This is a genomic window from Rufibacter sp. JT3400010 (assembly GCF_054956755.1).
The window spans coordinates 1-57,671 of record NZ_JBUDXA010000007.1; the positions used below are offsets into that span (position 1 = coordinate 1).

Sequence of the window (57,671 nt, forward strand, 5' to 3'; positions counted from 1 at the left end):
GAAGTTCCATCCTCCACCAAAAAGAAAGGAGGGAAAGCGTTACCGCTTCCCCTCCTTTGATCTATTTATAACTTTATGCCAGCTATTTTACCAGAGTACTCTGTCTGTCTGGTCCTACACTGATGATGTTCACGCTTACTTCCAGTTGTTCTTCTAGATAGGCGACATACTCCAGAACAGCTTTAGGTAAGGCACTATAGGATTCATACTTTCGCAGCTCTTCGCCCCACCCTTTCATGGTGATATAGACAGGGGTAATATCTGTCTTATCTAAATCATGAGGAATTTGATCAGTCACTGTGCCGTCAGCTAACTGGTAGTGGGTACACACGCTGATCTCATCGAAGTCATCTAGTACATCGGCTTTCATCATGTTCAACTGGGTTACTCCGTTCAACATGATGGCATACTTCAGCGTGGGCAGGTCTATCCAGCCGCAGCGGCGGGGACGGCCTGTAGTAGAACCGAACTCTCTGCCGGCTTGGCGAATCTTCTCCCCTACTTCGTCATGAAGTTCGGTTGGGAAAGGGCCGCTGCCTACGCGGGTGCAGTAGGCTTTGAAGATACCGTACACTTCCCCTATATGGCGCGGAGCGATTCCTAAACCGGTACAGGCTCCTGCCACTAAAGTATTGGAAGAGGTTACAAACGGATACGTTCCAAAATCAATATCCAGCAACGACCCTTGCGCTCCTTCGGCCAAAATCTTTTTACCTTCTTTGATGGCCTGGTTGATCATGTATTCAGAATCTACCAGAGTGAAAGTGCGCAGGAACTCTACAGCGCTGAAAAATTGCTGTTCCAGTTCTTCTATTTCAAGGCTCTTTTGGTAAAAAGAGGCTATTTTCTGGTGCTTCGCGACGGTGGCTTGGTAGCGCTCCTGGAAATCTGGTAGCAGGATGTCTCCTACGCGTAAACCACTGCGGCCAATTTTATCTTGATAAGCTGGTCCGATCCCTTTCTGGGTAGAACCAATTTTTGAGGTTCCTAAGGCTTCTTCCGAGATTCTGTCCAGGCTTTTGTGGGAAGGCAGAATCAGCTGGGCTTTTTTGGAGATATAGAGATTGCGCGAAGCGTCTACGCCTCTGGCGGTAAGTTTCTCTACCTCTGTTCTAAAGACAATTGGGTCCAGCACTACCCCGTTGCCGATAATATTGGTGATGTGTTCGTGAAAGATACCAGAAGGTATTTGGTGCAACACGTGCTTGGTGCCTTCAAACTCAAGGGTGTGACCGGCATTGGGACCGCCCTGAAAACGGGCTACCACATCATACTGAGGGGCAAGTACATCAACGATTTTACCTTTTCCTTCATCGCCCCACTGGAGGCCTACTAGAATATCAACTGGCATTTAAACGGATTCTTTAAGAAGTTGAACGGCATTGGTATCATTTTCGGCAATGGTGAAAATGGCGTTCAATTTTGTGATGATTAATAACTTACGAATGTGTTCTGATGGATTGATGAGGATAAGTTCCCCGCCTCTGTTCCTGAATTTGGTCAGCAGCGAAACCAGTACGCCAATGCCCGTGCTATTGATAAAACGCACGTTAGATAAATCAACAGCGGAAAGCAGCATGGCATCATCAATGGTGGTGTTGGCCAAATCCATGAGGCGCTGGGTTTCTGGCCCGCCAATCATGTCGCCCTCTAACCTGATGATGAGGATATTATCTTCTAGCGTATGGTCAATTTTCATGAAAGGGTGCGTTTAATTTAGCCTGGCAGTCACCACAGATACCGTACAAATTTAGGGAATGGTGCAGAATATTAAAATTCAGCAATTCTCCTACCATAGTTTGGATGTTGTGCACCCGGGGGTCACAGAACTCCACCACTTTGTGGCACTCAGTACAGATGACATGATCATGCTGCCGGCGGCCGTACGATTTCTCATATTGGGCCAGATTACGCCCAAACTGGTGTTTGCTTACCAGATCGTTTTCTACCAATAGATCTAAGGTATTGTATACGGTTGCCCGGCTAACTTGGTAGTTCTTGTTTTTCATACTGATGTAAAGAGACTCTACATCAAAATGGCCGGTTCGGGAATAGATTTCTTCTAAGATAGCATAACGCTCCGGGGTTTTCCGGAGACCCTTGCTTTCTAAGTAGGCGGTGAAAATCTTCTTCACCTCCAAAAATTTCGCTTCATCTAGTGCCATACGCCTTCTTCTGCTACAAACTTAACAGTTTTATGTGGGAATGCTAAAATCATGTAAAAAAGGAAATAGAAAGGAGGCTTTCCTGCCATTTCAAACCTGACGTAAAGCGGCAGGATAAAGTGCTCCGTTTACTTAAGCTGTCTTTGAAAAATAAGGTGACTCTATATATAAGGACAGAACTTACACCTCAAAGCTATCTTGCTAATGATAGATGTCAAGGTCTTGATACAGCCAGCAGTTGACTTAGAATCTGCCTCAAGGAATCTCATCATGACCATGCCAACCGATTTAGAGGGTATTTTCGAGAAATGAGCCTGAAACCATTTTCTTGCATAGCTCCTTATAATAGCTCCTTATATAAGGTATACAACTTACTTGTAGGTATAACGGTGTCCATTACAGAATCTGTATTCCTCCCCTTCAATCCTGAGCTGCACAAAGTCAATTATCAATTCAGTTTCTAGAGCCTGATTTCCCTAAGGCGAATTATTTCATGAGGCAACAGAAAGAAACCTGTTATTGAGCTTAGAAAATATTTCTCTATTTAGGATTAGATAGTCAAAAACGAAATGAATTACAATGTCTTAACTTCTCCAATAAGGCTTTTAATTACCACATTTTAGAATAAATAATAGCCATTTAGTAGAGCCATCGAAGAGAGCATAACGCATTTTATAAAAAAATATTTCTGGGGCAATAGGGGTAATAGCGATAAGCCGTGTCTAAAGAACAGGAACACGAAATAAGATTGTTAAGAAAGGCCTTTCAAACATTCTCATAACCATCCAACATCTTATAACCCTTCAACACATTATTAACCCTTTCTGAAAATTACAGTTATGAAAAAGTTAACCTTTTTGCAAGGCATGCGCGCACTTACCTTAACAGGCTTAGTATGTTTCGCTACACTGGGCGTTTCTGCGCAAACCAAAACAAAAACGTCTACTGTAGCCGTGCAGACTAAAGCGAAAACGGCAACCGCTGCTACCCCGGCAAAACCAAAGTCCGCTACAGTGGCATCGGCTAAGCCGAAAACAGCCTCTATGGCTTCCCATAAAAAGCCAGCGACAACTGCTGCCACCCAGCAAAAAGTTACTTCTCCTACAGTTGCCTCCGCCGCTCCGGTTAAGCAAGTGGAAGCGTCTGAACCGATCGCAACCGCAGTAGAAAGCCGGGTAGAAGCAAAGAAACAGCCTTCCGCGGCCTTTTCCGGGGGCACAAACGTAGTAGGTTTCGGCTTTGGATTAGTGGATAAAATAGATACCTATGGCAGCGGAGCCAATACGCTTAAGCCCCTCACCTTCTCTTATGAGAGAGGTTTGAATGTAGCAGTTGGCCCGGGCGTAATTGGAGTTGGTGGTGTTTTCTCCTATGCGCACGTTAAATGGGAAGAAGATTTCAAAGTCTCTTTTATGTACATCGCGGCCAAAGGAGCCTACCACTACAACTTCACCCAAAACGAAAAACTGGATACCTATGCTGGCTTGACATTAGGATACGCCAGATCTAAAGCTGATTGGGATGATACTTTTATGTCTGACTACGAAGCCAGTGAAGGCGAAGTGAAAGTTGGCATTTTAGCTGGTGCTCGTTATTACTTCACCAATAACGTAGGTGCACACGTGGAATTAGAAAGCGGCCCAATGTCAAACATCACCATTGGTTTGAACTATAGATTCTAAGGAAATAATCGGTTAACCTGCCATAAATACGCTTCTCATTTTAGGGCTATTTTATAGAAAATAGCTGCAAAACAGAAGACTTATGGAAGCTATTTAGAACAGAAACGCCCACTTAATTAAGTGGGCGTTTCTGTTCTAATTTCTGAAATTAAGAGTCAAAACGGTCAACGCTTAAGACACCGTTTACCTTTAATAATTTCTGAATTAACTTCTCTAGTTGGGCAGTATCATTCACAAAGATCATCAGCCTGCCTTCAAATACCCCGTCGTGCGAATCAATGGTGATGGACCGCATGTTCACTTTAAGGGAGTTGGAAATGATCTTAGTCACGTCGTTTACCAAACCTACACGGTCTGTTCCTTTGATGGCGATACCCGCCAGGAAAGAAAGCTCCTGCTGCCCGGTCCATTTGGCTTTCACAATGCGGTGGCCGTAGTTAGACATCAGTTCTACCGCTTTGGGGCAGGTAGTCCGGTGAATGGTGATACCGTGGTCTACCGTCTGGAAACCGAACACATCATCGCCGGGAATGGGGTTGCAACAGTTGGCCAGTTCATAGTCAATTTTGTCTGTGCCGCCGCCAATCACCAGCAACTGCGAGTTGATGCCCCGTATTTTCTCTACCTCTTTGTCAAACGTGGAGCCACCCAGTAAGGAGGCAGGCTGGTATTTCTCGCTCTGCGGATTGAAGATGTATTCTTTGATTTCCTTCAGGTCAATCAGGTTCACAGCTATTCTATAATAGAAATCCTGCAAAGACGAGGCATTAAAATAAGCCGCCAGCCGGTTCAGGTTCGCAGAAGATGGCTCTATAGACAAATGCTCCAGCCTTTCTACTACCTGTTGCTTTCCTTCTTCGGCCTTGCTCTTGCGTTCTTCGCGCAGGTATTCTTTTATTTTAGACCTGGCTTTGGAAGTAGTCACAAATTTGAGCCATTCGCCGGTTGGTTTCTGCTTTTGGGAGGTCAGGATTTCTACCTGGTCCCCGTTGTGCAGCCGGTAACTGAGCGGCACCAGTTTCTGGTTCACCTTTGCGCCTAAGCTTTGGTAACCAATGTGGGTGTGAATCTCGAAGGCAAAATCCAGGGCGGTGGCGCGGTCTGGCAGAATAATTAATTCGCCCTTGGGCGTAAAAACAAACACCTCCTCCACGAACAGGTTGGTCCGGAACTCATCCAGGAACTCAATGGCGTTGGTGTTGTTCACGTCCAGCATGTCACGCACCTTGTTGATCCAGTTATCCAGGCCAGATTCCGAAGGGCCGGTACTGCCGGTTTTGTATTTCCAGTGGGCAGCATAACCCCGTTCGGCAATGTCATCCATGCGCTTGGTCCTGATCTGCACTTCTACCCATTGGCCGGTCTTGCTCATCACGGTGGTGTGCAGCGCCTCGTAGCCATTTGCTTTGGGCGTACTGATCCAGTCGCGGAGGCGGTCTGGGTTAGGTTGGTAGAAGTCTGTTACAATGGAATACACCCGCCAGCAGACCGGTTTTTCCTGTTCATACGGCACGTCTAGGATGATTCTGATAGCGAAAAGGTCATAGATTTCCTCAAAGGTGACGTTCTGCTTCTTCATCTTCTTGAGGATGGAGTAAATGGACTTGGGCCGTCCTTTCACTTCAAAATTAGTGAAGCCTTGCCGCCGCAGTTCCTCCTCTACCGGACCAATAAAATCTGCAATGAATTTGCTACGAGCCGCCTTGGTCTGCCTGATTTTGTTTGAAATGAATTTATACGTCTCGGTGTCTGTGTACTTGAGATGTAGGTCTTCCAGTTCAGACTTAATGGCATATAAACCTAGCCTGTGCGCCAAAGGAGCGTACAAGTACATGGTCTCAGAGGCAATCTTGAGCTGCTTGTCACGGGCCATGCTACCCAAGGTGCGCATGTTGTGCAGGCGGTCAGCGAGTTTGATCAAAATCACCCGCACATCATCTGAAAGGGTGAGCAGCATCTTCCGGAAGTTCTCGGCCTGCTGGCTGGTACCGTATTCAAAGACACCGGAGATTTTGGTAAGGCCTTCAATGATTTTAGCCACGCGTGGCCCGAAGTCGCGCTCAATATCGGCAATCTCCAGATCGGTGTCTTCCACTACATCATGCAGCAAAGCCGCTACAATAGACGTGGTACCCAGACCAATCTCCTCCACCGCAATCTGGGCTACGGCTAAGGGGTGTAAAATGTACGGCTCGCCAGATTTCCGGCGCATGTCTTTATGGGCCTCTAACGAGGTGTTAAAGGCTTTCTTTATAATCTTAGCGTCGTTGTCTTTCAAGAAAGGCTTGGCGTGGCGCAGCAACTTTCTGTAATGGCGCAGGATCTCTTTCCGTTCTGCTTCGTGGTCAATCATACGGGTAGGTACATCAAAATCGGGGGTCTGGCAAGCGCCAACCCGTTTTTGAGGTCTTTTTTATAAATTTCAACAAAAAAAATGAAAGAGAGTTGCATAAACAAAAAAGAGTTTGCTACATTTGCATCACCAAAAACAAACACACATTGATGCGGATGTGGCGAAATTGGTAGACGCACTAGACTTAGGATCTAGCGCTGCGAGGCATGGGGGTTCGAGTCCCTCCATCCGCACAAGTAAAACCCTCAATCCCAACCGGGGTTGGGGGTTTTTTCAATTAATCCGTAGCACAATTAAAATCTGATAGCTTTGAATATCACCCTGAATCAAACCGATGGCCAAAATGCCAGCCTAAAAGTGAGCCTGCAAGAGGCTGACTACGCTCCCCGTGTAGACGAGCAAATTAAAGAATACAGCAAGAAAGCCAGCATCAAAGGTTTCCGCCCTGGTAAGGTTCCGGCTGGTTTGATCCGTAAGATGTACGGCAAAGGCATCTTGGTGGAATCTATCAACCAACTCCTGCAAGAGTCGGTGAACAACTACATCAAAGAAAACAAACTGCGCATTTTAGGCGAGCCGCTTCCAGACCGTCAGGACGAAAACGCGATTGATTGGGACACGCAGAAAGAGTTTGAATTCAGTTATTCCGTTGGTTTGTTGCCAGAATTCGAATTGCCTTTGAGCGAAGTTTCTGTGCAGAAATACGACATTGAAGTTGACCAAACTACCGTTGACGAAGCCTACGAGCAGATGCAGCGTCAGTTCGGACAGACCACCAACCCAGAAGTTTCTGAGGCCAACGATTACCTGTACGGCGACCTGAAACAAGTAGAAGGTGAGTTTGAAACCAAAACCCTGCTTCCTATCAACAAAGTTGTTTCTGGCGTAGAGACATTTGTGGGCGTGAAGCCAGGTGACACCATCACCTTTGACATCCGCGAAGCGTTTGGCGACGATGCCGCTTTGGCCCACGTAACCGGCCTAAGCAAAGAAGTAACCAAAGACCTGAACGGCCAATTCACGTTCACAGTAGAGAAAATCAACCGCACTGAGGCTGCCGAGATGAACCAAGAGTTCTTCGACAAAATCTTCGGACAAGGCAACGTGACCACCCAGGAAGAATTTGACGCTAAAGTTCGCGAGGTGATCAAAGAAAACTATGACCGTGAGGCCGTAAACGTATTGGACCGCGACGTGATTGACCAATTGGTAGAGAAATCTTCTATTGAGATTCCTACTGAGTTCTTCAAGCGCTGGTTAGCCGTTACCAACGAAGGCAAAATCACGCCAGAGCAGATTGACGAGTTCTATGATCAATATGTGAAAGAACTGAAGTGGTCTATGATCCGCAACAAAGTGGTGGAAGAGAATGACATCAAAGTGGCCAATGAAGATGTGGTGAACAGCGCGCGTCAGAAAATGATGGCTCAGTTCAACATGCCAGAAGTGCCAGAAGAAATGGCAGACACGTTCAACAACTTCCTGGACAACCATTTGAAGCAAAACAACGGCCGTAACTTCGTAAACGAGTACGAGGCGTTGGTAGCCGAGAAAGTGCTGGAGTTTGTGAAAGAGAAAATCACGATCACAGAAAACACTATTTCTGCTGAGGAATTCCGCAACAAAGTAGGCGCGTAAGCAGTATCCTATCATAACAAACAAAAAAGTCCTTACCTTACGCTAAGGACTTTTTTGTTTTAAGACGGTGCGCATTGGTCCTCCCCGGGCAAGATTTGAGAAGAAGCGAGCACGCCTCCCGTTCCGTTTTCGGCCATAATGACAGCAAAATTCCCTTGTTCGTTTTTGGCCTGATTTTAGAAAAACAAACCCGAAAGCAGGTGCTTACCGTTTGTCCATTGGGGCAAGCGTGTAACCCGCACGTTTCTTTTTAAGTTAAGGCATCTAAACAGAACCCTTATGTACACTAAAGACGAATTCAGAAAATTTGCCGTGCACGGCCTTGGTATGAGTGGCCTGGGCGTTGACCAATACCTCACCCATCTGGAAAGTAAAACCAACATGCACCCCACCAGCATGACGCGTTCCGTGATTGAGGAAAGACCTACCAACTTCCGGGAGATTGACGTATTTTCCCGCTTAATGGTAGACCGCATCATTTTCCTGGGCACCCAGGTAGATGATTATATCGCTAACATTATTACGGCGCAGTTGCTGTTCCTGGAAAGCGTAGACGCTAAGAAAGACATCCTGTTGTACATCAACAGCCCGGGTGGCTCAGTGTATGCCGGTCTAGGAATCTATGACACCATGCAGTATGTGCAACCAGACGTAGCTACCATCTGTACTGGTTTGGCGGCTTCTATGGGAGCGGTATTGTTGTGCGGTGGTGCCAAAGACAAGCGCTCTGCCCTTCCGCACGCCCGTGTCATGATTCACCAGCCTATGGGCGGTACCCAAGGCCAAGCCTCAGATATTGAAATCACCGCGCGTGAGATCCTGAAGCTGAAAAAAGAGCTGTACGAAATCATCTCCAGCCACAGCGGTAAATCAGTGGAGCAAGTTGACAAAGACTCTGACCGTGACTACTGGATGATTGCGCAGGAAGCCAAAGAATACGGTCTCATTGATGAGGTGTTAACCCGTCATAAAGCATAAATAGCTTAAACGTGATATTTAAAAAGGCCTGCTTTGAAGCGGGCCTTTTTTGTATTCTAATATTATATACCCTCTGGCAAGTTGCTTTTCTATAGAGCAAATTGGAGAGGTAAAAGCAAGTAAGACGACCTAATTATTCGTTTAAATAAGGATGTTTTAGGCCGGATTTTCCAGAAATACACTTAAAATGGCTGTCTCCTCAACTAGCAAATAAAATTATTTAACGCATTTTTAAGGAAGCCAGAATGTGTATTTTTCTCATTTATTTAGCACAGCACATTCTGCCTCAATCAGATACAACATATACTATATTTTATAATTATCTAATGCCCAACCACTTCCTGCCTATCTCTGGAAAACTTGTGTAAAAATATTTTGGCGTAGTGCTTAACCTATTTTGTAACTTTGCCGTAGCCGCCCCATCTTAGGGGCAGTAAATACATCCCACTCTCGGTTTATGGCAGAAATCACGTGCTCCTTTTGCGGAAAAAATAAAAAAGAGGTGTCTGTAATGATCTCAGGCATTAATGCGCACATCTGTGAGCGCTGCATTGGGCAGGCGCAGCAGATTTTAAATGAGGAGAATCGGTTACGCGCCACCAACCGTGCCCCTAAATTCAACCTGATCAAACCACGGGAAATGAAAACCTACCTAGATCAGTTTGTGGTAGGTCAGGACGAAGCGAAGAAAGTGATGTCTGTGGCGGTGTACAACCACTACAAGCGCCTCATGCAGAAGCCCAAAACAGATGATGTAGTGATTGAGAAATCAAACATTATCATGGTAGGTGAAACCGGTACCGGAAAAACCTTTTTGGCCCGCATGCTGGCCGGTGTCTTGCAAGTGCCTTTCTGTATAGCTGATGCCACTGTTTTAACCGAGGCCGGTTACGTGGGTGAAGACGTGGAAAGCATCTTGACCCGCTTACTGCAAGCCGCCGATTATAACGTAGAAGCAGCCGAGCGCGGCATCGTGTATATTGACGAAATTGACAAAATAGCCCGTAAAAGCGATAATCCTTCTATTACCCGTGACGTGTCTGGCGAAGGCGTGCAGCAGGCGTTGTTGAAACTATTGGAAGGCACCTCCGTGAACGTTCCCCCGCAAGGAGGGCGCAAGCACCCAGAGCAGAAAATGATATCGGTAAACACCGAGAATATTCTTTTCATCTGCGGCGGAGCTTTTGTAGGAATTGACCGTCTTATCAAGAGCCGTCTGAACACCAAACCCATCGGGTTCTCTTCTACCAACCTGGACGAGAAACTGGACACCGAGAACTTCCTGCGCTATATTACCTCGCAAGACCTGAAATCCTTTGGATTGATTCCTGAGTTGATTGGTCGTCTGCCGGTAGTGACGCACCTGAATCCGCTGGACAATGAAACCCTCCGCCTGATTCTCACGGAGCCGAAGAACTCATTGGTGAAACAGTACAAACGCCTGTTTGAGATGGAGAACATCAACCTGGAGTTTGCCGAAGACACCCTGGAATATATTGTAGAGAAAGCGGCCGAATACAAATTAGGTGCCCGTGGCCTACGTTCCATCTGCGAAGGCATTATGACCGATGCCATGTTTGACCTCCCATCGGAAGAGCAGGAAGGCGGCAGCACAGATTTTGTCATCACACTGGATTACGCCCGTGAGAAATTTGAGAAATCAGCGGTGAAGAAATTGAAAGTAGCTTAAACCAATCAAAGCTATAAAAGCGAAGGCCTCCTTTACACATCTGTAAAGGAGGCCTTCGCTTTTATATTGAACACAAACTTATTTAAGAGCTGCTATTAAAAAATGAGGGCTAAAACGCACTCTCCAGGGATTTACTTGGGTCTGGGGTAGGCTTTCCCTCGCGCAGGTATTCTACCATTAGTTTGGCCGCCGTTTGGGACGTATTGAAGTCTCCTATGAGCGATTGTACGTGTTTGTAGCCTTCCAATTGGGCCGCCCGGCCTTCAGGGTTTTGCAGAATGTTCTTCAGTTCTTTTACCAGATTTTGGGCATTCATATCGCCTTGGATTAATTCTGGAACCACTTTGCGGCCGGCAATCAGGTTTACCAAAGAAATGAAAGGCACTTTGATCACGGCGCGGCCAATCCAGTAAGAGATAGCGCTGGTACGGTAACATACTACCTGCGGCACGCTGAACATAGCGGTTTCCAGAGTGGCGGTACCCGAAGTTACCAGTGCGGCTTGAGCATTGGCCAGCAGATCATAGGTCTGGTCGTAGACAATCTTGATGAACGGCTTCCGGTTGAAGTTCTCATAGTACTCCTTGGAAAAATTGCTCACGGCTGCCACCACAAACTGATAATCCTGGAAGGGCGGCAGAATACTGAGCATGATGTAGAGAATGTTCTCTATCTCCTGCTGCCGGCTGCCGGGCAATACCGCAATGATAGGTCTGTCATCCAGGTCATTGTCTTTCCTGAAATTGGGGTTGAGGACGTGGGCCGAGACCGCATCTGAGACCGGGTTGCCTACATAATCTGTCTTGTAGTCAAACTTCTGGTAGAAGTCTTTCTCAAAGGGCATAATGACAAACATCTTGTCTACCAACTTCTTAATGGTATGCACGCGGCCTTGGTTCCAGGCCCAGATTTTAGGGGAAATGTAGTAAAAGACTTTTATGCCTTGCGCCTTCGCAAACTTAGCAATGCGCATGTTAAACCCGGCGTAGTCTACCAGAATGACCACATCGGGCTGGTAGGCCAAAATATCCGTCTGGCACTCATTCAGGAAACGCTTGATTTTGAACAGGTTTTTGGCGGCTTCCAGAAAGCCCATGAAGGCCATCTCCTGGTAATGCTTCACCAATTCTGCCCCTGCCGCTTCCATCATGTCGCCGCCCCAGCAGCGAACGTGGGCCTCAGAATCTTGCAGGTGCAATTGCTTGATTAGGTTTGAGGCGTGCAGGTCTCCAGAGCGTTCTCCGGCAATAATGTAATATTTCATTGAATGTGTCTGAACGGTAACAGGGCTCTGACAATGAAAAGCCGATATAAACCCTTCAACACAAGGTTTGTGCCAAAACGTTACTAATCAACAAATATTGTACTTTCTGTAAAAAATATTTCGCCGTGTTGTTCGTCCGTTAGGGGTATGAGAGTTAGCTATTCACCAAAATATTCCACAAAGTTACGGGGAGTCTCGTATAATTTCAGGCTGTGCAGTTGCGCACTAGATATACGAGGAATGAGGGGGTTCAGGATGTTCCAGAATTCCATGACCAGGTTTTCTGTGCTGGCCAGTTTGCCTTCCATGAACGCGACGTCCATGTTCAGGTTCTTATGGTCTACTTTCTTGATGATGTGCTCCCTGATAAGCGTACTCAACTGCTTTAAATCTATCACGAATCCTGTGTCTGGATCTGGCTTGCCCTTCACCGTTACAATCAGTTCATAGTTGTGTCCATGCCAATTGGCGTTCGCGCAAGGTCCAAAAACTTCTTTGTTCTTAGCCAGCGACCAATTGGGGTTATGCAACTTATGGGCTGCATTGAAATGCTCTAATCTGCTTACGTATACCATTAACTGAATCGGTAGTTCTTTCTTCGCAGCAAATATACGAAGAAAGGTACACCAAAGAACGAAGTTACGATACCAACTGGCATACCGGCGGGCGGATAAATCCACCGAGAAATCAAATCACAGATGACCAGGAATAAACCTCCGGCCAAGGCGCACGCCATCAGGTTGAAGCGGTTGGTGCTTCCCAGCAATGCCCGCGTAATGTGCGGCACCATCAAACCCACAAACCCGACCGGTCCCGAGAAGGCCACCGCAAACCCCGTTACTACCGACACCGCAATGAGCATGACCCACCGGATACGCCGCACATCCACACCCAAGGTTTCGGCGCGTTCGGTTCCCAGCAAGAGCACACTCAAATGCCGTTGCAGAAAGAAAAACAAAATCAGACCTGCCGCCAAGGCCGAAGCCGGATAACCCAACGTAGCCCAGTCTGCTTTCTCAAAACCGCCCATGCTCCAGAACACCACAGACTTGAGCTGCCCTTCTGAGTTGGACAGGAACATAAGCAAGCTGACCAGCGCGGTGAGCAAGGAACTAAGCGCCACTCCTACTAACAGCATTTGGCTAGGAATCAATTGCCCCCGGCGGGAACCCAGCAGCACCACTACCAAGGTCACGGCAAAAGAACCCACCAGGGCGAAGAACGGGGGCAAATACAACCCCATAAACGTGAGGTCTGCAAACAGAAAAAAACTGAAAGAAGCGCCCAGAGAAGCACCGGAAGCTGTTCCTAGTAAATAGGGGTCGGCCAAAGCATTGTTCACCAAGGCTTGCATGAGGTACCCCGAGAAAGCAAGTGACGCGCCCGTTAAAAACGCTAGCAATAACCGGGGCAAGCGCAGGTTAATGATACTATAGTGCGTGGCGTTTTGGGCATCGTATTTAAAAAGCGCGTCTAAAACGGTGGCATACGAGGTAGGCAGGCTGCCTATTTTGAGGCCCAGGAGAAATCCCAGTGCCAACAGCACCAACAGAAACAACAGAAGGAGAATTGCTTTCCTCACCGCAACGTAGCTTTAAGTTCGGCAATGCTTTCTACCACCCGTGGGCTGGGTCTGGACATTAAATCATCATCCAGGTTATAGATCCGTTTCTGTTGGTAGGCTTTGATGCGGCGCAGCTCAGGATACAGCGAGAAGAACGTTTTTTCCATTTGCTCAAAATCGCCGCCTATAAACACTTCGGGATTCATCTTGAGGATGTACTCGCGGGTAAGGGCCGGATAAGGTTGGTCAAAGGTTTCGGTGACGGCGTTCAGGGCACCGGCGTAGCGGAGCTTGTCGGTGAACAGAGTGTTGCGGCCATAGACGTAAATGGGGTCACGCCAGGTAATGGCTAAAACGCGGGGGCGGGTTTTTCCCGTAGTATCCGCAGCTAATTGGTTTAGCTGGTTTTGAAGGGAATCTACAAGAGCGTTGGCTTTTTCTTCGCGGCGCAGCAGAAAGCCCAGGTCTTTGAGTCCGCGCAGAATATCAGCCACACTGTCATAGGTCTGGAAATAGATTGGAATGCCGAGTTTCTGTACCTGGGCGGCCACTTCCATAGAGATGATGCCTTCAGTGGCAAACACTACGTCTGGTTTTAAAGAAAGCAACCGTTCATAGTCCATGGGATAGTTGTTGACCACGGGTTTGGTGAGCGCCGCCGCCGGATAGTCGCAGTTTTGGGTTCGGGCTATGATGGTGGCGGTATCTGCTACCGCAAAAAGCATCTCGGTCATGGAGGGTACCAGCGCCAAAACACGCTTGGGTTGTACCGGTAGTTTTACTTGTCGGCCCAGATCATCGGTTACGGTATGGAACGCGAAGGAAGCTTCGGCGACAGCCGGTTTCTTGTTTTCGCAGGCCGAAAAACCCAGCAAACAGAACAACGCCCAGAAAAGTCCTTGTTTTTGAAAAATGCTCCTTAAATGAGTTCGTGTCACAGATTGTTTTTTTGTTAGCCTTATAAAATGGCGGCAGTTAATCGTTTTGATAAAGTTGACCGTAGTATTATTTCTTAATTGCAGGTTGTATATGCATTAGCACATTGCATGTCTGGATCTAGCCAGCCTTGCTTAATTCTTCCTTTGTATTCAAACTTCACAAATACCCAATCACTTTCTACAGAGGTAACCTGATGAAACTTATTTCCTGGAACTTGTATCTTTGAACTGACCTTCGAAGATTTTCTAGGTGCTGAGTAAAGAATAAAAGGTTTTTCCCCTTCGTAGTTTCTTACATAAACTCCAACGTGCTTGCCTTTTTTAATCCAGCCCTTTACCTGTTTTCCAGATATTGAATACTCCAATGTTCCATAAAAGAAATCAGCAGTCTGGTTTGTGACGTTTAAAGTCAAGAAATCTTCATTTTCAAAGTCCTGTTTGGCAGATGCCACTAACTTTCCGTCAGGTTTGTCAAATACAGCAACATTCTCTGAGAACTCTGGGTCAATCAGTAATGCACAAGATTTTTCAGAATTCCGAGTGATAGGAATAATTGATGCGATGATGAATACAAGAGCAAAAAGCTGATTCATTCTTATAAATTCTGCTAACATCTTATAGATAACACCAAAGATACAGGATTTGCATGAAGCAAAATTCCGGTGCTTCTCACCTATTCTATTGTTTCTGGGCTGCTTTTCAGAAAATTGTCTAGAAACAGCTGCTCGGAGCGAAACTGTTTAGAGGTTAAATTCAGAAATTAGCGGCTAAAACAAATGCGCTCGTGGATTGTTGAGCCGTCTGGCGAAAGACCTTCGGTGCAAAACTTTCGTACCTTTGGATAGCTTTGTACTGAACTTAAAATCCCGAAATACATGATAGTAGTCACCGGAGCTGCCGGTTTTATCGCCAGTTGCCTTGTTTCCCGTCTTAATGCCGCCAATTTTAATGACATAGTGGTGGTAGACAACTTTTCTGTGGCGAAAAAGCTGCCTAACATTGAAGGCAAAAAGATAAAAGAGTTTGTAGACCGCCATGATTTCTTCACTTGGCTAGATGCCAACTACGAAGACGTAGAATTTATTTTCCACCTGGGCGCCCGGACTGATACCACCGAAACCAACCGTGAAGTGCTGGACTTGCTCAACCTGGACTACTCCAAAAAAGTATGGAACGCCTGCTGCGAATACCAGATTCCGTTGGTCTACGCGTCCTCGGCGGCTACATATGGTTCCGGCACGCTGGGTTATGACGATGATGAGTCCCTTATTTCCTTGCTTCGGCCGTTGAACGCCTACGGCGATTCCAAAAACGAATTTGACCAATGGGCCTTGGAACAAACCGCGAAGCCTTTCTTCTGGGTGGGGCTGAAATTCTTCAACGTGTACGGGCCCAATGAGTACCACAAAGGGAGAATGGCCTCGGTGGTCATGCACGCTTTCAACTCCATCAAAGACACCGGCCGCCTCACATTGTTCCGCTCCCACAACCCAGACTACGAAGACGGCAAACAAATGCGCGACTTTGTGTATGTGAAAGATGTGGTAGACGTCATGTTCTGGCTCATGCACCACCGCAAAAACTCGGGCATTTACAACCTGGGCAGCGGCGAGGCCCGCACGTTCCTGGATCTGGCCTTTAACACCTTCACCGCCATGGGCGCTGACATCAACATAGATTTCAAGGACACGCCCGAAGACATCAGGGACAAATATCAGTACTACACCCAAGCCAACATGGCCAAACTAAGAAGCATTGGCTATGACAAACCGTTCCACACGTTGGAACAGGGAATACAGGATTACGTGCAGAACTACCTTATGTCAGGTACCTATTATTAAGAAAGCAGAAGAGCAGGCCCTGGGTCTGCTCTTCTGCTTTTCGCCTGTTTTAGTTAAAACGGCACCTAAACGGCTGCCGTTTTCTGCGCCTGTAAGAGGGTGAACAATCTGCCCGGCAGATTTCGTATTAGTACTTAAACGCTTGAATTAACCCGTAATCTGTTTCAGCACCAGAACTCCCATGGCCTACAACATCGTAGAAAACGACATGAGTGAAGAAGCTTCATCTGAATCATTGGCCATGCCCAATGACTTACGAATTGAAACCTGGGAAGAACTACAGCGGGAGCTTTTCCGCGACTCCTGGGATGATAAACTAAACCGGTATCGTTCTCCCTATGTGTTCAGGGGCTTATGGAACAAAGGCTACAACCTGAAGACCAGCCTCATGCGCATTGGCGGCGATTACCCCAAACTAGAGCCACACTTGCTCCGCAACTTCCGCAAATACTCCCGGGGCACCATGGAGATAGGCGAATCTTTCTGGAACTGGCTGGCCGTTGCCCAACACCATGGTCTGCCCACTCGCCTCATGGACTGGACGTATTCGCCGTACGTGGCGCTGCATTTTGCTACGTCAGACCTCAACAATTTCCATGAAGACGGGGTTATCTGGTGCGTGAACTATGTCAAATCCACCGATTACCTTCCTGAGAAATTGCAGAAGGCCATCCGGCAGGAAGGGTCTAACGTGTTCACTCCGGAGGTGTTGGAGCCTATTGCTACTTCCCTCAACAGTCTGAATGAATTTCAAGAGAAACCTTTCGTACTGTTCATGGAACCGCCTTCCTTAGATGAACGCATTGTGCACCAATACGCGCTTTTCTCCATGATGTCCTCGCCAGATGCCATGCTTTGCGAGTGGCTACTGGAACACCCTGAGTTGTACTACCGGTTAATCATTCCGGCCAAACTGAAATGGGAAATTAGAGACAAACTAGACCAGGCTAACATTACCGAACGGGTGCTTTTCCCCGGTCTCAGCGGCATCAGTGCCTGGCTCAAGCGGCATTATACTACTACTTGATTGAATGATGGAGAGAATGAGTGATTGAATGCATGAGAAAGAGCTATCTTTCCCACACACTCAATCACTTCCTTTTTATACCAAATTATGAGTAACAACTTTAAACCAAAACCGGTCATCGTTTTCTCCGGAAATGCCATGGAGGCGAATGTGGTGAAAAGCATGCTGGAAAACGCCCATATCCAGGCCTTCCTGAAAGACGAGCACATTGGTTCAATTGCTCCCTGGCAAGTATCTGCCGGTGGCGGCGGGGCCGTAAAGGTGCTCGTTTCCTCTTTAGACCAGGAAGAAGCGCAGGAACTTATCTCGCGTTATGAAAGAGACGAAAACCAGTAATCGTTTCCCGTTTCGGCCTGATTTCTGAAAAACTGCTTTAAAAGCACGTTGTTAAAACAGCACCGAAACCTGCATGCGGCCGGTGTGAATGGTTCTGATGCCCTGGGGTTTGCGGCCGTCATAGTCAACCGTGATGTTGAGGCCGCTGCTGAGGCGCTGCTGCAGGGCCAGGTTCCAGGTAAGGTTATTGCCGGCTCTGAAACCGTTCAGCATTTCATAGGCTACCGGCGAAGTGTCTAGCCCGGTGTATTCTATTTTGATGTACCGCACAATGCCGGTGACGGTCCGTTTGCCCACCTGGCTCAACCGCGTCTCGGTGCCTAGTTCATGGAATTGCGCCTGCTCCTGCGCGCCCTGCTCGTTGGCTTTGTGCATCCATTGGTAAGTGCCGGTAAACCGAATAGTAGGATTAGGCTGATATGACAGTTCGGGTGTGGCTTCCCAGGAGCGAATCAAGAAGTTTTTGGTGGTCAGGTAATTGGAGGCGCTTTCCCGTTTAGACCTGGTTACGTTTAAACGGCTCGAAAACACCTCGGTGAGGTTTACCCGCGCCAGCACTTGTTGGCTCGTATTGTTCCTTACATCGGTACCGTTGGTAAGCAGCGTTTTCTGTAGTCCCTGCTGAAACGTCCATTCCAAGCCGTATTTGGGGTTACTTCGGTTGAAATAGAGTGTGTTGCGGTAAGACCGGTTCAGGGCCAGTAAGCTGGTATCGGCGAAGTTCAGGCTGAAGGGGTTGAAGCGGTTACGCAGGTTGGCCTCGGTGGTACGTTTATCAATGGTCACAAAAGACAGCGCTGAAAACTTAGCCGCAATCCGTTTCCATCTGGTCTCTGCCGTTTGCCAATCTCGCGGCAAACTGCTGTTCAGGCGGTAAGTGAATTGGTTGGTGTAGGCCAGCACGTATTCATCGGTGGGAATGAACAGCCTGATGAAATTTCGCCGGTACGGTGGGTCTGATGGTTGCGATTCAAAGAATTCGTTCAAATCCTGGCGGCCATCCTGGTTCAGGTCCTCAAAAAAGTGCGTGCCCTGACCCGGAATGGTTTCCACAAACAAATACTCGCGTTTCAGTTCGCGCCCGGTGCCTATGGCATACGACATCTCAGACCGAAGGTGCCGGTTCAGAAAATCTCCCGTCCAGTCTATTTTGGCTAGTACCGTGGTTTCTGCCAGACTGTCACGCGCCTGTAACTTCCGGAGGGTAATCAAAGCCGTTAGCTGATGGTTCTGCTTAATGACGGTAGCGGTGCTGAAGTTGAAGGTGTTGGCTACCTGTTTATTGCCTAATTCTCCGTTTTCGGGCCTGAAATCTACCCGGCGGCTGTACTCGGCGCGGTACTTGAAAGTGGCGGTGTCGCGGCTTTCAATGTAGAAGAGGTGGTCATCAAAGTAGTTGGCAGAACCCAGCAAAGCCTCGTTGAGGGTAGAGGTAATCCGGTTTTTATCGAACCGATACACGTAGCCCGGCGTGAATAAGCGGGTAGGAAACTGCACGCCAATCTCGCCGCGCACCCAGTCAGACGTACTTTCGGCTTGCTCATTCTTCAGTAGAAAGAAGTTTCCGCGCAGTTCCAGTCCTTTGAGTTTCTGCGCCAATTCCAGCGTATGCTGCACGCCGTCTACCTCCGTGGGCCGGTACCGGCGGCTGATGCGGTAGTTTAGGAAATGCAGCGCGTCTTTGACCCCGCCCACCGTGAACGTGAAAATATGGTCTTCAATTCTGGACTGCCGGGCCAGCGTGGTATTAGTGGGGCTGCTCCAGTCACGGTCAAATTCTATGTCGCGGTAGCGGTCAATGGGCGTGAAATTGGGGTCGGTGTACTCGTAGGTCATGGTGCTACGCAGTTTGTAGTCGCCCAGGAACTTGACGTTGCGGTCACTCAATTGGTACCCCACCCTGATGCCTTTGCCTTGGTCATCTTCAGAATCCAGGTTTGAATAGCGGTTCAAGTCATTTTTGGACCCGGCCACTTCCAGAAACACGCTACTCTTTTCACCCAAAGACCAGACTCCGCCCAAGGTCATCATCTGTTTCTGGATAGGCGTAGGCAGAATGCGGATGGCTTCATAGCGGCCCTGCGGCACGCCGTTCACCGGCTCTACCCACTCAAAAACGCGTCCGTTCACGGTGGTGTTCTTTAAAATGTAATTTCCGCCGGTGGCCACTTCAGTGAAACTGACGGCATAATGGGCTTGGGTAGAATCTGTGGAATATTGGAAGATAGTGTACGTGCCGCTATTTGCTACTGTGTCTTTGCGCAAATACAAGACTTGGTTACGGTCAAACCGAACGGAATCTCCGCTGGGCGTGGCAGCTAAGTCCAACCTGTCGCCAATCTGGGAAAGCAAGCGCTTCTCCTCGGTGCTCAGGTTCAGGGTAAGCGGACTGTTGGGATTATCAGCTTCGTTGTAGAAGTTGCCGTACACGTTGAACTTGCCCATTTTCTGGTAATGGCTGGCATGTACTACGGTGCGCGTGTAGTTCAGATCTGAATATTCAAAATCAACCCGTATTCGGGAATTTCTGGTGATAACCCATTTGGGCGTGAATGTGATTTCAGCTTGGTTGTAGTCCATGACATAGTCATAGTCAAAGCCGCGCACCAGCAGTTTACCGTCTAAGTACACCCGTTCTGAGTTGGCCAGCACAATGATAAACCGCTCGCCGTTGGGCCCGCGCAGCCGATACGGCCCCTGCACACTTTCAATGGGTGTAATATTTTCCGAGGCGAATTTCCCCTTCGCCACCGAGGCCGCTATTGAGGTTGCACTTTCCCAGCCGGGTTTTCCGCGGTTTACTTCCAGCGCGCCGCCCTGCACATTTTTGTAAAAGCGCAGAAAGTGTGAGGTGGGCCGGTTCCGCAGCACCACATCTCCACCAGTCAAGGTCCAGAGCCGGTGCTGCAACGTAATGAATACGCGGTCAAATTCCTGCAATTGTTGCGTATTCCCCTCGGGCTGAAACGGAATGTTCTGATCTGTGATGGAAGCCGTAATGCTGATCTCATCGGTCAGTTTTCCCTCCAGTTGTAAATTCAAGGCCGAATTCACGAACACGTTTTGGGTGTTCCCGATGGAAACGCCCCGGGAAATGCTTCCGGTTTTGTTCAGGCCCGGCGTTTTGAAAAGCTCCTCGCGCGGAGCCGCTTCATTAATCACGTAGGAGCGTTCAAACGAAGTAGAGTCCCAAGTCCGGATGTCACGTTTAAAGCTAGGCGCAGCCACATTCAACGGCAGCACCCGGTAACAAACCAGCACTGAGTCTATTTTTGGAATGTATTTGGAAAATCTAGGGGAAAACGCACCGGCGCTATCCTGGGCAATACTGTCGGGTAGTAAAACAGGAGAAGTTTCCGCTTCGGGTACCCCGATGAACTGAAACAGATTGGTGACGGGATCATAATGAAAGCCCAGCGGCCTCCGGATCTGCCGCCGGTCCAGAATCTCAATGGTGTTTTCAGCGATGGTTAAAGAATCTAGCCTGAAAACGCCCGGCTGCACTTTCACCCATTGACAACGCCGGTTGCTGAGTTCCTGCCCTTGGATTTTCCCGGCCCATAGTAGTACCGAAACAAAGAAAAGTATAATGCCCCAGCGGCTCATGGCTGCACTACGGGCAGTTTGAGGAAAAAAGTAGTGCCCACCTGCTCTTCCGTCTCAAACCAAATTGAACCACCAATCGCCTCCACCCCTTTCTTCACCACGGCCAGGCCAATGCCTGAACCCGAGTATTTGGTACTGAAATTCGGAATAAAAATCTTGGGCTGCACGTCTGCCGGAATGCCGGTACCATTATCCTGCACGGTTACTTGCACCCATTGCGGGCCCAAAAGCGCCATGCTCACCTTTATGTCTGGTGTTCGCGAAGACGGAACGGCTTGCAGAGCGTTTAGCAACAGGTTATTGAAAATCCGGATGAGTTGGTTTTCATCGGCGCGCACGTACACGGGCTCCGGCGGCAGGATTACCTCTACTCTATGCTGCTGCGGATTCAGGTGCAAGTCAGTGGTTCTACGGATGAGGCCGTTCAACTCCAGCGTTTCCAGTTTTAGGTCAGGCATGGCTGTAAAGTTGGAGAACGAGGTGGCAATATCACTTAGTACATCAATCTGCGTGATGATGGTGTTGGATATTTTCTCAATTAAGTCTTCCAGGTTGCCGCGCCCTTCCCGCATGGCTTTGCGCAGATATTGCAGAGAAAGCTTCATGGGCGTGAGCGGGTTTTTAATCTCGTGGGCTACTTGCCGGGCCATTTCCTTCCAGGCCGCCTCTTTCTCGCGAAGCGTGAGTTCCTGCTTGCTTTCCTCCAGTTTCTGCAACATTTGGTTGTACTCATGCACCAGCAAGCCAATCTCGTCTCTAGACTGATACACCAGTTTCTCATTGCTGCCCGTCAAAGAAGTTCGTTTCAGGCGCTCCGTTAAAAGTTGCAAGGGAACCGTTAATGCGCGGGTAGCCATGTAACTCATGAGCACGAACAACAGGAACAGCACCGTAAAGATGTTGAGAATGGTGGTGATCAGCTGAATGAGTTTGGTGTTCAATTCTTTCTGCGAATCGAAAAACGGAATTCCCAGATAGCCCTGCGGGTTGGTGGTAGGATTTGACCGCAAAGGAACATAGATGGTGCTGTAGGGCAGTGCACCGGCCTTTTCCTCCAACAAAATCCGGTTCAAGCCCTGTTCTTTCAGCACTTCATAGGCTTTGGGGTTCAGCCTCGTAGAAAGCACGCCGGCTTCAAATAGGGCCGGTTGGCTAGAAATGCGCAGCACCCCATCTGCGTTGTAGATATTCAGTTCTGCCTGGGCAATTACCGCCAACCGGTTTACCCGGCGGGCCAGCGAATCTGCTCTTCCTTTAAACAAGTTGGCTCCCCAGTTACTGGTGAGAATGTTTTGCCGTACAAACTCCCCCTGATCTGTATAACCCCTGATCAAATCCTGGCGGTACGAATTAGTAACCAGACTCCCTATGGTCAAACTAACCAGCACCAGCGGCACCAGCACACCCAGATTTAGGAAAAGCTGGATCTTGGTGCTGAACGTAGACATGATAGCTTCAATCAACTGCCCGCGCGAGAGCATGACCAACAGCAGTAACGAGAAAAGCGAAAAAGTATGCAGCAGAAACAGGAACGAGAAATTAGACAGCCAGGAACGTGCTCCGTACGAAGGCGTACTGACCAAAGCCACCATTCCATTGTTGGACCTGGCGCCTAAATGATGATACCCAGCAAAGGTCAATCCCTGGGTATACAACTGCGGAATATTGAATAGCTTGGGCGAAAACTCTTGCCCGTACTCAAAGTACCCTTCGGCTTTCAGCCATCGGTTTCCTTTCCTGAGCGCATAACTACTGGACGGGATAGTGTTTACCTGTGCGTTTCTTCGCTCTACCAAAAGTTCTGGTAATACGCTGTTGGGAGCCGTTATCTTAGGGCTTACTTCCAGCACCACCGTAATCCATTGCTGAAAATTGACGGGTACTTTTATCTCCTGCAGGTAAGTGAATCTACCAGGGTCCGTTTCAGAGCCTACCAGTAACTGCCCCCGCTGGTTCGTGATTTTAGCTTTGGGTCCCCACGTTTGGGCGTACGTCTGCAGATTAGTAAGGCTGTCTTCCGTGGTATGGAAACTTTCCCCGTTCACGTCAAACATCCGCACCGTGACCGCATAATTTTCGGTGATATTGCGTAAATGATGGCGTCTTATTTTCTGTTCTATCAGATTCAGATCACCCCAGGGAGCGTTCACCACATACTGAACCAGCGGATCATGGCTAATATCTTCGGCGGCTTGGGCCAGTAAATATTCGGTGAGATCATCGCGGTCTTTGAGCAGTTGAGCCGCAATACGTTGCTTGTCAGTCCGAAGCTGCACCGTATAGAGATCATAAAGCGCGGCGGCTCCTAAACTGGCACTCAGCATATTCACCAGGAAGATACCGGAATAAATACCTGCCCGCTGGCCTAATTTTCGGTGTAGTTGCTCCCACCCCACCAAGGCGGCACTCGCCAACAAAACCACCCAGTTACCGCTAGGGGCATCGCGCCAGAAGGCCCAGCCCAAGGCCAATACCAGAACGGTGATCCAGGCATAGGCGAAGGGCAGCTTACCAGTGGCGGTAAACGGCAGCGACCGCAGTAACAGACTCAGCATCCAGCTTATGGCCAGGGTGTGTAACACCATCACCAGGTACAGCAACAGCTTTTCCGGATCAATCTGTATGTTTTGGGTGATATCAAAGTTAGGCTGGGAATTGATGAAGAGGCTTCGGTACGTTTCATACCAGCCAATGATAAGCACCGTAATCACCAGGCCTATGCCCGCACAACTCCAAAGCTGGTTCTGTGCTGTTTTATGGAAATCAGAGACAAAGCGGGTTATTTTCACGAAGCGGTACACCAGCAAGGACATCACTAGAAAGCAGATTTCGTTTAGCAGAAGGTCGCCCAAGGAAGGTGACCACCAAGAGGAGGCGTACACTCGAGGGCTAAACAGCTCCAGCTCATACACGTTGTTGGGGAACTGCGCCATCAGCATCACAAAGCGGAGCAGCAACAGCCCCAGCAGAAATGTCCATAACGCCGCCACTTCGTTGCCTGCTTTTCTAAGTTTCTGGTAAAGGGTAACCAGGAACAGTACCCCCGATACAATAGACAGAAAATAAAGCACCAACGTAAATATCCCGGCATGCAACCACTGCCCGGGGTCTAGTATCTGCAAAGAAAAAAGGTAATTGCCTTTGACATCTGCAATAGGAATAGCATGCCCCCCTCTTTCCAATTGAATAGAGGCTACATGATTATCAAAGATCTGAGGATTAAGACCGCTCCGCAGAAAGGTATTACTGATTCCGTACCTGACTTCCAGCGGAATAACCGCCACAACACTCTGCTCTCGGCTGGGTTTGTGATGCAGGACCAGGAAACGCCCGAAACGGTTTTCTACCACCTGCTGCTTCCGCTCTAAGTACCTAGGATCTAGTTCTGGCCTCAACGAATGCTCAGACCAGAACACCAGTTTGTTCTGCCGGTAAATAAAGATGGGGGTACTGATTTTGGGGAGATTTCTGGAAAACAGGCCAGAATCTGGCGCTAGACTCTGCGAGACCAGGGCTATATCCTGTTCGGCTTGCCGCAGTTGACCGTGAAGACGTTCCTGTACTTCTTCCAACATCTGCTTCTCTGGGGCCGCCAGCAGGTCGCGTTGTACACTTACCTGCAAAAAAGCCGCGCCTCCGCCTAAAAGAAGGGAGATAATCAAGAAAAGTAAGGGAAGGGTGTACCTGAACTTCAACTCAGTTTTTTTACGAATTTAGCCATAATACGCGCAAAAATCCCGCCAGTACGCTAAAAAGTAAAGTATTACGTGAAAGATGCCGTTTCAGGCCCATTTTAGGGAAAGGAGCCTTTAAACAAAGGATGACTACACGGGAGAAACAGGAAACTTGATGGATTCTGAATTGCCTCTATGAACGCTTGTATTTAGAATCAAAGGAGACACTTCCGAAGAAATAGAGCATCATGACGCGTGCATACCGGAAGAGCACCGGCGTAAAGAGCACCACGATGGTTGCTACCGTGGTGAGATAAACCCACGTAGGCGGGTCATTAGCCAGAAAGTAAAGGGAAATACCTACCAGAAACACGATGAGAACGGAGAGACCGTAACTCATGTACATGGCTCCCCAATAGAAGCCCAACTCAATCTCATACCGAAACCCGCATACCGGGCAATTTTCGGGCATTTGGTCAAACTTACGCAGGTTGAGGGCAGAATGGGAAAACATAGAGCCTTGATGGCAGCGCGGACATTTCAACTTAAGCCCGGCTTTAAGATGCTCCCAAGCCTCCACTATTTTTTCCGGCTGTACTTATACCAGAAGAAACCTACGCATCCCGCTATCACATAAGGAATAGCCATGAGGTAAAGAATGCCTTTGTTCAATCCATTGGCAATACTGTCGCCGGTCTCGTTGTTGGAAGATTCCACCGAGGCCGTACACATGGCACACTGTGCCTGGGTGGGAGCTGCCTGTAGCGTTAAAAGCACCACCAGAAAAAGACCACCCAACCATACAATATATTTCCTATTCATCGCTTATGCCTTATTTCTCTTTATATGAACACCTCTGCTCCCGTAAAGTTTCAACTATAATACGGCGCAATCATCAAGTAAACGACAACACCCGTGATAGCCACATACAACCACAAAGGAAATGTCCATCTAGATACTTTTCTGTGCCGCACGTACTGCTCAGACACCGCAAAGTAAACCGATAATAGTACCAACGGCACTATGACTGCCGCTAGAATAATGTGTGTAATCAGAATGAAATAGTAGATGAGCTTGATGGTGCCTTCCCCGCCAAACGGAGTTGGCGCTGCCTGGTAGTGGTAGGTCACGTACGAAATCAGGAAGAAGGAAGACAGCACAAAGGCGGTCACCATAGCAAAACGATGTAACCGGCGGTTCTGCTTCCTGATCTGGTAATATCCTATGACAAGCGCAATGGCCGTAAGCGAGTTGAGTACTGCGTGTAACTTAGGAAGGAAAGAAACATCCAGGTCTCCCAATTTCCCAGTCTGTGGCATAAACAACAGAAATGCCACCAACAGTGGCACTACTACTGACAGAACAGCAATCAGGATAAGGTAAAGGGTATCGTTACGGTTGCCTAGGGCTTTATTTTCCATTGTCTATGTTGTACTCAGAAAGGAGTACGTTTATTTCGGTAATCAATCTGTCTACATCTGCCGCGTCTGTTCCATCATAAATCCCCCTCACGTGCTTCTGCTTATCTATCAAGTAAAGATCTTTGTTTGGAGGATCAGTCCGCAAGCCAGGGGAAGAAGCATCTAGTGAAAGTAGTTCAGCCCATTTGCTGATAAACTCCACTATCTCAGGCTCAGAACCGGTCACAAAAATCCATTTCTCGGGATTAGCCTTAAAACTATGCGCGTACTGCCGCAGCACTTCGGGGGTGTCTTCTGCAGGTCTTAGGCTGTAGGAAAGGATTCTTACGTCTGGCCTGAGCCTGAAAGCATCCTGCACCCTAGATAGTTGCGTGCTCATCTGTTTACAGGGAACCGCGCAGGAAGTATAGAAGAAGTTGGCCACATAGATTTTCCCTTCCAGCTCTTGTTGGGAAAATGGAGCCCCAGTTTGGGAGATGAGCTTGAAATCTGGCACTTGGTAATACGTGGTGTCATACCGCCACTGCCCTTCCACCAAGGTAGAATCTACCGTAGCCGGAAAATAAGTTCGGAGTGAAAATCTATTCACTCCGAACATTTTCAAAAACAAAAACGCCAGTACGGGTAACAACAGAAGTGTACCCAATACCAGCGCTTTTTTTGGACTCATTAATTAAAGTAGTTGAAAACAGACTCTCCGTAGAAAGTACCTTCTACCAGTAAGGCTACTAATAACCAAACCAATAATACGGTAGGAACCAATACCGCCCAAATAAGGCCTTTGGTCTCATGCTTTAAGTGCATGAATTCGCCTACAATGTAAAATGCTTTGAAGAGGGTAAGTCCAATAAAGATTGCGTTACGCAACGTGCTTGGATCCATCATGAAAGCGAAGGCAAACTCAATGGCGGTCAGTCCGCAAAGAATGAAGAAAGTTTTCCAGATAGGGCCCGTCTGCGCCTTAGGTATTTCACCAGTATGGGCAAACTCGTCTGTATGATGTGAATGCGATGCCATGTCTATTCAGTTTTAATCAGTTCAACAATTACACCAGGTAGAAGAAGGTGAACACAAATACCCACACTAAATCTACAAAGTGCCAGTAAAGACCTACTTTCTCTACCATCTCATAGTGTCCTCTTCTGTGGTAAACTCCGTTCACCGTATTGAAGAAGATCATGAGTAGCAAGACCACCCCACTGAATACGTGGGTTCCGTGGAAGCCAGTGATAAAGAAGAACAGATCGGCAAACAAGGGCGGGCCGTATTGGTTTACAATCAGGTTAGCCCCGTGAATCACACTGCCGTCGGCCAGTTTCATGCCTTCTTCAGTACCAGAGATAAAGTGAGTCCACTCCCACGCCTGGCAACCCAAGAACATAGAACCAAACAAGATGGTCCACAACAACCATTTTTGCACATCATTCTTATCCATTCTGTGTCCGGCTTCCACGGCTAATACCATGGTTACGGAAGAAAGAATAAGGATCATGGTCATTAAGGCCACAAATGCCAGCGGCCAGTCAACCCCATGGAAGCCAGGAAAAGCATTAAATACCTTGTCTGGAATAGGCCACCATTCCGTTGAAAATTGAAAGGCTTCATGCGTTCCTTCATAGGCTTTGTGCCGATGACGGGCCAAACCATAGGTTGTAAGGAAAGCACCAAAGGTAAAAGCATCTGATAAGAGGAAAAACCACATCATCAGTTTACCATAACTAGCCTTGAACGGCTCGTTCCCTCCTTCCCAGGTGCCGGTTTTTGGCTGCTCAAAGGTTGTTGTTTGCGACATATGTGTTACAGAATTATTAATGGTTCAAAACTAGGAATACGTACAGGTAAATCCAAAGGGCACCTAAGAAGTGCCAATAAATGGTGCATAGTTGAATACGGTCCATATTTCTGGAATGTACTCTGTACCTAAGGGCCGAAATTACTACAATAATTAGAAAAATTAACCCCGTAATTAAGTGAAATGCGTGCACTCCGGTTAATACATACAGAAATGAACCGGAAGGGTTGGCTGTAATACCCCCGAAAAAAACATTATTCTGCACCAGTTCTCCCCAACCTTGCCATTGGCCCACCAAAAAGGCAGCTCCGGCTACAATGGTCAGGATCAACGCGATTTTCAGATTCTTGATATTATCACGCTTGGCAGAAACATAGGCCCACTGCATGAAAATACTACTCAATACCAGCACAATTGTGTTCACCAATAAGACTGACGGAAGATCAAACTCCAGCCAGTTTCCTTCTTCCCGGCGCACAATGTAGGCACTGGTGAAGGCTGCAAACATCATGACGATGCTTACAATCAATAAGATCAGCATGAACGTTAACGGATTTACCCGTCTTTGTTCCGGCTGTATTTCAGGATTCATGATCATTACTAATTCCCTTTAAAGGCTATCTACCACAAACGCAATCTGCACAATAGGCAAGTATAAAAACGATCCAAACATAATATTCATGGCTGCCCTTTTAGAGCACGTATGCATGAGATAAAACGTCTGCATTAAAAACAATACTCCACAAACCACGGCAATGAAAGCCGAGGTCTTCCCTGCCATTCCAAATTGCATGGGTAACAAACCCAACGGAATCAGCAGTAACGTATAGATCATGATCTGGATGGCAGTCTTCAGGTTCTTGCCTCCGGCCATGGGTAACATTTTGAAACCCGCTTTCTTGTAGTCATCGTCCAGCACCCAGGCAATGGCCCAGAAATGCGGAAACTGCCAGATAAACTGAATCCCGAAAAGAATCCATGCCTCTACTCCAATGTAACCCGTTCCGGCTACCCATCCAATGAGCGGAGGTAACCCGCCAGGGATTGCCCCTACAAAAACACAGATAGGAGAAAGTCTCTTCAAAGGCGTGTAGAAGAAACCGTAAAGAAGTAAAGAAAGAAAAGACAAGGCTGCTGCCAGCCAGTTAAAATAGAGACCTAGTAACCCTACTCCTGCTACACACAACAGAACACAATAGATAATTGCTTCCTGCACGGTGATCACCCCGGTAGGGAGAGGACGCTTCGCGGTTCTTTTCATCAGCTTGTCCAGATCCTTTTCTAAAACCTGGTTGATGATATTGGCAGAACCGGTGACCAAAAGACCACCCAGCATCACCAAAGCGGTATCAATCCAGGCAGCGTTAGGTCTACCTAAGAGGAAACCAATTGCACTGGAGAAAGCCACCGTGGCGGAAAGCCTGAACTTTAGAAGTTGAAAATAAGCGGTCGCTTTACTCATAGCCGATGATGTCTGGGCACTGGATGTTACGTCTTGTACGTACATAAACGTGTTTATGCCACCAATTCGGGTGTGGGCTGATTAGGTTTTTGAGCGTAATAATATTGTATGAGCAGCAAGAACTGTAGTCCAAACAAGAGAGTACCAAACAGTAAATGCAGTGGTTGAGCATAAGCCGGCAAAGCTAAATAAGCCAGTACAATCCCCAGTAAAATCTCCAGGGCAATGACCACCAAGATGGCTTTTGCAGTACTCACTAACTTGGCTATTCCAAGCTTCTTCACTGAAAAGTAAAGGCCTACATTTAAAAGAACGAGTAAAATAGAGAAGGACCGGTGCACATAAAAAGATGTCCCTAATCTCTCTATCCAGGTTTCCCGGCCTAGGTTGTTTAATTCAAAAGCAACCAGATCAACCTGTTCTCTTACCTGTGTTCCTAGTATTACCTGAAGAAACGTAATCAGAAGTACCGCAACCAGAACAAACTTTAGCTTGCCAGAAGGCTGTAACGTGTGCAGGTACATTTCTTTCCGTTGCACCCGCATGACAATGTAAATCAAGATTGCCAGGAGCACTAGCGCCAAGGCCATATGCAGCGTTACCATTTCTGGCAGAAGATTGGTAGACACTACCAGTGAACCTAACCACCCTTGAAAAAGAACCAACGCCAGAGAGGCGACAGCTCCCCAGAATACTTTTGGATCAGTTTTCAGAAAAGGAGCCGAAAATAGAACTGTTAAAATAATCAAAAGCCCTATCACCACTCCCACCAACCGGTTCACATATTCAATCCAGGTTTTGGTGGCATTGAATTCCGTTTCAATGTATTGAGACGGATGTGCAAAAATCTCCTGGGCTACTTGCGTAAAGCCTATTCCCTGAAGAACTCTGCCAATGCGTTCATTCTTCTGGATTCGCTTCTCCTTGTACACCTCCAAATAATCTGAAGGTAACTGTTCTAAACTAGTGGGGGGGACCCACGATCCGAAACACTTCGGCCAGTCTGGACAACCCATCCCTGAACCTGTGCTGCGAACGATCCCCCCTACTAAGATTAAAATATAGACAGAAGCAATAGTAAGTACTCCTATGCGCTTAAACCTTTTATGAATAAAAGATTTATCTCTCATTATTATTCAGTGTCTCTCTCGTACGGCAGGTTAGATGACTGCGTCTGAGAGTAAGGTACGTTCTGCGGAATGAAATCTTCAGGAGCACCTGGCTTGCTATAGTCATATGGCCATCTGTACACTACTGGAAGCGGACCTGGCCAGTTACCGTGACCCGGATTCACTGGAGTAGTCCATTCCAAGGTGTTAGATTTCCATGGGTTCTCTGTAGCTCTTCTTCCTCTAAAGATACTGTAGAAGAAGTTGAACAAGAAGATGAACTGGGCAGCAAAGGCCACAATAGCAACTACGGTAATGAACGTGTTCATATCCATGAACTTGTTGAATGTCTCAAAACCAGTCCAGGTATAATATCTTCTTGGGAAGCCCGCAATACCTATGTAGTGCATTGGCATGAAGATCAGGTACACGCCGGCAAACGTAATCCAGAAGTGAACGTAACCCAGCTTCTCGTCAATCATTCTACCAAAGAACTTAGGGAACCAGTGGTAAACGCCCGCGAACAAGCCGAAGAAAGCCGCACTACCCATTACTAAGTGGAAGTGAGCCACTACGAAGTAAGTATCGTGTAATTGAATGTCAAGCGCAGAGTTACCTAAGATGATACCTGTTACTCCACCTGTGATGAACAAGGAAACGAAAGCAACAGAGAACAGCATGGCTGGCGTGAAGTTGATATTACCTCTCCAGATGGTAGCAATCCAGTTAAATACCTTCACCGCAGATGGAACCGCAATAATCAGGGTCAGGAACATAAAGACAGATCCTAAGAAAGGATTCATCCCAGACACGAACATGTGGTGCGCCCAAACAATGAAGGAAAGCAAGGAAATACCTAACATTGAACCAATCATCGCACGGTAACCGAAAATAGGCTTACGGGAATTTGTGGCAATGATTTCAGAAACAATACCGAAAGTAGGTAGGATTACGATGTATACCTCTGGGTGACCCAGGAACCAGAACAAGTGCTGGAACAATACCGGGCTACCACCAGTGTGCGTTAACGCCTCTCCTGCTACATAGATATCTGACAAGAAGAAGCTGGTACCGAATGAACGGTCAAAAATCAACAATAACGCGGCAGAGAACAGTACAGGGAAAGCGAGAAGGCCTAAAACAGCCGTCAGGAAGAATGCCCAGATAGTCAAAGGAAGTTTGGTCATGGACAAACCACGGGTCCGCATGTTAATTACGGTAGTGATGTAGTTTACCCCACCCAGCAACTGCGAAACAATGAAGAAGGCCATACTCACCAACCACATGGTCATACCGGTACCAGAACCTGAAATAGCTTGCGGCAAGGCACTCAACGGCGGATACACCGTCCAACCACCAGCAGCTGGTCCTGTTTCCAGGAAGATAGAGTAAAACATGATCACACTCGCCAGGAAGAAGAACCAGAACGAAAGCATGTTCATGAACCCGGAAGCCATGTCACGGGCACCAATCTGTAGAGGAATCAAGAAGTTACTGAAGGTACCGCTCAATCCTGCCGTAAGCACGAAGAACACCATGATGGTTCCGTGCATGGTTACCAAGGCCAGATAGAACTCCGGGTTCAGTTTACCTCCGTCTACCCACTTCCCAAGAAGCGGCTCCAGGAACGTAAACGTAGCCTCAGGGAAACCTAGCTGCATCCGGAACAAACTGGAAAGTGTGCCCCCTATGATGGCCCAGAAAATACCCGCAAATAGAAACTGCTTCGCAATGGTTTTATGATCCTGGCTAAAGATGTACTTCTCAATGAAACTTTGATCATGATGATCGTCATGATGATCATCGTGCTCTAAGTGCACATCTTTATGTAAAATATCAGTACTAGACATACAATACTTTTAAAAGATTATAACTATTGTTTTGATGCAGAAGCAATGGCCCCTGCGGCACCAGATGTAGAATTTACAGCAACCGCATCAGTAGCAGCAGTACTGTCTGCCGGAGCAGCTTGTAACTGAGAAGCAAAAGATTTCTGCTGTTGGGCAGCCACCCATTTCTGATATTCTTCGGGCTCATCTACCACCATGGTCATCTTCATGGCAAAGTGACCACGGCCACACACCTCTGTACAAGCCAGTTCATATTGGAAATTGGCATTTCCAGTTTCTGACTGCATTTCAGAAGTGGTCTTGGTAGGAATAAACCAGAAAGAAGTTGGCATACCAGGTACCGCATCCATTTTCACCCGGAAGTGAGGAAGGAATACACTGTGAATCACATCTCTGGATCTAATCTTCAACAGTACAGGAGTTCCTACAGGTACGTGAAAAGCACTTGTTTCGCCGGGAAAATCATCTTTGGCATTCTGATCATTCAAATCAATACCAAATTCGTTGGTGGCATCAATTAAGGTATGTTTCACGTGACCCAGCTTGTTATCTGCACCAGGGTAGCGAACCAGCCAGTTGAACTGTTTTCCCATTAATTCTACCACTACCGCGTTGTCTGGAGCAGGGCTTGTGATTTTAGCCCATGTTTTCCATCCTGAGAATACCAACAAAGCCATTACCACCGCAGGAATCACGGTCCAGATAATCTCAATCTTGTTATTGTGTGGGTAATAGTAAGCTCTTTTGCCCTCCTGGTGTTGGTACTTATAAGAATAGAAGAACAATAGGATGTGCGTTAATACAAAGACAAACCCAATCACAGCCATGGTCAGCCAGAACATACTGTCAATGGCAATACCATGCTCAGAGGCAAGAGGAAGTGTCATTCCTTCTTTGGAAGCGACAAAAGACCAAACAAAAAGGGCTCCCATCACAAAAAAGAACACCAGTAAAAGAGTGGCATTTACTTTGTTGCTCTGCCCAATGTCACGTCTGTAGCTACCTTTGAAGATTGATGCCAGTACCTGAATTCTGAACAGCAGGTATAGAACAACCAGTAAGAGTAGGATTGATAGTGCTACTACAATTGTAATCATTATCCGTTTCTTTAAATGTAAATCTTAAACGTGGTGGTGAATACTTTCTTCCAGGAAAGGATGGTTCACAGGAACTAAAGAAGCTTTCGTCAATTCTTTTGTATAAACAACCAAGAATATCCCTAAGAAAGTCAGCGCTGTTCCAATCTCTATCAATCCAAATCCGCTTTCACTACCCATAGTTCCTGGCATGATCATCATGTAAAAGTCAAACCAGTGACCAACCAAAATAGCGATACACACAATCTTTAAGATGATCATCTGGCGTTTCGCGTCTCTTGTCATGAGAACAAGGAATGGGAAAGCAAAGTTTATTACAAGGTTAAAGAAGAAGATCCAGGTAAAGTGGTTGTTGTTTCCGCCCAAACGCTCTTGGAAGTAGATTACTTCTTCCGGAATGTTGGCATACCAATACAGCATGAACTGAGAGAACCAGATGTAAGTCCAGAAAATGCTGAAACCAAATATGAATTTACCCAAGTCATGTAAGTGGTTAGAGGTTACCATCTGCAAGAATCCCATCTGTTTTAAGAAAATGATGGTCAAAGTGATGGCAGCAATACCAGATACCCACCAGCTGGCAAACACATACCAACCAAACATAGTACTAAACCAGTGTGTGTCAATAGACAAAACCCAGTCCCAGGCAGACATAGAGGAAGTTACCCCGAATATTACCAGGAAAGTGGCTCCCAACCTGATGCTTTTGTTGTAGTGGTTCAAGCCGCCGTTCAAATCTTCTGCAATTGATTCTCTTCTCAACCATTTGAAGAACAGGAACCACAGCGTGAAATAAGCCACCATTCTAATCACGTAGAAAGGAGTGTTCAGGTAGCCGCTTTTCCCTACAATGATTGGGTCATAGTTAGGGTTTCCTACTTCGTGTACAGAATGATCTGTCCAGTGCAGCAAGCTGTTATGCCCTGTGAAGATGATAGGCAATAAAAACAGAAGCAACATGATTACGCCACCTACTATGATATAGCTACCCAAGGCTTCCGGTACACGCTTGATTACTACTGACCAGCCAGCATAAGCTACGTATTGAATGGCCACCCACAGGATACCCACAACGGCAATACCCGTAAAGTAAACATTGTTCATCCAAAGGTTAGCCAACAAACGCTGTCCCCAACCCGCCGCATGATGTCCTGCTTCTGCCCCATGTGCTTCCCCATGACCACCACCGCTGAAGTTCGCCGCGATGATAAGACCAGCTATCAGGAGAACTAACCCAATGGCTATCATGTAGAAGAACCGCTTTGTGGCTCCTGCAGGAATAATTAGTCTTTCTTCAGTTATCATTTCTAATATACCTTTTATAGGTTAGTTACGCGTGTCCTTGGTTGGATCTGCTGTAGTACCTGTTACTGGATTTGTATTCTCGGTCGTACTTGCACCTGCCGGAGCATCTGTAGATTGAGAGCCTGTATCAGCCGCATCAGCTCCAGTGGCTTCCGTAATACCTTTCTGTAGTTGCTGCACATACATGGCAATTTTCCAACGCTCTGTTGGGTTTACCTGAGTACCGTGTGGCATCATACGTCCACGGCCATTCACAATTACGTGATAAATATGGCCAACGGGCAGAGTCGCGTAACGACCTTGGGTGTAGTTAGGAACCCCTTTGAATTTAGCTCCTACCAAGCCATCGCCCTGGCCGGTTTCACCGTGGCAAGGCGAGCAGAACCGCAGAAACAGAACTTTCCCTTCTTCCAGGTTTGCTGTGGTTCGAGCCAATGGGTTTACTAACTCACGTCCGGCTACTTCTGCGCTATCTTTGGAAATATGGGTGTAAAACCCAAGTTTACCTCTGGCAATGGTGTGGGCAGCAGGAACGCGCATGTTCAACCCACCAGGGTTAATGGCGTTCTTATTTTCTGCCAATTGCTTAAGCGGCTCATAAGCTACCGGATAATACATATCTGGTGCATATTCCACCCCAGGATCTTGATCATTGCTGCTACAAGAAGCAAGAAGAGCGGAAGAGAAAAGAATCAAAGAGGCTTTTGCCCCTGTTCTAAAGAAATTGTTCATTATTTAACTACCTCCTTCTCGTTAACTTCTATAGCCCCGTTTGAACGGAGAAGATCATTCAACTTATTAATGTCAGTTCCTTCTTTCAGTTCAATGGCCATCACATACTTGTCGTCTGTAGACCGAACATCCATTACTGGAACTTTGAGCGTAGGCCGCAGTCCACTAATGATAAAGAACGTAATCACCATTCCGAAGGCTGCACAAAGTACCGTTAACTCAAATGTTACCGGAATAAAACTTGGCAGGGCAATGTGCGGCTTACCACCAATGATCATTGGCCAGTCAAAACCTAACATATAAATCTGCATCCAGAGGGCGAACGAAGTACCGCAAAGGCCGCAAAAGAACGCTACGATAGGCAATCTGGAGCGCTGAATTCCCAATACATCATCAATTCCGTGAATTGGATAAGGTGAGAACACATCATAGATTTTAGTGCCTGCCGCGCGGGTCTGTTCAATGGCGTTCAGCAGCACATCCTCGTCGTTGAATACCCCGAGTATATATTTCTTACTAGTCATGTTTGTGAGAGTTGTTAGGTGCTGTGCCATGCATTGATGCGCCTGGATTGTGGGTGTGGCTTACCCCCGTAGACGATTTCAAAATAGATTTTACCTCAGCCATGTTCACCACAGGGAAGAACTTGGCGAACAGCAGGAATAAAGTAAAGAACAAACCAATGGTTCCTACATAGATTCCAACATCAATGCTGGTTGGCGAGAACATTACCCAGCTAGAAGGTAAGAAGTCACGGTGCAGAGACGTCACAATGATCACGAAACGCTCAAACCACATACCAATGTTCACGAAAATGGAAATGATGAACGTAGCCGTTAAGCTGCGACGGATAGAACGGAACCAGAATAACTGCGGCGTAATTACGTTACACGTCATCATGGACCAGTAAGCCCACCAGTAAGGACCAGTTGCCCGGTTAATGAAGGCGTATTGCTCATACTCTACTCCTGAATACCAGGCAATGAAGAACTCAGTGATATACGCCACCCCTACAATAGAACCTGTCAAAGTGATTACTTTGTTCATGGATTCTACGTGCTCCAGCGTGATATAATCCTCTAGTTTGAAGGTTTTGCGGGTAATGATCATCAAAGTCAATACCATGGCGAAACCTGAGAAGATCGCACCTGCCACGAAGTAGGGAGGGAAGATAGTGGTGTGCCAACCTGGGATAACAGAGGTTGCAAAGTCCATGGATACAATGGTGTGTACCGAAAGTACCAGTGGGGTTGCTAAACCTGCCAGAATCAGGGAAACAGTCTCATATCGTGACCAGTGTTTCGCAGATCCTGTCCAGTTCATACTCAGCAAAGAATATGCTCTGCGCGAAATAGGTCCGGTTGCTCTGTCACGAATAGTAGCGAAATCAGGAATTAGACCAATGTACCAGAAAACCAGTGACACTGAGAAATAAGTACTGATCGCGAACACGTCCCAAAGCAGTGGGGAGTTGAAGTTTACCCAAAGAGAACCGAAGGTGTTAGGCAATGGAAGTACCCAGTACGCTAACCAAGGACGGCCCATGTGCAGAACCGGGAACATGGCCGCACAGATTACCGCAAAGATGGTCATCGCCTCGGCGGCACGGTTAATGGAAGTTCTCCATTTCTGGCGGAACAACAACAAGATCGCGGAGATAAGGGTACCGGCGTGACCAATACCAACCCACCATACGAAGTTGGTGATGTCCCATGCCCAACCTACCGTTTTATTAAGTCCCCACTCGCCTATACCGAACCAAAGCGTACGATAAACAGAGTAGATAAAGACGCCAAGAAGAACCAGAGAAACCGCCAGACCCATCATCCAACGTACATTCGGCTTGGCTTCCACCTGCCGACATACGTCTTCCGTGATGTCTGCATAAGTTTTACCCCCAGTTACTAAGGGCTCTCTTATCGGAGATACGTGCTGCATATATCTTTTTGTGTTAAATTAAGCTTGGTTTCTGATTTTAGTTAAGTAGGTCACGTTCGGCTGCGTGTTCAACTCTTCCAGTACGTGGAATGCGCGCTCGCCTTGCTCCCGCTTCAGGATCTGAGATACCTGGCTGTTTGGATCCAGCATGTCCCCAAATACAATCGCATTGGTAGGACAAGCCTGGGCACAAGCCGTCACGATTTCTCCATCTACCGGGCGGCGGCTTTCTTTCTTAGCTTCCAGTTTACCGTATTGGATACGCTGTACGCAGAAAGAGCATTTCTCCATTACCCCACGGGAACGAACGGTAACATCTGGGTTCAACACCATTTTACCAAGGTCGTTGTTCATTTGGTAGTCGAACTTCTCGTTGTTGGCGTAGTTGAACCAGTTGAAACGACGTACTTTATACGGACAGTTGTTGGCGCAATAGCGGGTTCCTACGCAACGGTTGTACACCATTTGGTTGATACCTTCTGTGCTGTGCATGGTAGCGGCCACCGGACAAACTGTTTCACACGGTGCGTGGTTACAGTGCTGGCATAGCATTGGCTGGAAGATCACAGATGGATTCTCTGAAGGATTCTCCATTTTCTCAAATCCGCCGTCTTCGCGGGTGGCATCACTGCTATAGTAGCGGTCAATACGCAACCAGTGCATTTCGCGACGGTTCAGTACTTCTTGCTTCCCTACTACCGGTACGTTGTTTTCTACCTGGCAGCTGATGGTACAAGTACCGCAACCAATACAAGAGTTCAGGTCAATGACCATTCCCCAGTGGTGGTTCTTGTACTCATAATCCTGCCATAAAGAAATTTTCTGTGGCTTCTGAGGACCATCTGGCGTAGCAATACGCACGTACTCCGTTACACTCTTAGGATCTTTCTTGTAGTTAGCCAGGGTATTCTCCTGTACTACAATACGGCCCATCACCGTGTGGTGCGTCTGCGTCTGGGCAATTGGCTTATCAGCTCCTACTTTTTCAATAGTTACTGTGTTTGCAAACTGTAAAGAGTCTCCTACTACAGAAACCAATGGGTAAACGTTTGCTCCTACGTTATTGGCGGCCTGACCGGCATGGGTACGGCCGTATCCGATAGCAATGGCTACGGTATCTGCTGCCTGACCTGGTTGAATCAAAGCTGGCAATTCAATTGATTTGCCTTTGGCTGTAACCCGTACCACATCATTCTGCTCAATCTCTAATCTCTTAGCGGTGGCAGGTGAAATGGCAGCATAGTTATCCCAAGTAGCTTTTGTGGTTGGGTCAGACATCTCCTGTAACCATGGGTTGTTGGAGTGTTGTCCGGTTCCAATAGCTACTTTCTCGTAGATCTCAAGTTCAAGGTTATTTCCAGTAGCACGACCTGCTCTGTTGATGCTAACCGCAGCAGCGGCTAACGTCATAGGAGCAGTAGGCGCTGTTGGCTCATTCGCTCCGGTTGTACCGGTAGCCACCCCATCGTGCGCAGCTTTATCCCAGCCAGCACCGCCACCTACAACACCAGACCAAGTACGCTGAATAACGGTGTAGAAATCTGAAGTAGAACCAGTCCACTTCAATAATGAATCCTGCGCTTGTCTTGTATTGAAGATAGTAGAGATAGTAGGCTGAGCTAAGCTCAAGAAGCCTCTCTTCGGCTCAAAGTCATTCCAAGACTCCAGGAAGTGGTTGTCTGGGCATACATAATCAGCCAGGCTTGCGGTTTCATCCAGTCTGTCGGCGAAGGAGATCTTCACTCCTACTTTCTTAAGACCGTTTACCACCTGTTGGCTAAGTGGGTGATCATACACGGGGTTAGTTCCGTAGAAAATCACTGCTCCAACAGCACCAGCGTTCATGTCATTGATGAGACGCAACATGCGGGCATCATCTCCCTGACGAACGTAAGACGGTGCCGCCGTATTGATAGTGGTTCCGTTAGCACCTAAGGCATTATTGATGGCAGTTACCAAGGTCTGAACAGCAGGATCATTAGAGTCAGAAACAACCAAAGCTCCACCGCGGTTTGCCAATAGCTCACTGGCAGCGGCATCTACTTGCTTGGCTACTCTTGTGTTTGGAGCCTGAATGGCAGCTCCACCAGTACCACCCGCAATTCTGTTATACAAGGCAGCTGCTACCGCGCCGTATTCAGAAGGTTTAACCGGAACACGAACGTCGGCGTTCGCACCAGTCATGGTCAGGAAGCTTTCAAACTGGAAGTGACGGGACATGACAGGTTTGTCTGCCGTAACTTTCCGGTTGGTGATGTATTGTCTGGAGTACTCCACCGGAGAAATCCAAGTACCTAAGAAGTCAGCGCCAATAGATACGATTACTCTGGCTTTGCTGAAGTCATAGCCTGGTACCAGACCGCCGTTGGCTCTCAGTAACGCAGAGGCCGAATTGGCATCATAGGTTACGTGCTCAAAAGCAGGGAACTGCGCACCGAAATCACGGATAACCGCTTTGGTGCTTGGGCTGATGATGGTATTAGAAACCAGCACCACTCTGCCCTGCACGCCCGTTAAACGGGTGCGGATTTCCTGGTCAATGGTTTGCCAGGAGGTTTCTTTCCCTTTGGCAACCGGTCCTTTCAGGCGGTTATTGTCATACAGGCTCAACAAAGAGGCCTGTGAACGAGCATGCGTTCCTCCTCCGGTGATAGGTGAAAGGGTGTTTCCTTCAATTTTGATAGGACGACCTTCCCGGGTTTTCACCAGCACGGGGTTGTAAAAATCACCCATGAAATAGGTAGAGGCATACCAGTTGGGCACACCTGGCTCTACTTCTTCCGGCTTGTTCAGGTAAGGGATTGCTTTCCGTACCGGCGACTCACAGGAGGCCAGCGTGGCAGCAGCCACACCAAAACCTAGTAATTTTAAGAAATCTCTTCTTGGAGCCACTGGGGAAGAGGTATCCCCTTCATTGGCTTCACTTACTGGCAGGAACTCAGGAAACTCGTTATGAGCATGCTTCTGGAATTCCGGAGTATTGTTTAACTCCTCTACCCCTCTCCAGTATTTAATTGTTTCTTGCATATATCTCAAAAACTCAAATTCAGGATATGGAATTGATTAGTAGTGGCACTTTGAACATTCTGTACCACCATTTGACGCTACAATGAATGCGCCTTTAGATTGCTTCTCATGCAACTTCACTAAGTTGTCATAGTAAGCGTTGCCTTCGGTATTAAGAGGGGTATTCCGGTGGCAATCAATACACCAGCCCATGGTCAATGGAGAGAACTGAGCTACAACTTCCATGGTCTCAATTGGACCGTGGCAGGTCTGGCACTCTACGCCACCCACTTTGGTGTGCTGCGAGTGGTTGAAATACGCCAGGTCTGGCAAGTTGTGTACCCGAATCCACTCAATAGGCTTGTTGTTTTCAATGGCACGGTAGATCTTCTGAATCTCAGGAGATTCTTTCTTGATCTGGCTGTGACAGTTCATACAGATGTTAGCCGAAGGAATGTTGGCACTAGCGCTCTTATAAACAGAGGTGTGGCAGTAATTACAGTTAATCTGGTGATCTCCCGCGTGCAGTTTGTGGGAGAAAGCGATAGGTTGCCTTGGGGCGTACCCTTGGTGAATACCCACGCCCATCACTTTATCAATGGAAATATCAACGATTACGACTACCAAGATCAGCCCAACAATGATTCTAACCGCTTTAGACTTATAGATATTAGCGAAGTTGGTTCTGCGCTCCAGAATCTCCCGCTCTGAACCGGTTAAGTCATTCTTATTTTTAAGGTAGTTTTTCAAAACCGAGGCAATAATCAACAATGTGATTACCAACACGATTAACACAACCACCAATACGATCAACAGAAGATCTACCGTTCCGCCAACGTTTCCAACGGCATTAGTACCCACTTTTTCACCAGCAGTAGCGCCTTCTGGTCCTGCGGAAGGAGCAGCTGCTGTTGCTGGGGCGGCACTTTCGCTCCCTATGTAGGCAATGATAGATTTGATTTCCTCATCAGAAAACGCGAATGATGGCATTTGCTGCTTAGAGTACTGGTTGAAAAGTGCTACTGCATCTTTGTCGCCGCTTTGGATAAGAGCGCTGGAGTTCTTGATCCATTTCAGCAACCAGGCTTCTGATCTTCTTTTCTGTACATCATGCAGACCAGGCCCAACCACAACATCTGTACCCACAGAGTGACACTGAGTACAGTTGTTTTTGAAAAGAGTCATGCCGTTGTCAATCACGCCGGCGTCTGCACCGCCTCCTGCGCCAGCCGCCGGCGCTGCCGGAGCCGGAGTCACACCAGCCGTCCCTTCAACCCCCATCTCTTGCGTCCCTTGTGCAAAGGCAGAAGTGATCACAAAGAAGATAAAGATAAAAGGGAGTAGGAAAGTATATTTTGCTCTCTTTTTACAGCTAATCATAGCTAAATTGTAGTGTTAAGAATAGTGAAAGTACATTACGGCCACAAACTTACTACCCGAACACCATTAATCAAACACAATATTCCTTATTTTTAGGCTTCTGAAACCAATAGGCAAAAGGGTGTTTTTAGCCTCTAAACCCTTTGTTACAGCCTGTTTAAGCACTATTTAGAAGCTTTATAAATTACCTTAGTTGTATAGCTTTTGGATAAGGATGTAGTGTGCGTATAGTAGTTGACCCGCTTCTTCTACTCTTAGTTAAAAGTTAAGTTTTATGAATTAAATCATATTTATAAATAAGAATATTTTTAAGTATTTATACGGATAACTAAATACACATATTACTTCATCCATAGTAGTAATACCAACAGCAGAGTAGTCTTACTCTAGTAAAATACATTCCTCTCTATTCTTACAAGGTACTGCTTCTCTTGATGCAGCATCGAACTTTACTAAACAGCTCTAAAAAGGGCACTTGAAATAATCATAGCAAGCTGCTAACCGATAGATTCCCAACCTTTTCGTTGTGAACTCCTGCCTTTGTCTTGGACTTTCTTTAAACCTGAAGGATTTGCCTAAGGACCTCTTTTAGACGTTGTGCAAGCTAACTCAGCTGCTTTGATGACGATTGCTCTTTCTGATAGCACTGCTTCACATACTACTGCTGTCATGCTTCCATGGCCATGATAGATAGTGGACTTAGCAGACGTTAGCCAAGCATACTTGTGCTCTGGTTCCTTCTTAGGTTTGATACTTAAGATAGGAATGCCACTTCTTCCACTTCAACCTACTCCTGGGCAGAGAAACAGTACTTATATATTATAAGGTGAGAGTAGCGAATGACCAAGCTACGTTGCGAACAATATATTATAGAGTAGGTGAACATCTGCTTACTGAAAGCAAAAGATTGCCCACAGTCTCCTACACACCAACTTTTATAAGCTATGCTCACTTTTGAGTGCAATAATTACAGCCTGTTTTCCGAAAAATGGGGCTGAAACTCCATTCATAGAAAAATGTCTCAGTCTATGTACTTTATCTTACCTGAATCTTGGTTTCTGTTATATATTGCCTTACCTTTGCCCCTTCGAACCAAAATCATTTTTTCAAATGACTTTAAAAAATTACGAAGTACTCTACATCATGACCCCGTTGCTGAACGAGGCTCAGATGACAGAGACGGTCGAGAAGTTCAGACAGGTGCTTAAGGAAAATAGCGCCGAAATTATTCACGAGGAGAACTGGGGTCTAAAAAAACTGGCTTACCCAATTCAGAAGAAGAACACAGGCTTCTATCACCTCGTTGAGTTCCAAGGTCCTTCTACTATTGTAGATGCATTGGAACTTGCTTTCCGTCGTGATGAGAAAATCATCCGCTTTTTGACTACTGCCCTTGATAAGCACGCTGTTGCTTACAATGCACGCCGCAGAAACGGTGAGTTCAAATCATCTAAAAAAGAGAAGGAGGCCCAAGCGTCATGAGTTTAGTAAACGAAAAAATCCACAAGCAAGACACGCGCAAGAAATACTGCCGTTTCAAGAAAAACGGAATCCAGTATATTGATTACAAAGACGGTAACTTCTTATTGAAGTTCGTGAACGAGCAAGGTAAATTATTACCGCGTCGTTTAACCGGAACCAGCTTAAAGTTCCAGCGTCGTGTATCTCAGGCGGTTGCCAGAGCACGCCACTTGGCTATTTTGCCTTACGTAACAGATTCTTTAAAATAAGGAGGTAAAAAGAGATGGAAGTTATTCTTAAAGATGACGTGAAAGGCGTTGGCTATAAAAACGATATCGTTTCTGTAAAGCCAGGTTTCGGCCGTAATTATTTGATCCCACAAGGTTTGGCTGAAATGGCTACTCCTTCTGCCCGCAAAGTAGTGGCTGAGAACACTCGCCAGGCTGCGCACAAAGCAGAGAAAATCCAGAAAGACGCACAAGAGTTAGCAAACCGTATTGGTGATACATTGCTGGAAATCCCTGCCAAAGCAGGTGAGTCTGGCAAGATCTTCGGGGCTGTTACTACCTTGCAAGTTTCTGAGGCTCTGAAAGCCCTTGGTTACGATGTAGACCGTAAGCGCGTTGATTTTGACCAAGAGGTGAAATCATTAGGCGAGTACACTGCTACCTTGAACCTGCACAAAGAAGTGAAACACCAAGTACGTTTCAATGTGGTAGCCGCCTAGGTTCACACAATTTCTTATTCATTACAGACATCCTGCCGCACTCCGGCAGGATGTTTTGTTTTATACTCTTTCCGGTTTGCCAGAGAGTTGTTCAAAACACCCTGAAAACAGCTTTCCCTTCAAGAAGCTGTTCAGTTTCCTCTTCATTTTCAGTAAAATAGCTAGAAATCACTTATCCTCACAGTTCTCTGAGGTTGCCTTCCTTAACTATACTGTCATCTTGGTGATGAACGGCAAGAACGTTAACTAAACGACTTTCTAGCTTGCTCACAAGATCCTTTCAGGATGACAAAAGGAAAGTTTTTTGTCCTTCTACTTAGTAACGTTAAAAACAAAAGAAGACTCAATAGAGTATTGCTTGGTTTACCTCTTTCTACTTTCCTATGCTTCCCTACCCTGTTGTCATCTTTGATTTTGACGGTACATTGTGCGCCACCGAAAAGGCTATCCTGTACACCTTCAAAAAGACGTTTGAACAGAAAGGCATCACGCCGCCCTCAGAAGATGCCATTAAACAAGCCATTGGCACCGGCGGAAATCTTTCAGAACTTTTGCCTCAACTGCATGCGGTGCTGCAAGACAACCCAAAGGAACTGGAAGACTGGGTGCTCCATTACCGCCATATCTATGACACGGACGGAGGTCAGTTAACTACCTTGTTCCCAGGAGTGGAAGAGTTATTGCCGCGCCTAAAAGAAGCCGGAATCGCCTGTGTGGTCATCAGCAACAAAGGCCAGCGCGCCATTGAAGATTCGCTTGAACGCTTTCACCTGCGGCAGTACTTTGACATGATTGTGGGCGATAATCCTGAAAAGCCGCTAAATAAGAAACCAGACCCCATGGCGTATGAACAGCTGATCAAGCTGCATTACTCTAACTGTACCGCTTCCCAGATACTGATGGTAGGCGACACCGAACCTGATTTGCTTTTCGCGAACAACGCCGGAATCTCGTCTTGCTGGGCCGCGTACGGGTACGGTGCGGAAGATATTTGTTTAGCTGCCCAACCTACGCACACCATCCACTCCTTAGAAGAACTCTATCCGTTGGTGGCGGCCAATGCGTAAAAACAGAAATAACTATCTTCGCGGGGTACTTCGCCCCTTCTGCCTATGCAGTTCCGCACTGAATTAAACGTTCCCATTGCCCCTTCCCGGTTCTCCCGCACCAAAGGAATCTTCACCATAGGTTCCTGCTTCGCCGAGGTCATGGGCCGGAAACTACAGGAAGTCAAAGCCAATGTGCTGGTGAATCCGTTCGGGACTATTTTCAACCCGTTGTCTATTCACAAGCTGTTGCGGGCCGCGCTTACCCAAGATGAAAGCAGTTTAGAAGCGGGGCTCGTAGAGCAAAACGGCATCTGGTACCACTATGATTTCCACTCGTCCTTCTCCCACGCCCAACCCCAGGCATTGCTGCAAATGCTTCGGGCGCAGCTACAACAAGCGCATACTTTTTTGAAACAGGCCCAGGTACTCATGGTTACCTGGGGAACTGCGTACGTCTATGAACGCGTAGACACCGGCGGTTTAGTGGCCAATTGCCATAAAATACCCCAGAAACAGTTCAGCAAACGCCTACTTACGGTAGAGGAAATTACCAAGGATACGCAGCAAACCTTGGAGCTTCTACACACGCATTGCCCCAGTTTACAGGTAATCCTGACGGTAAGCCCCGTACGTCATCTCAAAGACACGCTTGCTCTAAACAGTGTGAGCAAAAGCCTGCTGCGGGTGGCCGCGCATCTGGCCATGGAACAGCACCCCCGCATCACGTATTTCCCCGCCTATGAACTACTGCTGGACGATCTACGCGATTACCGGTTCTACGCCGCAGATTTACTTCACCCCTCAGAAATGGCCGAAAACTACATCTGGGAGAAATTCATCCAGGCCTACGCCGACCATGCCTTTAGCCATTTCATAGAACGCTGGATCGATGTACAGCGCGAACTGGCGCATAAATCCTTCCATCCAGATAGCCCTGCGCACCAGCAGTTCCTTCAAAAACTACTGCAGAAATTACAAGGCATGGCGTTGGAAGCCGATGTGCAGGCCGAAATTGATACAGTTCAGCGGCAGCTACGTATGAACTAAGGCATTTCAAGCCTCTTTTCAAGAAAGAGGCCTGAAATGCGTATTACCTCACGATTAGAAAAAAATGGAAAGAAAGCCCAACCGCCTCGCGCAGGAGTCCAGCCCGTATCTGTTGCAACACGCCTACAACCCGGTAGATTGGTACCCTTGGGGAACCGAGGCGCTGCAGAAAGCGAAAGACGAGCAGAAACCCATTCTGGTGAGCATTGGGTACGCGGCCTGCCACTGGTGCCACGTCATGGAGCATCAATCCTTTGAAAAAGAAGAGATTGCCCAGGTCATGAACCAGCACTTTGTCTGCATCAAGGTAGACCGTGAAGAACGACCCGATGTGGACCAGGTATACATGGATGCGCTGCAGGCTATGGGCGTACAAGGTGGCTGGCCGCTCAACGTATTCCTGAACTCCGACGCGAAGCCTTTCTACGGGGGCACTTATTTTCCGCCGCAGCACTGGAAACAGTTACTTCAGAACATCGCCGAAGCCTACACTAAAAGTCGTCAGGAACTAGATACCTCAGCCGAACAATTTTTGGAGCATCTACAGCAAAGTGAACTGGCGAAATACGGTCTTCAGCAAGGCAACCCAGACTTTACTCCAGAAGCTTTTGAGCAGATGTTCACCAATCTGAAGCGCCGCTTTGACTTGAAACACGGCGGCACAGGCGAAGCCCCCAAGTTTCCCATGCCTAGCATCTGGCGCTTCCTGCTGCGGCATTACCACCACAGCCAGGACCCGGCGGCGCTGGAACAGGTCAACCTCACCCTGGAAGAAATGGCCTTCGGGGGCATCTATGACCAGGTGGGCGGCGGCTTCGCCCGTTATTCTACTGATCAGGAATGGCTGGTGCCTCACTTCGAGAAAATGCTCTATGACAACGGGCAACTCCTCAGTCTTTATGCTGAGGCTTACCAAGTGACGCGCAATGAACTGTACCGGCAAGTAGCCATGGAGACCATCGCGTTTGTAGAACGGGAACTCACCAGCCCAGAAGGTGGCTTCTACTCGTCTCTTGATGCTGATAGTGAAGGCGAGGAAGGCAAGTTCTACGTGTTCACCCAAACCGAACTGAAAGAGATATTATGCGAAGAAGCCGAATTGGCGGCTAAATACTACCACACCACAGAGGAAGGAAACTGGGAGAACGGCGTCAACATTCTGCACCGCCGCCAAACCGATGAAGCCTTCGCCGCCGACCAGGGACTTTCTCTGGAAGAACTACAGGAACTTGTCCAAAACTGGAAAGACACGCTGCTGCTAGCGAGAACCCAGCGCCCCAGACCGGGTCTGGATGATAAGATTCTTACTTCCTGGAATGCCCTTCTACTCACCGGGCTCACAGATGCGTACCGCGCCTTCGGCGAAGCCAGAATACTGGAACTAGCCTGCACCAACGCCAACTTCCTTCTGGACCATGTAAAACAAGGAGACCGACTCTTCCACAATTATAAAGAAGGCAAAGCCACCATTGACGGATTCCTGGAAGATTACGCGCTCCTGATTCAGGCCTTACTGGGCCTATACCAAGTTACTTTTGACGAGAAATGGCTAAAAGAAGCGAGAAAACTCACCGACTATACGCTCACTCACTTCTTTGATGAAACAGAGCAGCTTTTCTTCTTTACTAGTAACGCCGGCGAGCAACTGATTGCCCGCAAAAAAGAGATTTTTGACAACGTGGTGCCTGCCTCCAACTCCGTCATGGCCATGAACCTGCACTTTTTAGGCCTGTTATTAGGAAAAGAGCGCTATTCCAGCCTTTCAGATAGAATGCTCTCCCAAGTGCGCGATTTAGTGGTGCAAGAACCTTCCCATCTAGCCAACTGGGCTTCCCTGTTTTACCTAAAACTAAAGCCCACTGCCGAGATTGCCATTGTAGGTCCGGAAGTCCATGCCTTCAGATACCTCCTGCAACAACATTTTCTCCCGAATGCGCTATTAGCAGGCACCAAAGAAGAAGATGCCTCTGCCCTCCTCCTGCTGGAAGACCGCACGGCCCATAACGGGCAAACCACCATCTATGTGTGCTACAACCAAGCCTGCCAACTACCCGTGCAGTCCGTAGCCGAAGCTCTGGAACAGGTCAGTCGTATTTAAAACTCTATTATTTAAGAGATGAAAGGCCTTACTCTTTTAAGAGATGAAAGGCCTTATTCTTGATGGAGTAAGAGGAAAATGTGCGTACTAATTTTAGTAATTAAAACAGAATACTCGCTCGCGTCCCGCGAGTGTGAGTTACCTGCGGCCTCTGGCCGCTTCTGTGATTCTTTTGAATAAACTTCCAAAAAGCGGCGGGACGCCGCAAGTAGCTCACACTCGCGGGACGCGAGCGAGTGAAATCATTTATTGCTTAACTCACCCTCTCTTTATCATTCTGAAAGGACTCTGTGGGCAAACTAGAAAAGCACAATATCAACCATCCAATGCACATTCCTCAGTTTTTACCCTACATTCCCAGAATTCGGCTCTATAGAAGTCCTTAAAAGCAACCCACAAAATATTATTCTCGGGCATACAGAACTGGCTAGAGGTAGACGTTGTTGGAGTGGCAAGAACCTAAACCCAAATAACGTACGTGAAGAAGTTACTAGTACTAGGCGGCCTTTGGCTGGCCTGTTCAGCTTCCGCCTTTTCTCAAGACGGAGACGGTTATTGGAAGCGATTACAGAAAACCCACCCCGAAACTACCTTAGAAGCCTTACAAAACATCACGCCGGCTGTTTCCCAAGCCCCTTCTGGCCTGCCAGAGCTTCCGGCCTGCCGTTTAGCTTTGGTATACGGCGGCAAAACCCGTGACATTTCAGAGGAGAATCTGGAAGTGATGAAGAAGAAAGGCTTGAAAGCGGCTCTTATCCGGCAGTTCAGGAAAGAAATGCTCTTCACCTCGGCTGAGAAGGAAGTTTGGCTGCCCGTGAAAGCCACGTTGGTAGACCAGTTGCAGATTGAAGTAGCCCCTGCCGCCCCGGTGTTGCTGTACACTACCGTCTTGCAGAACCCAATTCCCCAGCATACTCCTGTGACCTTGTTGGTAGAAGACTATCAGGTGAGATAAGGAAAGTTTCCGTTTACGGGCTGTTTTTCCGAACTTTGGCTCAAATCGGACGCTTTGACACCAGAATTAGAATTTCATATTCCCGCTGATGACGTCCCTGAACGGATAACCCTGTTTGCGGACGTCATTTTACCTTTACCGCTTCCCAAGCTTTACACGTACAGGGTGCCTTATCAGATGAGTGATGAGGTATTGGTGGGTGCCCGCGTGCTGGTGCAGTTCGGCTCCAAGAAAGTACTGAGCTGTGTGGTGGCCCGCGTGCATGAGCAGCCCCCCAAAGAATACCAGGCCAAATACATACTGGAAGTCATTGACGAAAAACCAGTGGTAACCGGTCCGCAGTTGCGCCTCTTCCTCTGGATGGCCGAGTACTACCTCTGCACCCTGGGCGAAGTCATCAATGCGGCCCTTCCCTCGGCCCTGAAACTCAGCAGCGAATCTAAAATCCAGTTGCATCCGCAATTTCAGCTGGAAACCAATGAATGGCCGCTGACGGCGCATGAGGAGAAAATCATTTTCGCGCTGCGCCAGAAGCCCCACCTCACCTTTACTGAGGTAGGGCAGTTGCTGCAACTCACCAGTTTCCATAAAATTATTAAATCACTCTTACTCAAAGATGTCATCATCATCTATGAGGAAATAGCCGAGAAATACGCGCCCAAAGTAGTGAAGAAGGTGCGCCTCGCCCCTCACTTCGTGACCGATGAGGCAACCTTGGAAGAGCTATTCAATCAACTAGCGGCCCGCCCGAAACAACTGGATGTGCTGCTCAAATACGTGCAGCTCACGCCCATTCTGCAGAACCTCCGCCTGAATGACGAAGGCCTGGAGAAAAACGTGCTCACGTCCAACCCTCACTTGTCTCTATCCGCCATTACCACCTTGCTGAAGAATGGCATTCTGGAGCAGTTTGACGTGGTGGTGAGCCGCTTCCCCATGGCCGAAGGCCGGGGGCCGTACTTAAGCTCTGATTTGTCACCGGCCCAAACTGCCGCCCGTGACCAGGTGCTGGAAATGTTCAATGAGAAAAGCACGGTGCTGCTGCACGGCATCACGGGCAGCGGTAAAACTGAAATTTACATTGACCTCATTCAGAAAGCGGTAGAAGCGGGCGGGCAGGTGCTCTATCTTCTCCCTGAAATTGCGCTTACCGCCCAGATTGTGACCCGCCTGAAACGGGTGTTCGGGGATAGGTTGGGCGTGTACCATTCCAAGTTCTCAGACAACGAGCGCGTGGAAGTCTGGAACGGGATTCTCTCGGGCCGGTTCCAGGTGGTGGTGGGCGTACGTTCTTCGGTGTTTCTGCCATTCCATTCGCTTTCGCTCATCATTGTGGACGAAGAGCACGAACCCTCCTACAAGCAGCACGAACCCGCGCCGCGCTACAATGCCCGGGAGGTGGCGTTTATGATGGCGCAGTTCCAGGGCGCTAAAACGTTGCTGGGCTCGGCCACGCCGTCCATAGAGTCTTATTACCATTGCAAGAGCGGCCGTTGGGGATTGGTAAACTTGCTCGAACGCTACGGTGAGGCCACTTTGCCGCAGGTAGAACTGGTAGATACCCGGCAGGAAAGCCTGCGCAAGAATATGCTCAGCCATTTTTCCAATAGGTTGGTGCATGACATAGAAGACGCATTGTTCCGGAATGAGCAGGTGATTCTGTTTCAGAACCGCCGGGGCTACGCGCCTTTCATTGACTGTAATGACTGCGCCTGGATTCCTAAATGCCGCAACTGCGCCGTAAGCCTTTCTTACCACAAGTTTTCCAACGAGCTCAGGTGCCATTACTGCGGCTACACCGAACGCAAACCCAACGATTGCCCCGCCTGTGGCTCTACCATGCTGAAAACCGTGGGTTTCGGGACCGAGAAGATTGAAGACGAATTGAAGCTGATTATGCCCAGCGCCCGTATCCAGCGCATGGACTTAGATACCACCAAGAAGAAGAACAGCCATCAGCAGATCATTGAGGACTTTGAGCAGCAACGCACCAACGTACTGGTAGGCACCCAGATGGTGACCAAAGGGCTGGATTTTGAACACGTGAGCCTGGTAGGCATCCTCAGCGCCGACAGCATCATCCACTTCCCCGATTTTAGGGCGCATGAGCGGGCGTACCAGTTGTTTGTGCAGGTGAGTGGCCGGGCCGGCCGGAAAGGCAACAAAGGAAAGGTATTGATCCAGACGGCCAACCCGAACCAGCCTATTTTCCAGCGCGTGATACAAAACGATTACCAGGGCTTGTACGAGCAGGAAATAGCCGAGCGGCAGAAGTTCCGGTATCCGCCGTTTGTGCGCATGATTCGGTTAACCGTCAAACACCCCGAGGCTAAGCCTTGCGAAGGGGCCGCTATCTTGCTGACCAAAGAACTGGTAGACCGTTTAGGCAGAACGGGCGTTCTAGGTCCCGAGGCCCCGCACATCTTCAAAATCAGGAACCAGTTTTTACAGGAAATTCACGTGAAACTAGACCGTGACAGTGGTCACCTGCGGGAGTCCAAAGCTCAGGTGCTGGAAGCGGTTCAGGCCTTACTGCAGAACAAAGAACTGAAGCAGGTACGCGTTGTCATAGACGTAGACCCTTCCTGATTACAGACTTCTACCCCTTCTCAGAGCCCGTCTAGATGAAAGAGCGCCGTCTTTTTCAGCTAGACGGGCTCTCTTCTAATATCACTATTATTGGTTCTGACTTGCATCTAAGCAGTATCTGTTTTCATTCCGCAAAAACAGTTAAAAACCAACGTCTTTTTCATCCTCAAAAAAATCGGGCTCAGTTTCAGAATCTTCGGCTTCATCCTCATATTAAGCCTTTTAAGAAATCCTTAACATACAACCAAGCAACGTTTTGCTCAACTTTGCATCTATATAATCAAAAGGGCTACTTCCCAACGGACGAACTCTTCTTATACCGTTTAAAAAATTTAACCATAAAAAATTATGAAAACTCAATTAACCACCGCCTTCTTTTCTGTTTGTTTCCTATTGAACATGGTTCCTGCCTTTGCTGGAAACACGCCTGCCAACGGAGTTGACAACCGCACCACCAAAGCGTTTTCGCACGTGCTTAAAACCAACAACCTGCGCATCTTGTCACTGGAACTGCAACCAGGTGAATTCCTGGATTTCCATGCCTCTCCAGAGCAGGAAGCCTACGCCGCCTCAGACGGAACCTTGCGCACCGTAACCGCAGACGGCCAGGAGAAAACGATCAACGTGAAAGCCGGTGACCGTCTTTGGATGGATCTGACTCAGTTCAAGAACTGGAACACCGGAGAAAAAACCTTGAAAATAATGCTCCTGGAGCGTCCTACAGAAGGTGTTGAAAAAAAATCTAACATTTCTTTGTACACACTTAAACCTTAATGGATTAGCTCCGTTAAAACCTATACATTCACACTCTATTTCAGCTTAAAAGTAGTCTTAGTCTATCCGCTTGCGCTCTGGTGATAGACTACTTTTAAGCATTTTTTTTGCCTTTACTTTTCCTTAGCCATTCTGCCCAGAATGGCTTTTCTTTTGCCCCACGGCTCTTTCCCCTAGAGATGCGACTTCACGGTTCAGTAAGGCTTTTTCCGGTTCACTCCGGCTTTATCAGGCTTCAGTTAGAAAAAGGCCCGCTTCTTCTTATTTAGGTTGTGGTGGGCGCAAAGTCACTGCATATTTGTATCATCAATCAGCACGGAAGCGGTTGAGTCACCTGCCCACAGGAAGATTCCCCACCATTTGGTTGATTGCTGCCCAGCGCAGCACTTCTAGTAGAATTTAGGTTTTGTTTGTTAGTTTGGTGTAAGGGGCCCGGTTTTTCCGGGCTTTTTCATTTCAGGTCCATTCCAACTCCGTTGCTGAAAATCGTTTTAGACGTACTTTCCGGAAAGGGGCCGTAAAACGGATTTCTGCTAGCTGGGATGGATGTTCAGTCTAGCTTAGAATGTCCATCGGCTAACTAAGAGGGAAAGTGTGCAACCTACCTCTACCACTCCGAGGAAGGGAATCTTGTACATAATTTTTCCTACTCTCCTGCTCCCTGCTCTTTCAGATTTATCAATCCGAAAGTACTCTGTCGGGGGGGCTCAATCCCCGCATCTGCTAGAATAATGAAGAAGGTGGTTCAGAATCAAGAATAGTGCCTTGCCGGTGGTTCCCGGCGAGGCTGGAGACTCGCTTCATCCTTAGTCACGAGACGGGAGTCTCGCGCCAGTGGATTGAGGTATTTCAACCCTGTGAGGTTTTGGAAACCTCACAGGATTTCGCGTTTCAGGCCCTTTTCTGTAAAACAGCCAAAGAACAGTAAAGAGTCTTCTAACAATGATAGCGTTTCCTACGGGTCATTTTAGTGAAAATTCTGTCCGGTTCAGGAGGCGTAAGGACGGTTTCACGCGGGCTGTTTCCACTTCACTCCGGCTTTGTCTAGGTTCAGCCAGAAAAAGGACTGCTTCCTCCTTTTTGGGTTGTGGTGCGGCTCAAAGCACTGCATCTTTGTAACACTAAACGAGACCACAGCCCCTGAATCCCTCTCAGCTAGCTGCTCTCCCAGGTTCTTGTTTGGTATTTAGGTTTGTTTAAAGTTTTGTTTGTTAGTTTGGTGTAAGGGGCCCGGTTTTTCCGGGCTTTTTCATTTTACATCGGTTTACAAACAGGTTCTACTGTTTACAGGGCGTTTTCCAGAGAACAAGGCTAAAACAGCTTTTCCCTTTCCTCGTACGCTCTCCTATGCAATGGATCAAACTCTTTGACAGCGAGGCCGAGGCCAAAACTCAGATTCCGGTAACCCGTTCCAAAGCCATGGTAGTAGCCGGAAAGGAAATCTGCCTCGCGCATGCACCCTCTGGGCTATATGCGGTAGACAACCCCTGCCCGCACCTAGGCGATGCCCTCAGCCGGGGAACCATCAATTACTTGAACGAGATTATCTGCCCCTGGCACAGCTACCGTTTCCACCTGGGCACCGGCGAGGAATGCAAAGGCCGAACCCGCCCCTTAGAGCGTTTTACGCTGGAAATCAGAGAAGACGGGGTATTCGTGCAGGTGCCTGATTAAGTTTGAGGCACCTATTGGTTGATAGGCACTAAGCGATAGATGACGCCGGGGTTCTCCACGGCAATGTACACGTACCCATCGGGGCTCATGCGTACGTCGCGCACCCGGCCAATATCCTGAAGCAGCCGTTCTTCCTTTACAATCTTGTTTCCGTTTACCTCTAAGCGGCTTAAAAATTTAAAGCTGAGCGAACCTACCAATAGACTACCCTCCCACCCTTTGTAGCGGTTTCCGGTGACAAACGCCATCCCCGAGGGGGCGATGGAAGGCACCCAGATTTTGATGGGATCGGTCACGCCTTCTTTCTGTTTCAGGTCAGAGATGATGGAGCCGTTGTAGTCAATGCCGTGCGTGACCTCGGCCCAGCCGTAGTTGGCTCCTTTCTTTACAATGTTCACCTCATCGCCGCCCCGGGGGCCGTGCTCGTGCAGCCACAGTTCTTTGGTAGCCGGATTTAAGGCCATGCCTTGCGCGTTTCGGTTCCCGAAGGTGAAGATGGACGGCATCGCGCCCTCGCGGTTCACGAAAGGGTTGTCTGCGGGAATGGAGCCGTCTTCTTTGATGCGGTGGGTTTTACCGGCGTGTACAGTCAGGTTCTGCGGATTCACTTTGGTACCGCCCCTGTCGCCCATGGTAAAGTACAGATACCCGTCTGGCCCAAACTCTATGCGGCTGCCGTAGTGGTGGCGGGTTCTGGCGTAAGGCTGCGCCTCAAAAATGTTCTTCTGGTCTTTCAGGCTGTTCCCGTCCAGGCGGGCCCGCATGATGGCCGTAGTGGACAACGTCTGCCCGCCATCTTTTTTAAACGCTGAGTACGAAAGGAAAATAGTGTTGTTTTTGGCGAAGTCCGGGTGCAGTTTGACATCCAGCAAACCGCCTTGGCCTTGGGCCAGCACCTCGGGCGTGCCTTCTATCTTTACCAGATCTCTGTTTTTGGTAAGGCGGTACAAGGTTCCGGAGCGTTCGGTGACCAGCATATCGCCGTTAGGCAAAAACGCCATGGCCCAGGGCACATCTATGCCGGTTAGTACCGTTTCCAGTTGGAAACTGAGCTGCTCTGAGCGGTGAACTGTTGTGTTGGTTTGGTTCTGCGGCTTGTCCTTATGGGCCACTACGCCCTGCTGGATGAAACTAACCAGTTGGGTTATCTGCGCATCTGAGAAAGTGCTGGCATAGGCGGGCATTCCTTGGTCTGGGTAGCCGTGTTTGATGCTCTTGAACATCGCCTCCGGCGAATTCCCGTGCTGCCACTTGCGATTCACAAACGTCTCCAGTTCCCGGCCATGACACCCGCCACAATAGTTGACGTAAGTGCTGCGGGCATCGGCTACCTGGGAACTGGTTAATTGCTGCTCTGCCGCGGGCGCATTCCCGGCTGAAGTGGCGGTGGAAGAAACTGACTTGGTACAACTTGCCAGGCCAGACAGACAAACCAGGACTACAGAAGCAATTTGAAGAGCAGAACGCATGCGGGGCTGGGGTTAGGTTCACAAAATAGTAGAGCAACGCTACCAAAGACGCATACGAAACTACACTTTTTCAGGCTGTTTTCTAAAAAGCGCCCGAAAACAGGAACGCCCGCTAGTGGCGGGCGTTCCTGTTGGGTTAGTTGATTAAAGCGGCCAGTTGTTGACAGCAGGCATTTGCTACCTTCCAATTGTCTGGACGTACAACTCCGGCGTTTGTACCAGTATTTCGGCTTCTTTATAGTCTTTTACATTTCTGGTAAGTACAGTAGTTAACCCAGCTTCTATGGCCGTAAAATACTGAATGGCATCTTCAAAATCTTTGAATTTTGAATTAAGGGCTAATTCAATGACTTTATCATCAACTGAAAGAACCTGCACTAATACCTTAAACTTACTTAAAACCCTTCTCGCTTCCCCCATAGAAAACTGTCTGGAAAGCAGGTAGTGTAGATTTGAGAAAGAAAGCGAAGAAACCGCTAAGGTAAGTTCGCCTTTATCTGCTAAGGTGAATAAAGTAGCCGCATATACGTAATGCGGTTCCCTTTGGGCTAACAAATCTAGACAGACATCTGTGTCAATGAATAGCTCAGTCATTCAGGTACTTTTTTGCCAAATGACTGGCATACTCGTCTTTTCGATCAACATCTTCTGGAAGAGAAATTACCCCTGAAAGACTTTTCACTAAAGGTGAAAGCTCTACATTGGTTTTTTCTTCTGCCGTGATTCTGTCCAGATAAGACTCAATCAACTTTGATAAACTTGTTTTTTTAGAAGAGGCATAGAACTTAGCTTTTTCAATAATATCCTTGTCCAGTAATAACGTCAGCTTCGTGTTCATACGTGCAGAAATATAATAGTTAATACGTGCAAGATTAACTGAAAGTTCATCTAAGTCCTAGCTCCTAACTTACTGCCCCACCAGGAACACGGCATTCCCGAACATCAGTTTACCGCCCTGCCAGAACGCTCTGAACAAAGGATTATCTACCAGGTACACCACTTGTCCGCGGCCCAAGTCCTGCACGCCCAAGACCAGGCCATTCTGCAGGTTGCTTTGCACTTTAGAACCCACAAAACCAGTGGCGGGGGCTTCGCCTTTCACTACCCCCACATTCCAGGCGTCTTTCATGAACTGGGGCAAGGTGTTGGTTCTGATCAAGGCCGGGTACGTGGCGCCGTAACCAAATGCCAGCGGATGCGTGTTGTCCAGGTTGATTCTATACACGCTGCCCTGTACTTCTTCCGAAATGGACTCGCGCTCACGGTTGCCGTACTTTTTGAGGTCATCTGTGGAAGGACCTTTCTTGGCGTTGGTGGTATCAGCGGCCTTTTTCTTCACCGCGAAATCTGGTTTATCGGCCAGGAACGTTACGGCGCTTTCCAGGGCAATCAGCTTGCCGCCGGCACGTACCCAGTCTTTTACTTTGGTCAGGGTGGCTTCGCTCAGAATGCGGCCGTAGTTACCCGTTGGGAGAATGAGCACGTCAAACTCAGACAAAGGCACATTGGCGAAGTAGTCGCCGCCCAGCACTGTTACGGGGTAGTCTATCTGCTGCTCAAAGTAATGCCAGATTTCCCCGAAACCGTACGCCGACACACCTTCGCCGGTGAGCAAGGCCACGCGAGGAGCTTTCACGTACCTGATGCTGCGCGAGCCGAAGTCTGAACCGTTGGTCACAAAGCCGGTGCTGGTAGAAGCCAGTTGAATGCCCAATGAATCGGCGGCACGGGTCACCAGTTGGTCGAATTTAGCACCCAGGCCCTCGTTGCCGGTGCGGGTGATGATGAGCGTACCAGGCGCGTATTTCTGGTTGTTCTGCTCAAACGGCACCTCAGAATAGCGCACGCGCACCTTAGATTTCAGCAACGCCGCCAGGAATTTCAGGTCCTGAATGCCGTTCCAGCGGGCTAGGTAGGCGTAGGTATTGGGTGTGGCCGTATTGGTCACCGCCGTGGCGGCTGGTTTGGCTTCGTTTAAGG

49 protein-coding genes and 1 tRNA gene (1 of these 50 running past the window's edge) are annotated in these 57,671 nt (G+C 47.9%); 18 read left to right on the forward strand and 32 right to left on the reverse strand.

Translation table 11 applies throughout. From position 1 onward, the window contains the following. Positions 1-82: 82 nt before the first annotated feature. The 3 genes from ACY0JR_RS08935 to ACY0JR_RS08945 are packed head-to-tail and all read right to left on the reverse strand — an operon-like array spanning position 83 to position 2,165. Positions 83-1,351 (reverse strand): adenylosuccinate synthase, encoded by a 1,269-nt coding sequence (locus ACY0JR_RS08935; RefSeq protein WP_462633642.1) that lies wholly within the window; start codon positions 1,349-1,351, stop codon positions 83-85. Next, entirely contained in the window at positions 1,352-1,699 is a 348-nt protein-coding gene (locus tag ACY0JR_RS08940) for an STAS domain-containing protein (RefSeq protein WP_462633643.1), read from the reverse strand. Continuing rightward, complete coding sequence (locus ACY0JR_RS08945; RefSeq protein WP_462633644.1) at positions 1,689-2,165, reverse strand: Fur family transcriptional regulator; 477 nt, start codon at positions 2,163-2,165, stop codon at positions 1,689-1,691. The genes ACY0JR_RS08940 and ACY0JR_RS08945 overlap by 11 nt, the downstream gene beginning before the upstream one ends. An 839-nt stretch (positions 2,166-3,004) precedes the next feature. On the opposite strand from ACY0JR_RS08945, the gene ACY0JR_RS08950 reads away from it, so the two are divergent. Beyond that, the gene (locus ACY0JR_RS08950; protein ID WP_462633645.1) at positions 3,005-3,847 is read left to right on the forward strand and encodes an outer membrane protein; all 843 of its coding nucleotides are present in this window, start codon (positions 3,005-3,007) and stop codon (positions 3,845-3,847) included. Positions 3,848-3,995: 148 nt separating this feature from the next. Here the strand turns inward: ACY0JR_RS08950 and ACY0JR_RS08955 are convergent, their stop codons facing one another. Next, positions 3,996-6,200 (reverse strand): RelA/SpoT family protein, encoded by a 2,205-nt coding sequence (locus tag ACY0JR_RS08955; RefSeq protein WP_462633647.1) that lies wholly within the window; start codon positions 6,198-6,200, stop codon positions 3,996-3,998. Between the two features lie 151 nt (positions 6,201-6,351). Here ACY0JR_RS08955 and ACY0JR_RS08960 point away from each other — a divergent pair. The 4 genes from ACY0JR_RS08960 (at position 6,352) to clpX (ending at position 10,506) form a co-directional block, all read left to right on the forward strand. After that, positions 6,352-6,433 (forward strand) — tRNA-Leu (locus ACY0JR_RS08960). Positions 6,434-6,509: 76 nt separating this feature from the next. Then, positions 6,510-7,838, forward strand: coding sequence for a trigger factor (gene tig, locus ACY0JR_RS08965; RefSeq protein ID WP_462633649.1), 1,329 nt, complete (start codon positions 6,510-6,512; stop codon positions 7,836-7,838). Between the two features lie 279 nt (positions 7,839-8,117). Next, positions 8,118-8,816, forward strand: coding sequence for a ClpP family protease (locus ACY0JR_RS08970; RefSeq protein ID WP_462633651.1), 699 nt, complete (start codon positions 8,118-8,120; stop codon positions 8,814-8,816). 457 nt (positions 8,817-9,273) lie between these two features. Next, positions 9,274-10,506, forward strand: coding sequence for an ATP-dependent Clp protease ATP-binding subunit ClpX (gene clpX, locus ACY0JR_RS08975; RefSeq protein WP_462633653.1), 1,233 nt, complete (start codon positions 9,274-9,276; stop codon positions 10,504-10,506). Between the two features lie 109 nt (positions 10,507-10,615). Here the strand turns inward: clpX and lpxB are convergent, their stop codons facing one another. The 5 genes from lpxB to ACY0JR_RS09000 form a co-directional block, all read right to left on the reverse strand. Then, positions 10,616-11,770 carry a lipid-A-disaccharide synthase gene (gene lpxB, locus ACY0JR_RS08980; RefSeq protein ID WP_462633655.1) on the reverse strand — a complete coding sequence of 385 codons (1,155 nt, stop codon included), beginning with the start codon at positions 11,768-11,770 and terminating at the stop codon, positions 10,616-10,618. 158 nt (positions 11,771-11,928) lie between these two features. Then, positions 11,929-12,345 carry a 6-pyruvoyl trahydropterin synthase family protein gene (locus ACY0JR_RS08985; RefSeq protein WP_462633657.1) on the reverse strand — a complete coding sequence of 139 codons (417 nt, stop codon included), beginning with the start codon at positions 12,343-12,345 and terminating at the stop codon, positions 11,929-11,931. Beyond that, positions 12,345-13,352 (reverse strand): FecCD family ABC transporter permease, encoded by a 1,008-nt coding sequence (locus ACY0JR_RS08990; RefSeq protein WP_462633659.1) that lies wholly within the window; start codon positions 13,350-13,352, stop codon positions 12,345-12,347. The genes ACY0JR_RS08985 and ACY0JR_RS08990 overlap by 1 nt, the downstream gene beginning before the upstream one ends. Continuing rightward, the gene (locus ACY0JR_RS08995; RefSeq protein WP_462633660.1) at positions 13,349-14,272 is read right to left on the reverse strand and encodes an ABC transporter substrate-binding protein; all 924 of its coding nucleotides are present in this window, start codon (positions 14,270-14,272) and stop codon (positions 13,349-13,351) included. Before ACY0JR_RS08995 ends, ACY0JR_RS08990 begins: the two co-directional genes overlap by 4 nt. Before the next feature lie 74 nt (positions 14,273-14,346). Next, positions 14,347-14,886, reverse strand: a complete 540-nt coding sequence (locus tag ACY0JR_RS09000) for a hypothetical protein (RefSeq protein WP_462633662.1) — start codon at positions 14,884-14,886, stop codon at positions 14,347-14,349. 261 nt (positions 14,887-15,147) lie between these two features. Here ACY0JR_RS09000 and rfaD point away from each other — a divergent pair, with 261 nt between their 5' ends. The 3 genes from rfaD to ACY0JR_RS09015 all read left to right on the forward strand — a co-directional run bounded on the left by rfaD (position 15,148) and on the right by ACY0JR_RS09015 (position 17,476). Next, positions 15,148-16,113, forward strand: coding sequence for an ADP-glyceromanno-heptose 6-epimerase (rfaD, locus tag ACY0JR_RS09005; RefSeq protein ID WP_462633664.1), 966 nt, complete (start codon positions 15,148-15,150; stop codon positions 16,111-16,113). Between the two features lie 181 nt (positions 16,114-16,294). Beyond that, positions 16,295-17,140 (forward strand): FRG domain-containing protein, encoded by an 846-nt coding sequence (locus ACY0JR_RS09010; RefSeq protein WP_462633665.1) that lies wholly within the window; start codon positions 16,295-16,297, stop codon positions 17,138-17,140. 87 nt (positions 17,141-17,227) lie between these two features. Further along, positions 17,228-17,476 carry a putative signal transducing protein gene (locus ACY0JR_RS09015; protein ID WP_462633667.1) on the forward strand — a complete coding sequence of 83 codons (249 nt, stop codon included), beginning with the start codon at positions 17,228-17,230 and terminating at the stop codon, positions 17,474-17,476. 51 nt (positions 17,477-17,527) lie between these two features. On the opposite strand, the gene ACY0JR_RS09020 is transcribed toward ACY0JR_RS09015, so the two are convergent. From ACY0JR_RS09020 to ACY0JR_RS09110, 19 genes are all read right to left on the reverse strand, one after another. Next, positions 17,528-21,082 (reverse strand): hypothetical protein, encoded by a 3,555-nt coding sequence (locus ACY0JR_RS09020; protein WP_462633668.1) that lies wholly within the window; start codon positions 21,080-21,082, stop codon positions 17,528-17,530. Then, entirely contained in the window at positions 21,079-24,777 is a 3,699-nt protein-coding gene (locus ACY0JR_RS09025; protein WP_462633669.1) for a sensor histidine kinase, read from the reverse strand. The genes ACY0JR_RS09020 and ACY0JR_RS09025 overlap by 4 nt, the downstream gene beginning before the upstream one ends. 172 nt (positions 24,778-24,949) lie before the next feature. Next, a complete protein-coding gene (locus ACY0JR_RS09030; RefSeq protein WP_462633670.1) occupies positions 24,950-25,270 on the reverse strand; it encodes a DUF983 domain-containing protein in 321 nt (106 codons plus the stop codon). Positions 25,271-25,335: 65 nt separating this feature from the next. Then, positions 25,336-25,578 (reverse strand): hypothetical protein, encoded by a 243-nt coding sequence (locus tag ACY0JR_RS09035; RefSeq protein ID WP_462633671.1) that lies wholly within the window; start codon positions 25,576-25,578, stop codon positions 25,336-25,338. 50 nt (positions 25,579-25,628) lie between these two features. Further along, positions 25,629-26,177: a DUF420 domain-containing protein gene (locus ACY0JR_RS09040; RefSeq protein WP_462633672.1), complete on the reverse strand. Its 549-nt coding sequence runs from the start codon at positions 26,175-26,177 to the stop codon at positions 25,629-25,631. Then, a complete protein-coding gene (locus tag ACY0JR_RS09045; protein WP_462633673.1) occupies positions 26,167-26,847 on the reverse strand; it encodes an SCO family protein in 681 nt (226 codons plus the stop codon). The genes ACY0JR_RS09040 and ACY0JR_RS09045 overlap by 11 nt, the downstream gene beginning before the upstream one ends. Further along, positions 26,847-27,194, reverse strand: a complete 348-nt coding sequence (locus tag ACY0JR_RS09050; protein WP_462633674.1) for a cytochrome C oxidase subunit IV family protein — start codon at positions 27,192-27,194, stop codon at positions 26,847-26,849. The genes ACY0JR_RS09045 and ACY0JR_RS09050 overlap by 1 nt, the downstream gene beginning before the upstream one ends. A gap of 28 nt (positions 27,195-27,222) precedes the next feature. Further along, positions 27,223-27,969 carry a cytochrome c oxidase subunit 3 gene (locus ACY0JR_RS09055; protein WP_462633675.1) on the reverse strand — a complete coding sequence of 249 codons (747 nt, stop codon included), beginning with the start codon at positions 27,967-27,969 and terminating at the stop codon, positions 27,223-27,225. Between the two features lie 16 nt (positions 27,970-27,985). Further along, positions 27,986-28,561, reverse strand: coding sequence for a cytochrome c oxidase subunit 3 (locus ACY0JR_RS09060; protein ID WP_462633676.1), 576 nt, complete (start codon positions 28,559-28,561; stop codon positions 27,986-27,988). Positions 28,562-28,579: 18 nt separating this feature from the next. After that, positions 28,580-29,476 (reverse strand): heme o synthase, encoded by an 897-nt coding sequence (gene cyoE, locus ACY0JR_RS09065; protein WP_462633677.1) that lies wholly within the window; start codon positions 29,474-29,476, stop codon positions 28,580-28,582. Positions 29,477-29,484: 8 nt separating this feature from the next. Next, a complete protein-coding gene (locus ACY0JR_RS09070; protein WP_462633678.1) occupies positions 29,485-30,561 on the reverse strand; it encodes a COX15/CtaA family protein in 1,077 nt (358 codons plus the stop codon). A 2-nt stretch (positions 30,562-30,563) separates the two neighbouring features. Continuing rightward, positions 30,564-32,390, reverse strand: a complete 1,827-nt coding sequence (locus ACY0JR_RS09075) for a cytochrome c oxidase subunit I (RefSeq protein WP_462633679.1) — start codon at positions 32,388-32,390, stop codon at positions 30,564-30,566. 23 nt (positions 32,391-32,413) lie between these two features. Further along, positions 32,414-33,487 (reverse strand): cytochrome c oxidase subunit II, encoded by a 1,074-nt coding sequence (locus ACY0JR_RS09080; protein WP_462633681.1) that lies wholly within the window; start codon positions 33,485-33,487, stop codon positions 32,414-32,416. Between the two features lie 24 nt (positions 33,488-33,511). Then, on the reverse strand, positions 33,512-34,792 hold the full coding sequence (locus tag ACY0JR_RS09085; RefSeq protein WP_462633682.1) for a quinol:cytochrome C oxidoreductase: 1,281 nt from the start codon (positions 34,790-34,792) through the stop codon (positions 33,512-33,514). A 21-nt stretch (positions 34,793-34,813) separates the two neighbouring features. Next, on the reverse strand, positions 34,814-35,524 hold the full coding sequence (locus tag ACY0JR_RS09090; RefSeq protein ID WP_462633683.1) for a c-type cytochrome: 711 nt from the start codon (positions 35,522-35,524) through the stop codon (positions 34,814-34,816). Continuing rightward, complete coding sequence (locus ACY0JR_RS09095; RefSeq protein WP_462633684.1) at positions 35,524-36,048, reverse strand: DUF3341 domain-containing protein; 525 nt, start codon at positions 36,046-36,048, stop codon at positions 35,524-35,526. Before ACY0JR_RS09095 ends, ACY0JR_RS09090 begins: the two co-directional genes overlap by 1 nt. After that, positions 36,041-37,462 (reverse strand): NrfD/PsrC family molybdoenzyme membrane anchor subunit, encoded by a 1,422-nt coding sequence (nrfD, locus tag ACY0JR_RS09100; RefSeq protein ID WP_462633685.1) that lies wholly within the window; start codon positions 37,460-37,462, stop codon positions 36,041-36,043. Before nrfD ends, ACY0JR_RS09095 begins: the two co-directional genes overlap by 8 nt. An 18-nt stretch (positions 37,463-37,480) precedes the next feature. Beyond that, on the reverse strand, positions 37,481-40,489 hold the full coding sequence (locus ACY0JR_RS09105; protein WP_462633687.1) for a TAT-variant-translocated molybdopterin oxidoreductase: 3,009 nt from the start codon (positions 40,487-40,489) through the stop codon (positions 37,481-37,483). A 36-nt stretch (positions 40,490-40,525) separates the two neighbouring features. Next, on the reverse strand, positions 40,526-41,848 hold the full coding sequence (locus tag ACY0JR_RS09110) for a c-type cytochrome (RefSeq protein WP_462633689.1): 1,323 nt from the start codon (positions 41,846-41,848) through the stop codon (positions 40,526-40,528). 1,110 nt (positions 41,849-42,958) lie between these two features. Between ACY0JR_RS09110 and rpsF the strand changes: the two genes are divergently transcribed. The 10 genes from rpsF to ACY0JR_RS09160 all read left to right on the forward strand — a co-directional run bounded on the left by rpsF (position 42,959) and on the right by ACY0JR_RS09160 (position 54,222). Beyond that, entirely contained in the window at positions 42,959-43,330 is a 372-nt protein-coding gene (rpsF, locus tag ACY0JR_RS09115; RefSeq protein ID WP_462633690.1) for a 30S ribosomal protein S6, read from the forward strand. Then, positions 43,327-43,578 (forward strand): 30S ribosomal protein S18, encoded by a 252-nt coding sequence (rpsR, locus tag ACY0JR_RS09120; protein ID WP_048921044.1) that lies wholly within the window; start codon positions 43,327-43,329, stop codon positions 43,576-43,578. The genes rpsF and rpsR overlap by 4 nt, the downstream gene beginning before the upstream one ends. Before the next feature lie 14 nt (positions 43,579-43,592). Then, positions 43,593-44,036 (forward strand): 50S ribosomal protein L9, encoded by a 444-nt coding sequence (gene rplI, locus ACY0JR_RS09125; protein WP_462633691.1) that lies wholly within the window; start codon positions 43,593-43,595, stop codon positions 44,034-44,036. 383 nt (positions 44,037-44,419) lie between these two features. Continuing rightward, complete coding sequence (locus ACY0JR_RS09130) at positions 44,420-45,103, forward strand: HAD family hydrolase (RefSeq protein WP_462633692.1); 684 nt, start codon at positions 44,420-44,422, stop codon at positions 45,101-45,103. Positions 45,104-45,148: 45 nt separating this feature from the next. Further along, entirely contained in the window at positions 45,149-46,132 is a 984-nt protein-coding gene (locus ACY0JR_RS09135; protein WP_462633693.1) for a GSCFA domain-containing protein, read from the forward strand. Positions 46,133-46,196: 64 nt separating this feature from the next. Then, positions 46,197-48,230, forward strand: a complete 2,034-nt coding sequence (locus tag ACY0JR_RS09140) for a thioredoxin domain-containing protein (RefSeq protein WP_462633694.1) — start codon at positions 46,197-46,199, stop codon at positions 48,228-48,230. Positions 48,231-48,708: 478 nt separating this feature from the next. Further along, the gene (locus ACY0JR_RS09145) at positions 48,709-49,185 is read left to right on the forward strand and encodes a hypothetical protein (protein ID WP_462633695.1); all 477 of its coding nucleotides are present in this window, start codon (positions 48,709-48,711) and stop codon (positions 49,183-49,185) included. Positions 49,186-49,239: 54 nt separating this feature from the next. Continuing rightward, complete coding sequence (gene priA / locus ACY0JR_RS09150) at positions 49,240-51,774, forward strand: replication restart helicase PriA (RefSeq protein WP_462633696.1); 2,535 nt, start codon at positions 49,240-49,242, stop codon at positions 51,772-51,774. Between the two features lie 348 nt (positions 51,775-52,122). Further along, positions 52,123-52,548 (forward strand): hypothetical protein, encoded by a 426-nt coding sequence (locus ACY0JR_RS09155; RefSeq protein ID WP_462633697.1) that lies wholly within the window; start codon positions 52,123-52,125, stop codon positions 52,546-52,548. A gap of 1,347 nt (positions 52,549-53,895) precedes the next feature. Beyond that, the gene (locus ACY0JR_RS09160; protein ID WP_462633698.1) at positions 53,896-54,222 is read left to right on the forward strand and encodes a Rieske (2Fe-2S) protein; all 327 of its coding nucleotides are present in this window, start codon (positions 53,896-53,898) and stop codon (positions 54,220-54,222) included. Positions 54,223-54,233: 11 nt separating this feature from the next. On the opposite strand, the gene ACY0JR_RS09165 is transcribed toward ACY0JR_RS09160, so the two are convergent. The 4 genes from ACY0JR_RS09165 to ACY0JR_RS09180 all read right to left on the reverse strand — a co-directional run. After that, the gene (locus tag ACY0JR_RS09165) at positions 54,234-55,691 is read right to left on the reverse strand and encodes a PQQ-dependent sugar dehydrogenase (RefSeq protein ID WP_462633699.1); all 1,458 of its coding nucleotides are present in this window, start codon (positions 55,689-55,691) and stop codon (positions 54,234-54,236) included. Between the two features lie 177 nt (positions 55,692-55,868). Next, the gene (locus tag ACY0JR_RS09170) at positions 55,869-56,285 is read right to left on the reverse strand and encodes a type II toxin-antitoxin system VapC family toxin (protein WP_462633700.1); all 417 of its coding nucleotides are present in this window, start codon (positions 56,283-56,285) and stop codon (positions 55,869-55,871) included. Continuing rightward, positions 56,278-56,529: a DUF6364 family protein gene (locus ACY0JR_RS09175; RefSeq protein ID WP_462633702.1), complete on the reverse strand. Its 252-nt coding sequence runs from the start codon at positions 56,527-56,529 to the stop codon at positions 56,278-56,280. The genes ACY0JR_RS09170 and ACY0JR_RS09175 overlap by 8 nt, the downstream gene beginning before the upstream one ends. A gap of 69 nt (positions 56,530-56,598) precedes the next feature. Then, on the reverse strand, positions 56,599-57,671 hold the 3' portion of the coding sequence (locus tag ACY0JR_RS09180; RefSeq protein WP_462633703.1) for a M14 family metallopeptidase. 1,471 nt of this gene lie beyond the right edge of the window; 1,073 of the gene's 2,544 nt are visible here — the last part of the coding sequence; the start codon falls outside the window, past its right edge; it ends in the stop codon at positions 56,599-56,601.

Coding starts and splice junctions, on each gene's coding strand:
- ACY0JR_RS09015 (WP_462633667.1), top strand. CDS start 17,228: ATGAGTAACAACTTTAAACCAAAACCGGTCATCGTTTTCTCCGGAAAT.
- rplI (WP_462633691.1), top strand. CDS start 43,593: ATGGAAGTTATTCTTAAAGATGACGTGAAAGGCGTTGGCTATAAAAAC.
- ACY0JR_RS09080 (WP_462633681.1), bottom strand. CDS start 33,487: ATGATTACAATTGTAGTAGCACTATCAATCCTACTCTTACTGGTTGTT.
- ACY0JR_RS09085 (WP_462633682.1), bottom strand. CDS start 34,792: ATGATAACTGAAGAAAGACTAATTATTCCTGCAGGAGCCACAAAGCGG.
- ACY0JR_RS09160 (WP_462633698.1), top strand. CDS start 53,896: ATGCAATGGATCAAACTCTTTGACAGCGAGGCCGAGGCCAAAACTCAG.
- clpX (WP_462633653.1), top strand. CDS start 9,274: ATGGCAGAAATCACGTGCTCCTTTTGCGGAAAAAATAAAAAAGAGGTG.
- rpsR (WP_048921044.1), top strand. CDS start 43,327: ATGAGTTTAGTAAACGAAAAAATCCACAAGCAAGACACGCGCAAGAAA.
- ACY0JR_RS08935 (WP_462633642.1), bottom strand. CDS start 1,351: ATGCCAGTTGATATTCTAGTAGGCCTCCAGTGGGGCGATGAAGGAAAA.
- ACY0JR_RS09020 (WP_462633668.1), bottom strand. CDS start 21,082: ATGAGCCGCTGGGGCATTATACTTTTCTTTGTTTCGGTACTACTATGG.
- ACY0JR_RS09070 (WP_462633678.1), bottom strand. CDS start 30,561: ATGAGAGATAAATCTTTTATTCATAAAAGGTTTAAGCGCATAGGAGTA.
- ACY0JR_RS09055 (WP_462633675.1), bottom strand. CDS start 27,969: ATGTCGCAAACAACAACCTTTGAGCAGCCAAAAACCGGCACCTGGGAA.
- rfaD (WP_462633664.1), top strand. CDS start 15,148: ATGATAGTAGTCACCGGAGCTGCCGGTTTTATCGCCAGTTGCCTTGTT.
- ACY0JR_RS08950 (WP_462633645.1), top strand. CDS start 3,005: ATGAAAAAGTTAACCTTTTTGCAAGGCATGCGCGCACTTACCTTAACA.
- ACY0JR_RS09155 (WP_462633697.1), top strand. CDS start 52,123: ATGAAAACTCAATTAACCACCGCCTTCTTTTCTGTTTGTTTCCTATTG.
- ACY0JR_RS09140 (WP_462633694.1), top strand. CDS start 46,197: ATGGAAAGAAAGCCCAACCGCCTCGCGCAGGAGTCCAGCCCGTATCTG.
- rpsF (WP_462633690.1), top strand. CDS start 42,959: ATGACTTTAAAAAATTACGAAGTACTCTACATCATGACCCCGTTGCTG.
- ACY0JR_RS09060 (WP_462633676.1), bottom strand. CDS start 28,561: ATGAATCCTGAAATACAGCCGGAACAAAGACGGGTAAATCCGTTAACG.
- nrfD (WP_462633685.1), bottom strand. CDS start 37,462: ATGCAGCACGTATCTCCGATAAGAGAGCCCTTAGTAACTGGGGGTAAA.
- ACY0JR_RS09030 (WP_462633670.1), bottom strand. CDS start 25,270: ATGTTTTCCCATTCTGCCCTCAACCTGCGTAAGTTTGACCAAATGCCC.
- ACY0JR_RS08940 (WP_462633643.1), bottom strand. CDS start 1,699: ATGAAAATTGACCATACGCTAGAAGATAATATCCTCATCATCAGGTTA.
- ACY0JR_RS08985 (WP_462633657.1), bottom strand. CDS start 12,345: ATGGTATACGTAAGCAGATTAGAGCATTTCAATGCAGCCCATAAGTTG.
- ACY0JR_RS09110 (WP_462633689.1), bottom strand. CDS start 41,848: ATGATTAGCTGTAAAAAGAGAGCAAAATATACTTTCCTACTCCCTTTT.
- ACY0JR_RS09090 (WP_462633683.1), bottom strand. CDS start 35,524: ATGAACAATTTCTTTAGAACAGGGGCAAAAGCCTCTTTGATTCTTTTC.
- ACY0JR_RS09130 (WP_462633692.1), top strand. CDS start 44,420: ATGCTTCCCTACCCTGTTGTCATCTTTGATTTTGACGGTACATTGTGC.
- cyoE (WP_462633677.1), bottom strand. CDS start 29,476: ATGTACGTACAAGACGTAACATCCAGTGCCCAGACATCATCGGCTATG.
- ACY0JR_RS09170 (WP_462633700.1), bottom strand. CDS start 56,285: ATGACTGAGCTATTCATTGACACAGATGTCTGTCTAGATTTGTTAGCC.
- ACY0JR_RS08970 (WP_462633651.1), top strand. CDS start 8,118: ATGTACACTAAAGACGAATTCAGAAAATTTGCCGTGCACGGCCTTGGT.
- ACY0JR_RS09105 (WP_462633687.1), bottom strand. CDS start 40,489: ATGCAAGAAACAATTAAATACTGGAGAGGGGTAGAGGAGTTAAACAAT.
- ACY0JR_RS09000 (WP_462633662.1), bottom strand. CDS start 14,886: ATGTTAGCAGAATTTATAAGAATGAATCAGCTTTTTGCTCTTGTATTC.
- ACY0JR_RS09165 (WP_462633699.1), bottom strand. CDS start 55,691: ATGCGTTCTGCTCTTCAAATTGCTTCTGTAGTCCTGGTTTGTCTGTCT.
- ACY0JR_RS09050 (WP_462633674.1), bottom strand. CDS start 27,194: ATGGCATCGCATTCACATCATACAGACGAGTTTGCCCATACTGGTGAA.
- lpxB (WP_462633655.1), bottom strand. CDS start 11,770: ATGAAATATTACATTATTGCCGGAGAACGCTCTGGAGACCTGCACGCC.
- ACY0JR_RS08955 (WP_462633647.1), bottom strand. CDS start 6,200: ATGATTGACCACGAAGCAGAACGGAAAGAGATCCTGCGCCATTACAGA.
- ACY0JR_RS09040 (WP_462633672.1), bottom strand. CDS start 26,177: ATGGAAAATAAAGCCCTAGGCAACCGTAACGATACCCTTTACCTTATC.
- ACY0JR_RS09010 (WP_462633665.1), top strand. CDS start 16,295: ATGGCCTACAACATCGTAGAAAACGACATGAGTGAAGAAGCTTCATCT.
- ACY0JR_RS09045 (WP_462633673.1), bottom strand. CDS start 26,847: ATGAGTCCAAAAAAAGCGCTGGTATTGGGTACACTTCTGTTGTTACCC.
- ACY0JR_RS09075 (WP_462633679.1), bottom strand. CDS start 32,390: ATGTCTAGTACTGATATTTTACATAAAGATGTGCACTTAGAGCACGAT.
- ACY0JR_RS09175 (WP_462633702.1), bottom strand. CDS start 56,529: ATGAACACGAAGCTGACGTTATTACTGGACAAGGATATTATTGAAAAA.
- ACY0JR_RS09095 (WP_462633684.1), bottom strand. CDS start 36,048: ATGACTAGTAAGAAATATATACTCGGGGTATTCAACGACGAGGATGTG.
- ACY0JR_RS09035 (WP_462633671.1), bottom strand. CDS start 25,578: ATGAATAGGAAATATATTGTATGGTTGGGTGGTCTTTTTCTGGTGGTG.
- ACY0JR_RS08945 (WP_462633644.1), bottom strand. CDS start 2,165: ATGGCACTAGATGAAGCGAAATTTTTGGAGGTGAAGAAGATTTTCACC.
- ACY0JR_RS09135 (WP_462633693.1), top strand. CDS start 45,149: ATGCAGTTCCGCACTGAATTAAACGTTCCCATTGCCCCTTCCCGGTTC.